At 73.1% G+C, this 57671-nt stretch carries 48 protein-coding genes, 1 pseudogene and 1 riboswitch (2 of these 50 running past the window's edge); of the genes and pseudogenes, 25 read left to right on the top strand and 24 right to left on the bottom strand.

Annotated features, from left to right (window positions below):
- From ACFW6B_RS20010 to ACFW6B_RS19960, 11 genes are all read left to right on the top strand, one after another.
- Nucleotides 1-608 carry the 3' portion of a carbohydrate ABC transporter permease gene (locus ACFW6B_RS20010; RefSeq protein WP_386597784.1) on the top strand. 295 nt of this gene lie to the left of the window's left edge, so 608 of the gene's 903 nt are visible here — the last part of the coding sequence; its start codon lies beyond the left edge, outside the window; it ends in the stop codon at nucleotides 606-608.
- Complete coding sequence (locus ACFW6B_RS20005) at nucleotides 605-1816, top strand: Gfo/Idh/MocA family protein (RefSeq protein ID WP_386597783.1); 1212 nt, start codon at nucleotides 605-607, stop codon at nucleotides 1814-1816. The genes ACFW6B_RS20010 and ACFW6B_RS20005 overlap by 4 nt, the downstream gene beginning before the upstream one ends.
- Nucleotides 1813-2655, top strand: coding sequence for a PmoA family protein (locus ACFW6B_RS20000; protein WP_386597782.1), 843 nt, complete (start codon nucleotides 1813-1815; stop codon nucleotides 2653-2655). The genes ACFW6B_RS20005 and ACFW6B_RS20000 overlap by 4 nt, the downstream gene beginning before the upstream one ends.
- Nucleotides 2655-4256, top strand: a complete 1602-nt coding sequence (locus tag ACFW6B_RS19995) for a family 43 glycosylhydrolase (RefSeq protein WP_386597781.1) — start codon at nucleotides 2655-2657, stop codon at nucleotides 4254-4256. Before ACFW6B_RS20000 ends, ACFW6B_RS19995 begins: the two co-directional genes overlap by 1 nt.
- 209 nt (nucleotides 4257-4465) lie before the next feature.
- Entirely contained in the window at nucleotides 4466-5848 is a 1383-nt protein-coding gene (locus ACFW6B_RS19990) for an ABC transporter substrate-binding protein (RefSeq protein ID WP_386597780.1), read from the top strand.
- 200 nt (nucleotides 5849-6048) lie between these two features.
- Entirely contained in the window at nucleotides 6049-6843 is a 795-nt protein-coding gene (locus ACFW6B_RS19985; protein ID WP_386597779.1) for a rhamnogalacturonan acetylesterase, read from the top strand.
- A 39-nt stretch (nucleotides 6844-6882) separates the two neighbouring features.
- Nucleotides 6883-8211: a polysaccharide lyase family 1 protein gene (locus ACFW6B_RS19980; protein ID WP_386597777.1), complete on the top strand. Its 1329-nt coding sequence runs from the start codon at nucleotides 6883-6885 to the stop codon at nucleotides 8209-8211.
- 2 nt (nucleotides 8212-8213) lie between these two features.
- Entirely contained in the window at nucleotides 8214-9344 is a 1131-nt protein-coding gene (locus ACFW6B_RS19975) for a pectinesterase family protein (protein ID WP_386597776.1), read from the top strand.
- A gap of 44 nt (nucleotides 9345-9388) precedes the next feature.
- Entirely contained in the window at nucleotides 9389-10498 is a 1110-nt protein-coding gene (locus ACFW6B_RS19970; RefSeq protein WP_386597775.1) for a pectate lyase, read from the top strand.
- A gap of 123 nt (nucleotides 10499-10621) precedes the next feature.
- Nucleotides 10622-11416, top strand: coding sequence for an HAD family acid phosphatase (locus ACFW6B_RS19965; protein WP_386597774.1), 795 nt, complete (start codon nucleotides 10622-10624; stop codon nucleotides 11414-11416).
- Between the two features lie 183 nt (nucleotides 11417-11599).
- Nucleotides 11600-13051: an NCS2 family permease gene (locus ACFW6B_RS19960; protein ID WP_386597772.1), complete on the top strand. Its 1452-nt coding sequence runs from the start codon at nucleotides 11600-11602 to the stop codon at nucleotides 13049-13051.
- 98 nt (nucleotides 13052-13149) lie between these two features.
- On the opposite strand, the gene ACFW6B_RS19955 is transcribed toward ACFW6B_RS19960, so the two are convergent.
- From ACFW6B_RS19955 to ACFW6B_RS19935, 5 genes and pseudogenes are all read right to left on the bottom strand, one after another.
- Nucleotides 13150-14601 (bottom strand): peptidoglycan D,D-transpeptidase FtsI family protein, encoded by a 1452-nt coding sequence (locus ACFW6B_RS19955; RefSeq protein WP_386597771.1) that lies wholly within the window; start codon nucleotides 14599-14601, stop codon nucleotides 13150-13152.
- Nucleotides 14602-14658: 57 nt separating this feature from the next.
- Entirely contained in the window at nucleotides 14659-15315 is a 657-nt protein-coding gene (locus ACFW6B_RS19950; protein ID WP_386597770.1) for a response regulator, read from the bottom strand.
- A 97-nt stretch (nucleotides 15316-15412) separates the two neighbouring features.
- Nucleotides 15413-16657, bottom strand: coding sequence for a sensor histidine kinase (locus tag ACFW6B_RS19945; protein WP_386597769.1), 1245 nt, complete (start codon nucleotides 16655-16657; stop codon nucleotides 15413-15415).
- Nucleotides 16654-17612: pseudogene (locus ACFW6B_RS19940) on the bottom strand (hypothetical protein). Before ACFW6B_RS19940 ends, ACFW6B_RS19945 begins: the two are co-directional and overlap by 4 nt.
- An 87-nt stretch (nucleotides 17613-17699) precedes the next feature.
- On the bottom strand, nucleotides 17700-18473 hold the full coding sequence (locus tag ACFW6B_RS19935; RefSeq protein WP_386597768.1) for an IclR family transcriptional regulator: 774 nt from the start codon (nucleotides 18471-18473) through the stop codon (nucleotides 17700-17702).
- 144 nt (nucleotides 18474-18617) lie between these two features.
- Between ACFW6B_RS19935 and ACFW6B_RS19930 the strand changes: the two genes are divergently transcribed.
- From ACFW6B_RS19930 to ACFW6B_RS19910, 5 genes are all read left to right on the top strand, one after another.
- Complete coding sequence (locus ACFW6B_RS19930; RefSeq protein WP_386597767.1) at nucleotides 18618-20147, top strand: aldehyde dehydrogenase (NADP(+)); 1530 nt, start codon at nucleotides 18618-18620, stop codon at nucleotides 20145-20147.
- Nucleotides 20148-20468: 321 nt separating this feature from the next.
- A complete protein-coding gene (locus tag ACFW6B_RS19925) occupies nucleotides 20469-21077 on the top strand; it encodes a DUF1349 domain-containing protein (RefSeq protein ID WP_386597766.1) in 609 nt (202 codons plus the stop codon).
- A 108-nt stretch (nucleotides 21078-21185) separates the two neighbouring features.
- Nucleotides 21186-21740: a GNAT family N-acetyltransferase gene (locus ACFW6B_RS19920; protein ID WP_386597765.1), complete on the top strand. Its 555-nt coding sequence runs from the start codon at nucleotides 21186-21188 to the stop codon at nucleotides 21738-21740.
- Between the two features lie 78 nt (nucleotides 21741-21818).
- Nucleotides 21819-22532 carry a DsbA family oxidoreductase gene (locus tag ACFW6B_RS19915; RefSeq protein WP_386597764.1) on the top strand — a complete coding sequence of 238 codons (714 nt, stop codon included), beginning with the start codon at nucleotides 21819-21821 and terminating at the stop codon, nucleotides 22530-22532.
- Nucleotides 22533-22656: 124 nt separating this feature from the next.
- Nucleotides 22657-23709, top strand: coding sequence for an aminotransferase class V-fold PLP-dependent enzyme (locus ACFW6B_RS19910; RefSeq protein ID WP_386597818.1), 1053 nt, complete (start codon nucleotides 22657-22659; stop codon nucleotides 23707-23709).
- A gap of 70 nt (nucleotides 23710-23779) precedes the next feature.
- On the opposite strand, the gene thpD is transcribed toward ACFW6B_RS19910, so the two are convergent.
- From thpD to ACFW6B_RS19885, 5 genes are all read right to left on the bottom strand, one after another.
- Nucleotides 23780-24667 (bottom strand): ectoine hydroxylase, encoded by an 888-nt coding sequence (thpD, locus tag ACFW6B_RS19905; RefSeq protein WP_386597763.1) that lies wholly within the window; start codon nucleotides 24665-24667, stop codon nucleotides 23780-23782.
- A gap of 7 nt (nucleotides 24668-24674) precedes the next feature.
- On the bottom strand, nucleotides 24675-25079 hold the full coding sequence (locus tag ACFW6B_RS19900; protein ID WP_386597762.1) for an ectoine synthase: 405 nt from the start codon (nucleotides 25077-25079) through the stop codon (nucleotides 24675-24677).
- 65 nt (nucleotides 25080-25144) lie between these two features.
- On the bottom strand, nucleotides 25145-26416 hold the full coding sequence (gene ectB, locus ACFW6B_RS19895; RefSeq protein ID WP_386597761.1) for a diaminobutyrate--2-oxoglutarate transaminase: 1272 nt from the start codon (nucleotides 26414-26416) through the stop codon (nucleotides 25145-25147).
- A gap of 48 nt (nucleotides 26417-26464) precedes the next feature.
- A complete protein-coding gene (gene ectA, locus ACFW6B_RS19890) occupies nucleotides 26465-27004 on the bottom strand; it encodes a diaminobutyrate acetyltransferase (protein WP_386597760.1) in 540 nt (179 codons plus the stop codon).
- A 475-nt stretch (nucleotides 27005-27479) separates the two neighbouring features.
- Nucleotides 27480-28580: a pyridoxal-phosphate-dependent aminotransferase family protein gene (locus tag ACFW6B_RS19885; protein WP_386597759.1), complete on the bottom strand. Its 1101-nt coding sequence runs from the start codon at nucleotides 28578-28580 to the stop codon at nucleotides 27480-27482.
- A 175-nt stretch (nucleotides 28581-28755) separates the two neighbouring features.
- Between ACFW6B_RS19885 and ACFW6B_RS19880 the strand changes: the two genes are divergently transcribed.
- The 5 genes from ACFW6B_RS19880 to ACFW6B_RS19860 all read left to right on the top strand — a co-directional run bounded on the left by ACFW6B_RS19880 (nucleotide 28756) and on the right by ACFW6B_RS19860 (nucleotide 33626).
- Nucleotides 28756-29601, top strand: a complete 846-nt coding sequence (locus ACFW6B_RS19880; RefSeq protein ID WP_386597758.1) for a transporter substrate-binding domain-containing protein — start codon at nucleotides 28756-28758, stop codon at nucleotides 29599-29601.
- Nucleotides 29598-30431, top strand: coding sequence for an amino acid ABC transporter permease (locus ACFW6B_RS19875; RefSeq protein ID WP_386597757.1), 834 nt, complete (start codon nucleotides 29598-29600; stop codon nucleotides 30429-30431). The genes ACFW6B_RS19880 and ACFW6B_RS19875 overlap by 4 nt, the downstream gene beginning before the upstream one ends.
- A complete protein-coding gene (locus ACFW6B_RS19870) occupies nucleotides 30428-31219 on the top strand; it encodes an amino acid ABC transporter ATP-binding protein (protein ID WP_386597756.1) in 792 nt (263 codons plus the stop codon). Before ACFW6B_RS19875 ends, ACFW6B_RS19870 begins: the two co-directional genes overlap by 4 nt.
- 85 nt (nucleotides 31220-31304) lie before the next feature.
- Complete coding sequence (locus tag ACFW6B_RS19865; RefSeq protein ID WP_386597755.1) at nucleotides 31305-32396, top strand: amidohydrolase family protein; 1092 nt, start codon at nucleotides 31305-31307, stop codon at nucleotides 32394-32396.
- Nucleotides 32397-32726: 330 nt separating this feature from the next.
- Nucleotides 32727-33626, top strand: a complete 900-nt coding sequence (locus ACFW6B_RS19860; RefSeq protein WP_386597754.1) for an SCO1860 family LAETG-anchored protein — start codon at nucleotides 32727-32729, stop codon at nucleotides 33624-33626.
- Between the two features lie 386 nt (nucleotides 33627-34012).
- Here the strand turns inward: ACFW6B_RS19860 and cobC are convergent, their stop codons facing one another.
- From cobC to cobM, 5 genes are all read right to left on the bottom strand, one after another.
- The gene (cobC, locus tag ACFW6B_RS19855) at nucleotides 34013-35188 is read right to left on the bottom strand and encodes an Rv2231c family pyridoxal phosphate-dependent protein CobC (protein ID WP_386597753.1); all 1176 of its coding nucleotides are present in this window, start codon (nucleotides 35186-35188) and stop codon (nucleotides 34013-34015) included.
- A complete protein-coding gene (locus tag ACFW6B_RS19850; RefSeq protein ID WP_386597752.1) occupies nucleotides 35178-36131 on the bottom strand; it encodes a sirohydrochlorin chelatase in 954 nt (317 codons plus the stop codon). Before ACFW6B_RS19850 ends, cobC begins: the two co-directional genes overlap by 11 nt.
- Before the next feature lie 235 nt (nucleotides 36132-36366).
- Nucleotides 36367-38073 carry a precorrin-3B C(17)-methyltransferase gene (gene cobJ / locus ACFW6B_RS19845; RefSeq protein ID WP_386597751.1) on the bottom strand — a complete coding sequence of 569 codons (1707 nt, stop codon included), beginning with the start codon at nucleotides 38071-38073 and terminating at the stop codon, nucleotides 36367-36369.
- Complete coding sequence (gene cbiE, locus ACFW6B_RS19840; RefSeq protein ID WP_386597817.1) at nucleotides 38070-39338, bottom strand: precorrin-6y C5,15-methyltransferase (decarboxylating) subunit CbiE; 1269 nt, start codon at nucleotides 39336-39338, stop codon at nucleotides 38070-38072. Before cbiE ends, cobJ begins: the two co-directional genes overlap by 4 nt.
- Before the next feature lie 77 nt (nucleotides 39339-39415).
- Entirely contained in the window at nucleotides 39416-40252 is an 837-nt protein-coding gene (gene cobM, locus ACFW6B_RS19835) for a precorrin-4 C(11)-methyltransferase (protein WP_386597750.1), read from the bottom strand.
- 166 nt (nucleotides 40253-40418) lie between these two features.
- On the opposite strand from cobM, the gene ACFW6B_RS19830 reads away from it, so the two are divergent.
- Nucleotides 40419-41147, top strand: a complete 729-nt coding sequence (locus tag ACFW6B_RS19830) for a ZIP family metal transporter (RefSeq protein ID WP_386597749.1) — start codon at nucleotides 40419-40421, stop codon at nucleotides 41145-41147.
- Nucleotides 41148-41221: 74 nt separating this feature from the next.
- Here the strand turns inward: ACFW6B_RS19830 and cobI are convergent, their stop codons facing one another.
- The 9 genes from cobI to ACFW6B_RS19785 all read right to left on the bottom strand — a co-directional run bounded on the left by cobI (nucleotide 41222) and on the right by ACFW6B_RS19785 (nucleotide 54050).
- The gene (cobI, locus tag ACFW6B_RS19825) at nucleotides 41222-41971 is read right to left on the bottom strand and encodes a precorrin-2 C(20)-methyltransferase (RefSeq protein ID WP_386597748.1); all 750 of its coding nucleotides are present in this window, start codon (nucleotides 41969-41971) and stop codon (nucleotides 41222-41224) included.
- Complete coding sequence (locus ACFW6B_RS19820) at nucleotides 41968-43362, bottom strand: cobyrinate a,c-diamide synthase (RefSeq protein WP_386597747.1); 1395 nt, start codon at nucleotides 43360-43362, stop codon at nucleotides 41968-41970. The genes cobI and ACFW6B_RS19820 overlap by 4 nt, the downstream gene beginning before the upstream one ends.
- Nucleotides 43362-43961 (bottom strand): cob(I)yrinic acid a,c-diamide adenosyltransferase, encoded by a 600-nt coding sequence (gene cobO, locus ACFW6B_RS19815; RefSeq protein ID WP_103549357.1) that lies wholly within the window; start codon nucleotides 43959-43961, stop codon nucleotides 43362-43364. Before cobO ends, ACFW6B_RS19820 begins: the two co-directional genes overlap by 1 nt.
- Complete coding sequence (locus ACFW6B_RS19810; protein ID WP_386597746.1) at nucleotides 43961-45958, bottom strand: putative cobaltochelatase; 1998 nt, start codon at nucleotides 45956-45958, stop codon at nucleotides 43961-43963. The genes cobO and ACFW6B_RS19810 overlap by 1 nt, the downstream gene beginning before the upstream one ends.
- Complete coding sequence (gene cobN / locus ACFW6B_RS19805; RefSeq protein WP_386597745.1) at nucleotides 45955-49608, bottom strand: cobaltochelatase subunit CobN; 3654 nt, start codon at nucleotides 49606-49608, stop codon at nucleotides 45955-45957. Before cobN ends, ACFW6B_RS19810 begins: the two co-directional genes overlap by 4 nt.
- Nucleotides 49605-51191 (bottom strand): cobyric acid synthase, encoded by a 1587-nt coding sequence (locus ACFW6B_RS19800; RefSeq protein ID WP_386597744.1) that lies wholly within the window; start codon nucleotides 51189-51191, stop codon nucleotides 49605-49607. Before ACFW6B_RS19800 ends, cobN begins: the two co-directional genes overlap by 4 nt.
- Nucleotides 51188-52183 carry a cobalamin biosynthesis protein gene (locus ACFW6B_RS19795; protein WP_386597743.1) on the bottom strand — a complete coding sequence of 332 codons (996 nt, stop codon included), beginning with the start codon at nucleotides 52181-52183 and terminating at the stop codon, nucleotides 51188-51190. The genes ACFW6B_RS19800 and ACFW6B_RS19795 overlap by 4 nt, the downstream gene beginning before the upstream one ends.
- Before the next feature lie 105 nt (nucleotides 52184-52288).
- Nucleotides 52289-52432, bottom strand: a riboswitch (cobalamin riboswitch).
- A 136-nt stretch (nucleotides 52433-52568) separates the two neighbouring features.
- Nucleotides 52569-52787 (bottom strand): hypothetical protein, encoded by a 219-nt coding sequence (locus ACFW6B_RS19790; RefSeq protein ID WP_386597741.1) that lies wholly within the window; start codon nucleotides 52785-52787, stop codon nucleotides 52569-52571.
- 21 nt (nucleotides 52788-52808) lie between these two features.
- The gene (locus ACFW6B_RS19785; RefSeq protein WP_386597740.1) at nucleotides 52809-54050 is read right to left on the bottom strand and encodes an anion permease; all 1242 of its coding nucleotides are present in this window, start codon (nucleotides 54048-54050) and stop codon (nucleotides 52809-52811) included.
- A 495-nt stretch (nucleotides 54051-54545) separates the two neighbouring features.
- Here ACFW6B_RS19785 and ACFW6B_RS19780 point away from each other — a divergent pair, with 495 nt between their 5' ends.
- From ACFW6B_RS19780 to ACFW6B_RS19770, 3 genes are all read left to right on the top strand, one after another.
- Nucleotides 54546-55349, top strand: a complete 804-nt coding sequence (locus ACFW6B_RS19780; RefSeq protein ID WP_386597739.1) for a class II aldolase/adducin family protein — start codon at nucleotides 54546-54548, stop codon at nucleotides 55347-55349.
- A 127-nt stretch (nucleotides 55350-55476) separates the two neighbouring features.
- Nucleotides 55477-56604: an alpha/beta hydrolase family protein gene (locus tag ACFW6B_RS19775; RefSeq protein WP_386597738.1), complete on the top strand. Its 1128-nt coding sequence runs from the start codon at nucleotides 55477-55479 to the stop codon at nucleotides 56602-56604.
- Nucleotides 56605-56792: 188 nt separating this feature from the next.
- On the top strand, nucleotides 56793-57671 hold the 5' portion of the coding sequence (locus ACFW6B_RS19770; protein WP_386597737.1) for a hypothetical protein. Its footprint extends 531 nt past the window's final position; 879 of the gene's 1410 nt are visible here — the first part of the coding sequence; the start codon lies at nucleotides 56793-56795; its stop codon lies off the right edge, out of view.

Raw genomic sequence — 57671 nt, 5'->3', positions numbered from 1 at the left:
CCATCGCCGTCGCCACCCTCGTGACGACCACGCTCGTCGCGCTCGCCGGCGGCTACGCGCTCGCCCGCTTCGACTTCAGGCTCAAGCGGGGCTTCATGCTCGCGCTGCTCTGCTCGCAGTTCGTGCCGGGCGCGCTGCTCCTGGTACCGCTCTTCCAGATCTTCGCCGAGCTCCGGATGATCAACTCGCTGGCCAGCGTGGTCATCGCCGAGACGGTCTTCCAGCTGCCGCTGTCGATGATCCTCATCAGCGGTTTCATCCGGAACGTGCCCTACAGCCTGGAGGAGGCCGCCTGGGTGGACGGCTGCAACCGCTTCGACGCCTTCCGGATCGTCGTCCTGCCGCTGCTGCGGCCCGGGCTGATCGCCGTCGGCTCCTTCGCCTTCGTGCACGCCTGGAACCACTTCCTGTTCGCCCTGATGTTCCTCAGCGACCAGAGCAAGCAGACCATCCCGGTCGGCCTCAACACCCTGATGAGCTCCGACAGCGTCGACCTGGGCGCGCTCGCCGCGGGCGGCATCGTCGCCGCCGTCCCCGTGGTCGTCGTGTTCGCCTTCATCCAGAAGTGGCTGATCACCGGATTCAGCGCCGGGGCGGTGAAGGGATGACCGCCGCCCCGCGCCAGGACCGCGACCGTCACCCGGACGGCCCCCGCCCCACGCCCGCCGGCACGCTCCGCCTCCCGCTGCCCGTCGTCCTCGCGGGCGCCCGGGGACACGGCCGCTGGCACCTGGACAACATCCGCGGGCTCCAGCGCAAGGGCCTGGTGCGCCTCGCCGGAATCTGCGAGCTGACACCGCTCACCGAGGAGGAGCTGGACGGCCGGCGGGTCGCGCAGTCCGCGGACCTCGGAGCCCTCCTCGACTCCACCGGCGCCGCCGTCGCGGTGATCTGCACCCCCATCCCCACCCACACCGACCTCGCGCTGACCGCCGCACGCCGGGGCGTCCACGTGCTCCTGGAGAAGCCGCCCGCGCCCTCCTACGCGGAGTTCCGGCGGATGGCCGACGGGATGGCGGCGGCCGGGACGGTCTGCCAGATCGGCTTCCAGTCGCTCGGCTCGCACGCCCTGCCGGCGATCAGGAGACTGATCACCGAGGGCGCGCTCGGCCGGATCACCGGGATCGGCGGGGCCGGGGCCTGGGTCCGCGACGAGGCGTACTTCCGGCGCGCGCCCTGGGCGGGCAGGCGCCGGCTCGACGGCGTGGACGTCGTCGACGGGGTCCTGACGAACCCGCTGGCCCACGCCGTCGCCACGGCCCTCGCGCTGGACGGTTCGACCCGCGCCGAGGACGTCACCGGCATCCGCACCGAGCTGCTGCGCGCCAACGACATCGAGTCCGACGACACCTCGTGCGTGCGGGTGACCACCACCGGGGGCCGGATCACCGTCGCCGCCACGCTCTGCGCCGAACGCCCCGGAGAGCCGTACGTCCTGGTGCACGGCACGGAGGGCCGGATCACCTTCTGGTACAAGCAGGACCGGGTGCTCGTGCAGCGGTCGGGGCGCGGCCCCGAGGAGACCGAGTACGGCCGCACCGACCTGCTGGAGAACCTGGCCGAGCATCTGACGGGCGGCGCCGGACTGCTGGTCCCGCCCGAGTCGACGGGCGCCTTCATGAAGGTCGTCGAGGCGATCCGCCGGGCGCCCGACCCGGTCGCGCTGCCCCCGGACGCCTGGAGGACGGTCCCCGGCGAACGGCGCCGTGTCGTGCCCGGCGTCGACGGGTTCGTCGCGGCCGCCGCCGACACCCTCGCCCTCTACTCCGAGCTGGGCGCCCCCTGGGCGCTCCCGAAAGAGGTGAGCACCGCGTGAATGACGACTCGCCGGTCCTGCGGATCGGCGGCCGCCCCGTCGCCCGCTACGTCACCCGGCCCGCCCTGCCGGACCGGCTCTCGCCGCGCCCGTACCTGCACCCCGTCACCACCCTGGCCGGCACGGCCGTCACCGAGCTCGCTCCGGCCGACCACACACACCACCTCGGCGTCGGTGTGGCCGTACCCGACGTCGAGGGGCACAACTTCTGGGGCGGACGCACCTACGTCCGCGACCGGGGACCGACCGAGCTCGACAACCACGGCACCCAGCGGCACTCCGGCTTCCGGCTGCGGGAACCGGAGGGCTTCGTGGAGGAACTGCGCTGGACGGCCGCGGGCACCGAACTGCTGCGGGAGCGCCGTACGGTCACGGCCGTCGCGCTCACCGGCACCGCCTGGGCGCTGGACTTCGCCTTCTCGCTCACGAACGTCACCGCGCGCGCCCTCACGATCGGCAGCCCCGCCACCAACGGACGGCCGGGCGCGGCCTACGGCGGCTTCTTCTGGCGGGCCCGCAGGGAACGGGACGCCCCCCGCGTGTTCACCGCCGACGCCGAGGGCGAGGAGGCGGCGCACGCGCGCCCCGCCGACTGGCTCGCCCTCGCGGGAGCCGGCTGGACGCTCGTCCTCGCCGGGGCGACCGCCGAGACCCGCCGGGACCCGTGGTTCGTCCGCGCCGCCGAGTACCCGGGCGTCGGCTCCTCCCTGGCCCACGACCGGCGGCTCACCGTCGAGGCGGGGGACACGTTCACGCGCCGGGTCGTCACCGTCGTCGCCGACGGCACCCTCGACCGGACCGGGGCCGCCGGACTGGTCCGCGAGGCGGTGAGCCCCTGATGGCCCTGCCCTCCGCCGACCTCGGTGACGGCACCTACCGCAACCCGGTCCTCGACGCCGACTGGTCCGACCCCGATCTGCTGTGCGTCGGCGACGACTTCTACCTCACGGCCTCCAGCTTCGGCCGCGTTCCCGGCCTGCCGCTGCTGCACTCGCGGGACCTGGTGAACTGGACCCTCGTCGGCCACGCCCTCCAACGCCTCGAACCCGCGAACGAGTTCAGGACCCCGAGGCCCGACCGCGGGGTGTGGGCACCCGCGTTGCGCCACCACGACGACCGCTTCTGGATCTTCTGGGGCGATCCCGACCACGGCGTCTTCCAGGTCAACGCCCCGCGGATCAGGGGCCCTTGGACCCGGCCGCACCTGGTGAAGGAGGGCCGGGGACTCATCGACCCCTGCCCGCTGTGGGACGAGGAGACCGGCGAGGCGTATCTCGTGCACGCCTGGGCCAGGTCCCGTTCGGGAGTGAAGAACCGCCTCACCGGACACCGGATGCGTCCCGACGGCACCGCTCTGCTCGACGAGGGGAAGGTGATCGTCGACGCCGACCTGATCCCCGGCTGGTTCACCCTCGAAGGCCCCAAGGCCTACCGCCACGACGGCTGGTTCTGGATCTTCGCTCCCGCCGGGGGAGTCGGGACCGGCTGGCAGGGCGCCTTCCGCTCGCGCGGCTTCTTCGGACCGTACGAGGAACGGGTGGTGCTGGAACAGGGGAACACCCGCGTCAACGGCCCGCACCAGGGCGGCTGGGTGCGCACGGCGGCGGGCGAGGACTGGTTCGCGCACTTCCAGCAGCGCGGGGCCTACGGGCGCGTGGTCCACCTCCAGCCGATGCGCTGGGACGACGGGGCCGCCTCCCGCCCGGGAACGGCCGGGAGCGGGGGAGGCTGGCCGGTGCTCGGCGACCGGGGCGTCCCCGTGGCCGTACACCGCAAGCCGGACCTGCCGGCCCAGCCGCCGTCCGCGCCCGCCACCGACGACGACTTCCCGGGCGGCCGCTTCGGGCGCCAGTGGCAGTGGACCGCCAACCCCCAGGACGGCTGGGCCACCCAGCACTCCGGCGACGGACTGCGGCTGAGCTGTGTCCGTACGGCGGACGCCCACGACCTGCGCCGGCTGCCCCACGTCCTCACCCAGCGGATGCCGGGCACGCCGGTCACGGTCCGGGTCGACCTGCGCCTCGACAGCGAGGAGCCCGGCGCGCGGGCCGGGCTCGTGGTGCTCGGGGACGCGTTCGGCTGGATCGGCCTCCAGCGCGAGGCGGGGGGTTCGGTACGGCTCGTGCACCGGTTCGCCGAGACCGCCTTCGCCGGGGCGCCCGTCGTGCGCCCGGGACGGCGCGAGGGGGAACGCGACGCCGCTTCGCCGCGGCCGGCGCCCCGGGGGCGGGCCCGGCTGTGGATCGAGATCGGCGCGGGCGCCCGCTGCCGCTTCTCGTACGACACCGGCGGCGGCCGGCAGCCCTCGGGGCAGGTCTTCGCCGCGACCGGGTGGCGCTGGACCGGCGCCCTGCTGGGCCTGTTCGCGCTCGCGCCGTCCGGCGCGGGGCACGCGGGGGCCGCCACCTTCACGCGCTTCCGAGTCGCCCCGGCCCCCTGAGGGCCACCGCCGGCCGCCCGTCAGCCGCCCGTCCCGTTCGTCAGCCGTTCGTCCGCCTGTTGGGAGCCGCAATGCCGCACCTTCGTAGCAAGCGCTTACCGGATGTGGGGGGAAGGGCGCGTCCCTTCCCCGAGCAGCCGGGTGCCGATCTCCGAGGGCACCTCACCGACCCCGCCACCCCGTTGGACCCAGACGAAGAGAGCAGACCGATGAAGACCAGCCCGCTCAGGAACAGCCCACCGGCGACCGGCCCGAGAGGGCCCCGCGTCCCAGGTGCCCGGCGTGCCGCCGTGGCCGTCGCCCTCGGATCCGTGCTCGCGCTGACCGTCACCGCCTGCGGTGACGACGGCAGCGGCAGCGCGGGGGACAAGGGCACCGAGGGCTCCGGCAAGGGCGAGATCACCTTCTGGGACAACAACGGCGGTGTCCGCACCGACGTCTGGAAGCAGATCATCGCCGACTTCGAGAAGAAGTACCCGGACATCAAGGTCAAGTACGTCGGCATCCCGGCGGCCGACGCCCAGTCCAAGTACGACACCGCCATCCAGGGCGGCGGCCTGCCCGACGTCGGGGGCGTGGGCACCGCGATGCTCGCCGAGGTCGCCGTCCAGGGGGCGCTCGAACCGCTGGACGGCCGGATCGAGAAGGGCGCGCTGAGCGGGAAACTGAGCCGGAACCTGCTCGACGTCAGCCGGGCCGCGGGCGGCGGCGACACGCTGTACCAGGTGCCGACCTCCGCCAACAACGGCACGCTCTGGTACCGCACCGACCTGTTCGAGGCGGCCGGACTGGAGGCGCCGACCTCCTGGTCGAAGTTCTACGAAGCCGCGGCGAAGCTCACGGACAAGGGCGAGAACGAGTTCGGCTTCACCATCCGCGGCGGAGCCGGCTCCATCGCCCCGGCGCTGGACGCGGCGTACGGCCAGACCGGCATCACCTCGTTCTGGGACGGGGACAGGACCACGGTCAACGACCCGAAGAACGTGGCGGCCCTGGAGAAGTACGTCGCCCTCTACAAGAAGGCCACCCCGTCCGCCGACGTCAACAACGACTTCACCAAGATGGTCGCGCAGTGGGACAGCGGCACCATCGGCATGCTGAGCCACAACCTCGGCTCCTACCAGGACCACGTGAAGGCGCTGGGCGACGGCAAGTTCCGCGGCATCCCGAACCCCACGCTGGACGACGGCAGGCGGGTGCAGATCTCCAACCCGGTCGACGGGCTCAGTCTGTTCAAGTCGGGGAAGAACAAGGCGGCCGCCTGGAAGTTCATCGAGTTCGCCGTCTCCGCGCAGGAGAACTCCAAGTTCAACGAGTCGGCGGGCCAGGTCCCGGCGAACATCGACGCCGCGAAGGACGCCTGGATCCAGCAGGCCGAGCCGACCAGGCTGGCCGCAGACGCGCTGAACGGCGGCGGCACCGAGATCGTGCAGCTTCCGTACTACCTGCCCGACTGGAACACCATCTCCAAGGCCGACAACGAGCCGAACTTCCAGAAGGTGCTGCTCGGCAAGATGAGCGTGAAGGACTTCCTGGACACGCTGGCCGACCAGCTCAACAAGGCGCAGGCCGACTGGAAGGCCCATCACTGATCCGACGCGTCCGCCGGGCCCGGCCGTGGCGCACGTCGCGCCCCGGCCGTCCCGCCGGACCCCCGGCCCGCGCCTCCGCCGGACCCCCGGTCGGCGTCTTCGCCGGCACCGCTGCCGCCACCCCCGCGATTCCTCCGCCGACCCTTCCGCCGGCACCGCGCGACTCCACCGCCGGCACCTCCGTCGAAAGGCACACGCCCGTGTCCCTCACGCGCAGACAGGTCGCCTCGGCGGCCGTCGCCGCACTGCCGCTCGCCGTCGCCGCCTCCGGCCCCGCGTCCGCGGCCCCGCGCCGCCGGCCGCGCACTCTCCACATCGCCGGTGATTCCACGGCCGCCCAGAAGTACGCCGACGCCGCGCCGGAGACCGGGTGGGGCATGGCCCTCCCGTTCTTCCTCCACGAGGACGTCACGGTCGCCAACCACGCGGTGAACGGCCGCAGTTCGAAGAGCTTCATCGACGAGGGGCGACTCGCCGCGATCCTCGGCGTGATCCGGCCGGGCGACCTGCTGCTCGTCCAGTTCGGGCACAACGACGAGAAGACCGCCGACCCGACGCGCCACACCGAGCCGTGGACGACGTTCCAGGACTGTCTGCGGCAGTACCTCGACGGAGCGCGGGCCCGGGGCGCCCGGCCGGTGCTCGCCACCCCGGTGGAGCGCAGGAGGTTCGACGCGAACGGCGACGCGGTGCCGACGCACGGCGACTACCCGGCGTCGATGCGCGCGCTCGCCACGGCCGAGCACGTGGCGCTCCTCGACATCCAGGCCCTGTCCATCGCCCTGTGGCAGCGGCTCGGCGCCGAGGAGACGAAGAAGTACTTCAACTGGACCGTGACCGAGCAGGACAACACGCACTTCAACCCGCCCGGGGCCATCGCCGTGGCCCGTCTCGTCGCGGGCGGGCTGCTGCACCACCGGGTGCTCGCGCCCCGGGACGTACGCCGCCTCGGCGCGGAGGTCCCCGAGTCCTGGATCACCTGGCCCACCGCCTGAACGCCCGAGTTCCCGAGCCGAAGAAGAGAGAGCCGCATCATGAACACACAGATATGGCATGAGCATGCCACAGATTGGCGCGCGGTCACCGTACGGAGAGCCGCCGCGCTGATCGGCTGCACCGCCCTCGTGCTCGCCGTCACCGGCGCCACCGCCGAGGCCCGCCCCCGTGAGCTCGGCCGGCAGACGCTCGCCGCGGGCGACGGCTGGGCCTCCGCCGGGACCGGTACCACCGGCGGCTCGGCCGCCGGCGCGGCGCAGGTCAGCACGGTCACGACCTGGGCGGAGTTCAAGGCCGCGCTCGCCGCCGGAGGCAGCGCCCCGAAGATCATCAAGGTCAGGGGGACGATCGACGCCAACGCCGCCGGCTGCGACTCCCTCGCCGCCCCCGGCTACGACTTCGACCGGTACCTCGCCGACTACGACCCCGCGGTGTGGGGCTACGACCAGGTGGTCAGCGGCGAGCAGGAGGACCTGCGGGCCGTCTCCGCCGCGAACCAGGACGCCGCGATCAAGGCGTACGTCCCCGCCGACACGACCATCGTCGGCCTCGGACGGAACGCGGGCTTCAAGGGCGCGAGCCTCCAGATCAAGGACGTCGACAACGTCATCGTCCGCAACCTCACCTTCGAGAGCCCCCTCGACTGCTTCCCGCAGTGGGACCCCACCGACGGCGACACCGGCAACTGGAACTCCGAGTACGACAGCGCGGTCGTGTACGGCGCCACGCACGTCTGGCTCGACCACGACACGTTCACCGACGGCGACCACCCGGACGGTTCGCTGCCCACCTACTACGGCCGGATCTACCAACAGCACGACGGCGAGCTGGACATCGTCAAGGGCGCCGACCACGTGACCGTCTCCTGGAACGTCTTCGCCGACCACGACAAGACCATCCTGATCGGCAACAGCGACAGCGCGGCGACCGCCGCCGTGGACCGGGGCCACCTGAGGGTCACCCTCCACCACAACCTGTTCACCGGCCTGGTCGAGCGTGCCCCGCGCGTGCGCTTCGGGCAGGTGGACTCCTACAACAACCACTTCGTGGCCGACTCCTCCTACGGCTACAGCTACGGCATCGGCATGGAGTCCCAACTCGTCGCCGAGCACAACGCGTTCACCCTGCCCGCCTCGGTCGGCGCCGGGAAGATCCTCAAGAAGTGGAAGGACGCGCCGCTGACCGCGGCCGACAACTACGTCAACGGCGTCCTCACCGATCTGATCGCCGTGCACAACGCGGAGATCCCCGCCGAGACGCTGAGGTCCGGCGCCGGCTGGACCCCGGTCCTGCGGACGAAGGTCGACCCGCCCAGGGCCGTGCCCGGCATCGTCGCCCACCGCGCGGGCGCCGGAAGGATCTGCTGACCATGGCCGGACACCCCGTCAGCAGAAGGGCGTTCGTCGCCGCGGGCACCGGAGCCCTGCTCGCTCCCGTGCTCGCGGCCCCGGCCCGCGCCACCGGGCACCCGCCGTTCGGGCGGTACGGTTCGCCGTCCGCGCGGCCCGACGCGAGGACGCTGTACGTCCACCCCGGCGGACTCGGCGACCACACCACCGTCCAGGCCGCCGTGACCGCCGCGACCGGCGCCGGATTCACCCTGGTCATCGCCCCCGGCGTGTACCGCGAGACGGTCTCGGTCGGAGCGGTCGACCCGGCGACCGGCCTGCCCGGCGCCGCCGGGTCCGAGATGACCTGGATCGGCGCCACCGGCGACCCGCGCGATGTCGTCGTGGTGTACGACAACGCCAACGGCACGCCCAGGCCCGACGGTTCGGGCACCCACGGCACCACCGGGTCGGCGACGACCACCGTGCGCGCGGACGGCTTCACCGCCCGCTCGGTCACCTTCGCCAACGACTGGCTGCGCGCCGACCACCCGGACATCACCGGCACCCAGGCCGTGGCGATCAAGGTGCAGGGCGACCGCTCCGCGTTCCACCGGTGCCGCTTCCTCGGCCACCAGGACACCCTGTACGCCGACACGCTCGCGCTCGCCGTCTTCGCCCGGCAGTACTACCGGGACTGCTACGTCGAGGGGGACGTGGACTTCGTCTTCGGGCGGGCGACGGCGGTCTTCGAGCACTGCCACTTCCGCACCCTGGACCGCACGGACCTGGCCGGTGCCCCGTACGGCTTCGTCTTCGCGCCGTCCACGGCCGTCGCCGGCCCGCGCGGGTACCTGGTCACCCGCAGCAGGATCAGCAGCGCCGCGCCGGACGCGTACTACAAGCTGGCGCGCCCCTGGGTGCCCGGCTCGGACCCCACCGCACGTCCGATGCTGACCGTCCGCGACACCCGTCTGGACTCCGGTGTCGACGCGGTCGCGCCCTACGCGAACATGTCCGCCGCCCACCCGTGGCAGGACCAGCGCTTCGCCGAGTACCGCAACACGGGACCCGGCGCGGTGATCACCGTCCCGGAGAACCGTCCCCAGCTCACGGACACGGAGGCCGAGCGGCACACCCGTGCCGCGTACCTCGGCGACTGGTGTCCGTGATTCCCCCCGTTCCGTCCGACAGCACGACGAAAGGACCCCACTCCATGTCTCGTCGTACCGCTCTCTCCCTCGGTGCCGCCCTGGCGCTGGGAGCCGGCCTCGCCGTCGTCCCCGGCCAGGCGCAGGCCGCCACCGTCGTCGTGGACACGACCGCCGAGCTGACCAGTGCGATCTCCGGTGCCGCCGCCGGAACCGTCATCCAGGTGCGCGGCGGCACCTACTACCCGACGGCCACCCTCCAGTCCACGGCCAACGGCACGTCCTCCGCGCCGGTCACCCTCACCGCGTACGGCTCGGAGACCGTGAAGATCGACGGCTCCTCGCTGCCCTCGGGCTCCTGGATCTTCAAGCTGACCGCCGACTACTGGAACGTCTCGGGGATCACGTTCCAGAACTCCCCGGACAGCGCGGTCGTCTGCCAGTCCTGCACCGGCACCGTCTGGAACAACGTCAAGACCATCAACGGCGGCGACTCCGGCTTCACCCTGACCGGCGACGGCACCGTCAACAACACGGTGAGGAACATCGACGCGTACGGCAACTACGACGCCGCCACGCACGGCGAGAACGCGGACGGCATCGCCGTGAAGTTCGGCTCGGGCACCGGCAACCTCATCACCGGAGCCCGCCTGTACAACAATTCCGACGACGGGATCGACTTCTGGTCCTTCTCCTCGCCCGTCACCGTCGAGCACACCTGGTCCTTCGGCAACGGCAAGAACCGGTGGGGCGACTCGGCCTTCGCCGGCGACGGCAACGGCTACAAGCTCGGCGGCGACGGCGAGGTCGTCGCCCACGTCGTCAACAACTCGGCGGCCTGGGACGACACCGGCAGCGGCTTCACCGAGAACTCCAACACCGGGGCCATCGTCATCAACCGCACCACCGCCTACGCCAACGGGAAGTACGGCTACTACTTCGCCACCGGCGCCGCCCGGCTCGGCAAGAACCTCGCCGTGGGCAACGGCACCGCGGTCTCCAAGGGCTCCTCGGTGACGTCCGCGGGCAACAACTGGGACTCCGGCGTCTCCACCCCCTCGTTCGTCTCCACGGACGCCACCACCACGTACAACTCCCGTTCCTCCAGCGGGACACTGCCCGCGACCACCTTCCTCACGACGGGCAGCACGACCATCGGCGCGACCATGAACTGACCCGCGCCGAAAGGGAAACGAGGCCTGAAAAGTCCGGCGCGAGGCCCAAGTCGGCCGAAAAGTAGGTATCGATCAGGCAAAAGGTCTCGCGCCGACGGACGTTACGCGCGTAGAAAACCTGTCATGCATAAGCCACTGCGCATCGCGGCCGTCGCCGCGACCTGTGTCGTCGCCGGTGCCGCCCTGTACGGCACCGGCGTGGCGACCGCCGGTCAGTCGACGGCGAACTCGACGCACGAGCCCTACAACATAGGCGTCCTGGTCAAGGACATCGACACCTACTACGGCACCACCGCCGACAGCGACGGGGTCTACCAGGCGTCTCCCGACAGCCCGTACGCCGAGGACCTCGCGCGCCTCGACGCCGCCGCCGAGCGGTACATCGACCGGGCGGCCCGCAAGGCCCACCACCGGCACGAGAAGCCCGCCGTCGTCTTCGACATCGACGACACGCTGCTGCTCTCCCTCGACTACGAGAAGAGGACCAACTACACCTACAACTCGGCCTCCTGGGCCGCGTACGTCGCCCAGGCGAACCGTCCGGCCGTCTTCGGCAGCCCCGAGCTCGTCGCGTACGCCGCCTCCAAGGGCGTCGAGGTGTTCTACAACTCCGGCCTGAAGGAGTCGCAGCGCGCCTCCGCGGTCGAGAACCTGAAGAAGGTCGGCGTCGACGTCAACCTCGACGCCGCCCACATGTTCCTCAAGGACGCGGCCAACCCGCCCGCCTACCTGAGCGACTGCGCCACCGCCGCCGCCTGGAACTGCACGACCGTGCAGTACAAGGCCGGCACCCGCAAGCACATCGAGTCCCTCGGGTACGACATCGTCGCCAACTTCGGCGACCAGTACTCGGACCTCGAGGGCGGCTACGCCGACAAGACCTACAAGCTCCCGAACCCCACGTACTTCGTGAGCTGACACCCTCTCCCCCCACGGGCGAACGCCCCCGCCGGTCCTCACCGGCGGGGGCGTCTCGTCTGTCCGGGGGAGCCGGGGCCGAACCCGATTCCGTAACACGGGGAAAACCTGAAACCGGTTGAACGGGGGAACAATCCAGCCAGCATCCGCACACCAGGCACGCAGGCAACGAGGAGCATCGCCATGTCCGAAGCGCAGAAGGTCGACGACCGGCCAAGTGCCGTACCACCGGCGGCAGGCGGGGTCGACGGGTTCTTCAAGATAACCGCCAGAGGCTCCACGATCGGCCGGGAGATACGCGGCGGGTTCGCCACGTTCTTCACCATGGCCTACATCCTCGTCCTGAACCCCATCATCCTCGGCAGCGCCAAGGACAAGTTCGGGCACACGCTCGACACCGGCCAACTGGTCACCGCCACCGCGCTGGTGGCGTGCGTGATGACCGTCGTCATGGGGATCGGCGGAAACCTCCCGCTCGCCATCGCCGCGGGCCTCGGCCTCAACGCCGTCGTGGCCTTCCAGATCGCGCCGCTCATGAGCTGGGACGACGCCATGGGCCTGGTCGTCCTCGAAGGCGTCCTGATCTGCGTCCTGGTGCTCACCGGCCTCCGGGAAGCGGTCATGAACGCGATCCCGCAGCAGCTCAAGCAGGCCATCGGCGTCGGCATCGGTCTGTTCATCGCCTTCATCGGCTTCGTGGACGCCGGGTTCGTCAGCCGCATTTCGGACGTCGCGCACACCACCGTCCCCGTGCAGCTCGGTGCCGTGGGCCGCCTGACCGGCTGGCCCGTCCTCGTCTTCTGCCTCGGCGTCCTGCTGACCATCGTGCTGCTCGCCCGCAAGGTGAAGGGCGCGATCCTCATCAGCATCGTCACCATGACGGCCGTGGCGATCGTCATCGAGGCCGTCGCCGACGTCAAGAACTGGGGCCTGACCACGCCCGCGGTCCCGGACGAGATCGTCGCCGCCCCGGACTTCGCACTCGTCGGCCACTTCAGCCTGTTCGGCGGATTCGCCGAGGCCGGTGTGCTCACCGCCGTCCTGCTGGTCTTCACCCTGGTGCTGTCGGACTTCTTCGACACCATGGGAACCGTCGTCGGGGTCAGCGCCGAGGCCGGGCTGCTCGACGAGCGGGGGCAGGTGCCGGGCATCGGCCGGGTCCTGCTCATCGACGGCGCCGCCGCCGTCGCGGGCGGCGCGGGCTCCGCCTCCTCCAACACCGCCTACATCGAGTCCGCGGCCGGCGTCGGCGAGGGTGCCCGCACCGGCTTCGCCAACCTGGTCACCGGCGGCCTCTTCGGCCTCGCGCTCTTCCTCACCCCGCTGCTGACCATCGTCCCGCTCCAGGCCGCGGCGCCCGCGCTGATCGCGGTCGGGTTCCTGATGATGACCCACGTCAAGCACATCGACTGGGACCGGTACGAGATCGCGATCCCGGCGTTCCTGACCATCGCCGTGATGCCGTTCACGTACTCCATCACCAACGGCATCGGCGCCGGTTTCCTGGCCTACGTCGTCATCAAGGCGGTGCTGGGCAAGGCGAAGGAGGTCAACTGGCTGCTGTGGGCCGTCTCGGCGCTGTTCCTGGTGTACTTCGCGATCGACCCGGTGGAGCAACTGCTCGGCGTGAAGTGACGTGAGGCGAGCGGACCGCGCGACGGGTCCCGCACGTGACGAGGCGGCCCCGTACCCGACCGGGTGCGGGGCCGCCTTGCGCACGGGCCGGGTGCGCCTCAGCCCTTCAGCGCCGCCCGCATCATCGCCTTGGCGACCGGCGCCGCGAGTCCGCCTCCGCTGACCTCCGAGCGCGCCGCGTCCGACTGCTCGACCATGACCGCGACGGCGACCTCCTTGTCGTTCGCGTCGGACTTCGCGTACGACGTGAACCAGGCGTACGGCGTCTTGCTGTTCTTCTCGCCGTGCTGGGCCGTGCCGGTCTTGCCGCCCACGGTCGCTCCGGGGATCAGCGCGTTGGTGCCCGTGCCGTCCTCGACGACCGTCCGCATCGCCGACTGGAGCTGCCGGGCGGTGTCCGAGCTGACGATCTCCTGGGTCTCCGCGTTGTCGTCGTAGTCCTCCAGCACAGTGCCGTCGGAGTCGCTGGTCTGCGAAACCATATGCGGCGAGACCAGCTTGCCGTCGTTGGCAATGGCGGCGGACACCATGGCCATCTGGAGCGGGGTGGCGGTGACGTCGAACTGCCCGATGCCGGTCAGCGCCGTGGACGACTTGTTCATGCCCGTGGGGTACACGCTGGCGTACGCCCGCACCGGCACGTCCTGCTCCGTGTCGTTGAAGCCGAACTTCTCCGCCATCGCCCTGACCTCGTCCTGGCCCAGGTCGACCGCCATCTTCCCGAAGACGTTGTTGCAGGAGTACTGGAGCGCGACCCGGATCGAGGCGTTCTCGCAGGGCGCGGACGCGTTCTCGTTCTTCAGCCGGGTCGTCGTGCCCGGCAGGACGTACGGGTCCGGGCTGTCCGTCTTCGCGTCCACGTCCTCGTACAGCCCGTTCTCCAGCGCGGCGGCGGCCACGACCAGCTTGAACGTCGAGCCCGGCGGCAGCGGCTGTCGCAGGGCGCGGTTGACCAGCGGCTTGTCGGGATCGCTCTTCAGCTTCTTCCAGACGCTGCTGTCGCCCGCGCTGATCTTCGTCGGGTCGTACGACGGCGTCGAGACGACCGCGAGGATCTTGCCGGTCCTCGGGTCGATCGCGACGGCGGCGCCCTTCTTGTCCCCGAGCGCGGTGTAGGCGGCCTTCTGGACGGCCGGGTCGATCGTCGTGACCACGTCACCGGGGTCGGCGCGCTTGTTCGTGAGCGTGTCCAGCGGGTTCTTGAGCTTGATGTCCGAGCCGTCCAGCAGCTTCTGGTAGATGCCCTCCAGCTGGGTGGCCCCGTAGACCTGCGAGCTGTAGCCGGTGACCGCCGCGTACAGGCTGCCGTCCTTGTACGTCCGCTTGTACTCGAGGTCGCTCCCTGTCGTCCGCGCGGAGCCGGTGATCGCGTCGCCGGCCACGATGATGTTCCCGAGCGGGTTCGCGTACAGCGCGATCGCGTTCCGCCGGTTTTCCTTGTCGTCCGCGAGCGCCCGGCCTTCGTAGAACTGCACCCAGGTCGCCCTGATCAGCAGGGAGAGCACGAGCAGCAGAGTGAAGGCGGCGGCACGCCTGATCGTCTTGTTCATCCCGGACAGAAGACGCTCGAAGCGGTGGCAATCGTTCCCGTACGACCTGTTTTCTCATCATGCCTTCAGAAAACCGGTCTCGTACGCGGTGATCACCGCCTGTGTCCGGTCCCGGGTGCCGGTCTTGGCCAGTACCGCCGCGACGTGCGACTTCACGGTGGCGGGGCCGATGTCCATGCGCCGCGCGATCTCCGCGTTGGTCAGCCCGAGAGCCATGTGCCGCAGCACCTCGCCCTCCCGCTCCGTGAGCCGGTCCGCCCACGACGGGGGCGCGGACGTCCGGCGGGCGTGCTCGGCCACGAGGGCCCGCAGGGCCGACGGGAACAGCAGGGCGTCGGTCCGCGCGACCAGCCGCACCGTCTGGACGAGCACGTCGGCCTCGGCCCGTTTCAGCAGGAAGCCGACGGCTCCGGCGCGCAGCGCGTCGTACACGTAGGAGTCGTTCTCGAAGGTGGTCACGACCACGACCCGGGGCGGCTCGTCGAGGGTGGCGAGGATCTGCTCGGTGGCCCGGATGCCGTCGATCCCGGGCATGCGGACGTCCATGAGGACCACGTCGGGGCGCAGCTCCCGGACGACCGAGACCGCCTCGGCACCGTCCGCCGCCTCGCCGACCACCTCCAGGCCGGGCTCGGCGGAGAGGATGGCCCGCAGGGCGGTGCGGACCATGCGCTCGTCGTCGGCGAGAACGACCCGGATCGCGGGCTGGGACATGCCGGTCCTTTCCGTCTGTCGCACGTTCGTCTGTCGCACGTTCGTCCGTCGCGCGGGCGGGTTCGTCCGCCGGGCGCGCGGCGGGTCCGTCCGCGGGTCACCCGGGTCCTCGTACGGGCAGCCGGACGTGCAGGCGCCAGGTGCCGCCGGACGCGCCGGCCTGTGAGGTCCCGCCCAGCAGCCGCACCCGGTCGGCGATGCCGCGCAGGCCGTGGCCGCCGCCGGGACGGCCGGAGGGGGAGGGGCCGAGCGGGTTCTCGACGGTGATCTCCAGGTGGCCGTCGGCGGCGGCGATGCGCAGGCCGACCGGTTCGCCCGCGTGCCTGAGGGCGTTGCTCAGGCCCTCCTGCACGATCCGGTACGCCTCCCGGGAGACCAGGGGCGGCAGGTCGGTGGCGCCGGTGCCGACGGCGGCGGTCACCTGCCGTCCGCCCGCCCTGGTCCGGCGCAGCAGTCCGTCCAGGTCGGCGGCGAGGGTGGGCGCGGGGGCGGTGCCGGGGGCGTCGCCGTCCCGCAGCAGGCCCAGGACGGCGTCCAGTTCACCGACCGTGCGCCGGGTGGTGTCCTCGATGGCGGCGAGCGCCTCACGGGCGAACCCGGGGTCGGTGTCCAGGACGCGGCGGGCGGCGCTCGCCTGGAGCGTGACGGCGCTCAGCGCGTGGCCGACGGAGTCGTGCAGCTCGCGGGCGAGCCGGCCCCGCACGGCGAGCTCGGCGGCGCGGGCCTCGGCTTCCGCCAGCCGGTCCGCCGGGGTGGGGCCGAGGAGGGCGGGCGCCCACCGGGCGAGCAGGGCCCCGCAGCCGGCGGCGCAGGCGGCGAGGGCGGCCAGTACGGCCGCTCCCGCGAGCGGGCAGAGCACCGACGCCCAGGCGCGGCCGAGGTGTCCGGTCAGGGGGACGGGGGTGTCGCCCGGGTCGGTGAAGAGGGGGAGCACGCTCAGCACGACCGCGAACGGCGGTACGGCCAGCGACATTCCGGAGACGATCCCGCCGAGCCCCAGGTGCAGGGTGAACCAGGCGGCCGTGCGCCCCCGTTCGCCGGGTGTCCGGGCCGGCTCGCGGGAGAGGGAGTCCGTGCCGAGGCCGCACAGGGCGAGGGCGGCGCCCGACTCCAGGGGACGGGTCAGCGGAAAGAGCGAGGTGACGGCCGCGACCGGTAATCCGACCGCGAACGAGCAGAGTTGCAGGGGCAAGGAGGTGAGCACGTCGTCCGCCCCGGTGAACGGGCCGAGGACCACCGAGCCGACGAGGACGTACGGCATGGCGAGCGCCCCGCCCAGGACCAGATGGATCCAGCGCCGGCGTGCCCGCCCGCCGAACAGGAGCCGCCACGTCTTCGTCACCGCGGGGCCCTGGCGGAACGGTCCGCGAAGTGGTGGGCGGTGACGGTCGCCACGAGCAGGCCGACGGTCATCTGCCCAGCGTAGGCGAGGCACATCGCCGGTGTCGGGCGGTCCGCGAGGTCGTGGGAGGCCGCCAGGGCGGCGAGCGCGGTCCAGGCGCCCCAGCAGGCCGCGGCCGCGGAGCCCGTCCAGGCCAGGGCGAGGGGCACGGTGACCGGCAGCGGGCGGCCTCGGCGGAAGGCCAGCTGACAGGCACCGGTGACGGCGGCGGCCAGGAAGGCGACGAAGACCGCCTCCACGATCCGGCCGCCGCTCGTGTTCCGCCCGGCCGTGGCCCCGCAGGCCCACAGCAGCCGGAGCACGGCCGGGAGCAGCGCGAGCACGGCGGCCGTCACGGCGGTCAGCCGCTGCGCGGCCGCCGTGACCGGCGCGGGCAGCTCTCCCACCCGCCCCCGCCACAGGTGTCCCCACCGGTCGCGGGCGTACCCGGCGAACAGCGCGCCCAGGGCGAGTCCCTGCACGATGAACCCGCCGTACACGACCTCGAACACCCACCCCGCGAGGAACGGGCGGCCGTCACCGCCCCGGCCGTCCCCGCCGAAGGCCAGCTGCAGTGGAACCCGACCATGATCGGCGCGAGCAGCCCGGTGGCGGCCCACATGGGCACCGCGAGCAGCCAGGCGGGCACCCGCAGCCCCCAGGGCCGGGTCAGCAGCAGCGCCAGCACGATGACGGCCGCGTCCATCACCACGGTCAGTCCGTTGGCGAGGACCATGGTGATCCGGTGCTCCAGCAGCGGACTTCCGTCCGGCACGCCGATGCGACTCCCGCCGATCCAGGCGAGTTTGAGGCAGAGGTAGGGCACACAGGCGGCGACGGCGACGAGGCACAGTACAGGGCGGTGCCACGGGCCGGTGGCGGTGGTGCCCCCGGCGGCGGTGTTCGGGGAGGTCATGTCCCCACGCTCCCGCGCACCCGGGACCGCGCACTTCCTGCGCGGCGACGATCCGCCTCCGCCGGGTGGGGGAGCCCGGTGTCCTCCTCACAGCCTCCGCGTCGCCAGGGTGAGCCGGTCGCGGGCGTCGAACAGGGCGTCCTTCACCATCTGTTCGTGGGCGGGGGTGAGCCGGGCCACCGGCACCGAGCAGCTGATCGCGTCACGGGCGGGCGTGCGGTACGGGATCGCCACGCCGAAGCAGCGCAGCCCCAGCGTGTTCTCCTCGCGGTCCACCGCGAAGCCCTGCTCCCGCACCTGGTGCAGCTCCTCGACGAGCTTCTCCCGGTCGGTGATCGTGTGCTCGGTCAGCGCGGGGAGCGTCTCCGGCAGCATCTTGCGGACCTGCTCGTCGCTGTACGTGGCCAGCAGGGCCTTGCCGAGAGAGGTGGAGTGGGCGGGGAGCCGGCGGCCGACCCGGGTGAAGGGGCGCAGATAGTGCTGCGACTGCCGGGTGGCGAGATAGACGACGTTCGTGCCGTCCAGGCGCGCGAGGTGGATCGTCTCGGTGGTGTCGTCCGAGAGGCGGTCGAGGGTGGGGCGGGCGGCGGCGACCACCTCGTCGCCGTCGATGTACGAGGTGCCGACCAGCAGGGCCCGTACGCCGATGCCGTACCGCGTGCCCGTCGCGTCCGTCTCGACCCAGCCGAGTTCCACGAGCGTGCGAAGCAGCATGTACAGGCTGGACTTGGGATATCCGACGGCCTCCTGGACCGCGGCGAGGGAATGCATTCCGGGCCGGCCGGCGAAGTATTCCAGCAATTCAACGGTCCGCACCGCGGACTTGACCTGCGCCCCGCCGCCTGCCTCGCCTGCCGACATCGCCCTTGACCCCTTCGTTGGACGGGAAATAGTCTCCGACAGGAAATTCACCATCAGAGACAGCGTTCAGCATATCGAACGCCGCTGGTGAGTGACACAAGAAATGTGGCAAGAACTGTGGCAGTACATCTGAAGGGACCCGCGGTGGCAGCAGCACCAGTCTGGAGTGTCGACCCCCGTACCGGGAAGCAGCGGGAACAGGTCGCGGTGGAGGCCACGGGCCAGGAGGTGGACGAGGCCGTCCGCGCGGCGCACGACGCACGTGCCGCGCTGGCCGACCGTGCCGTGCGCGCCGCGTTCCTGCGCTCCGCCGCGGACCGGCTCGACGAGGCCGGGGACCTGCTCGTCGAGGCCGCCGACGCGGAGACCGCGCTCGGACCGGTCCGGCTCACCGGCGAACTCGCCCGCACCTGCTACCAGCTGCGCGCGTTCGCCGGGATCGTCGACGAGGGCGCCTTCCTCGACGTCGTGATCAACCACCCGGACGCCACCGCGACCCCGCCGGTCCCGGACCTGCGCCGCTACAAGGTGCCGCTGGGCGTCGTCGCCGTGTACTCGGCCTCGAACTTCCCCTTCGCCTTCTCGGTGGCCGGCGGTGACACGGCGAGCGCGCTGGCCGCGGGCTGCCCGGTCGTCGTCAAGGCCCACCCCGACCACCCGGCGCTCTCCGAGCTGGTCGCGGCCGTCCTGCGCCGCGCGGCCGCCGCGCACGGCATCCCCGCCGGCGTCGTCGGCCTCGTGCACGGCTTCGAGGCCGGTGTCGAGCTGGTCCGGCACCCGCTGGTCACGGCGGCCGGGTTCACCGGCTCCGTCCGCGGCGGGCGCGCGCTGTTCGACGCGGCCGCCGCGCGTCCGGTGCCGATCCCGTTCCACGGCGAGCTGGGCTCCCTCAACCCCGTCGTCGTCACCGAGGCCGCGGCCGCCGAGCGCGCCGAGGAGATCGGCACGGGACTCGCCGGCTCGATGACCCTGGGCGTCGGCCAGTTCTGCGTGAAGCCGGGCCTGGTGCTGGCGCCGGCCGGAGCGGCGGGCGACCGGATGCTGAAGTCCCTGACCGACGCCGTGAGCGCCACCGACGCCGGGGTCCTGCTCGACCACCGCATGCGCGACAACTTCATCGCCGGGGTCGCCGAGCGCGCCGGACTCCCGGACGTCCAGACCCCGGTGACACCGGGCGCGGGCGGTGAGCACACCGTGAGCCCCGGCTTCCTGACCGTGCCCGCGAGCAGGCTCGCCACCGAGGGCGAGCACGACCTGCTCCTGGAGGAGTGCTTCGGGCCGCTCACGGTCGTGGCGCGCTACGAGGACGAGTCCGAGGCGGGCGCGGTGCTCTCCCGGCTCCCCGGCAACCTCACGGCCACGGTGCAGCTCTCCGCGGAGGAGGCCGCGGGCGAGGGGCGCGGTGCGGAGATCCTCGCCGACCTCACCTCCCTCGCGGGCCGGGTCCTGGTGAACGGCTGGCCGACCGGCGTCGCCGTCGCTGCGGCCCAGCACCACGGAGGGCCGTACCCCGCCACGACCTCGACGTCCACCTCGGTCGGCGGCACCGCCATCGAGCGCTGGATGCGGCCGGTGGCCTACCAGGGCGTGCCCGAGGCGCTGCTGCCGCCCGAGCTGCGCGACGACAACCCGCTGGGGCTGCCGCGCCGGTACGACGGGCGCCTGGAGCGTTAGGTCCTGTCGTCAAATTCCCGCCTGCCTTGCGACGACAGGCCCTAGCGCCTCCGCGGAGGGCCGGACCGGTTCGGCGACGGGCCGCGTCCCGTGCCGTGCCGGTTCGACCCGCCGGGCCTCGTGCCGTGCCGGCCGGTTTCGGCGGTGTACGGGGCTGGTTCCGTGACGGATCGGTTCGGTGGCGGGCCCGGCCGGTTCCGTACCGGGGCGGTTCCGTCCCGGACCCGGCCGGTCCTGTCCGCTGGCGGGCATCGTGCGGGCCGTCGTGCGACACCTCCGTACCACCGGGGGGTCGGGCCCGGACCTGAGAGACTTCGGGCCATGGACGTCACACTCCCCGAACTCCCCTTCTCCCTCCGCACCTACGGCCCCGACGGGCACTGGTCGTACGAGGACGGTGTGCTCACCGGCTGGGCAGGGCCCCGGCAGGACCGCTTCGTGCCGCCCACCGGGGAAGGGCTCGACCCGGCCTCCGACGCGCCGAGGCTGCTCGGCTCGCCGGAGGGGGACTTCCAGCTCATCGCCCGCGTGACGGTGGGCTTCGGGGCCGCCTTCGACGCGGGCGTGCTCTACGTCCACGTCGGGGAACGGGCCTGGGCGAAGCTGTGCCTGGAGTACTCCCCGGACGTGCCCACCGTCTGCACGGTGGTCACCCAGGGGCACTCCGACGACGCCAACTCCTTCACCGTGGACGGCAGTTCCGTGTGGCTGCGGGTGAGCCGCACGGGCCGCGCCTTCGCCTTCCACGCCTCCCGCGACGGCGAGCGCTGGACCTTCGTCCGTCTGTTCACCCTGGCCGGTGAGAAGGAGACCGGGGCGGCGCTGGTCGGCTTCATGACCCAGGCGCCGATGGGGGAGGGCTGCGTGGTGACCTACGACGGCATCGAGTTCCGTCCGTCCTGGCCGGACGACCTGCGCGACGGCAGCTGAAGCCTCCCGGATCCGGTTCCGCGTCCGTCCGGTTCCGCGTCCGTCCGGTTCCGCCTCCGGTCCGGCCGGAGGCGGAACCGGACCGTCCGCGGTCACGTCCTCAGCAGCATGATCGAGAACCGTGTGAAGCACGTGCGCCGGGTGATCAGGACGGTGCTGTCCGTCGAGGCGGCCGCCGTCGCCGACCTGCACGCCCGGGCCCGGGCGACGTACTACCCGGACGGAGTGCCGCAGGACGGCACCGACTGGCTCGCCGCTTGGCGGGGCGCAATCGAGCGCCCCGACGGTCACGTGCTGTGCCTCGTGCAGGACGGGGGGATCGCGGGCATCGCCTCCTTCCGCACGGACGGAGCCGCGCCCGCCGACACGGTCAAGCTCTTCCAGTTCCACGTCGACCCCGACCGCTGGCGGGCCGGGATCGGGGCGGAACTGCACGCGGCCTGCGTGGAGGAGTGGCAGGCGGACGGGAAGCGCACGGCGACCCTCGACGTGCACGTCGACAACCTGCGCGCCCGGGCCTTCTACGCCCGTCTGGGCTGGGTGCCCGACCCGGAGAACCCGCCGGAGGAGGGCGACCACCACCTGTGTCTGCGGTACCCGGTGCCCGGGCGCGCGGACGGGACCGGCGGCGCGGCCCGGGGCGCGGGGAGCACCGGGGAATGACCCGAGCCGCTTGAACGTTCACCCATCGACGTCCCTGGAGGGTGTCCCCCGTTCGCACGACCTGGAGAGAACCGAAGAATGCGCGTCGAGATCTGGTCCGACATCGCCTGCCCGTGGTGCTATGTCGGAAAGGCCCGCTTCGACAAGGCGCTCGACGCCTTCCCGCACCGTGACGAGGTCGAGGTCGTGCACCGCTCGTTCGAGCTGGACCCCGGCCGTGCCAAGGGCGACGTCCAGCCCGTGATCACGATGCTCACCAGGAAGTACGGCATGAGCGAGGCGCAGGCGCAGGCGGGCGAGGAGAACCTCGGCACGCAGGCCGCCGCCGAGGGCCTCGCGTACCGCACCCGGGACCGCGACCACGGCAACACCTTCGACATGCACCGCCTGCTGCACCTCGCCAAGGCGCGGGGCCTCCAGGACGAACTGATAGCCCTGTTCTACAAGGCCAACTTCGCCGAGGAGCGGACCGTCTTCGGCGACGACGAACGGCTCGTGGAGCTGGCCGCCGCCGCCGGGCTCGACGCCGACGAGGCCCGCGGGGTGCTCGCCGACCCGGCCGCCTACGCCGACGACGTCCGCGCCGACGAGCGCGAGGCCGCCGAGCTGGGCGCGAACGGCGTCCCCTTCTTCGTCCTGGACCGCACCTACGGGGTGTCCGGCGCACAGCCCGCCGAGGTCTTTGCCCAGGCCCTGGCCCAGGCGTGGGGCGAGCGTCCCCGGCTCACGCCGGTCCAGGACGGGGCCGCCGAGGTCTGCGGCCCGGACGGCTGCGCCGTTCCGCAGGACTGAGGAGCGCTGGGGCGGGCCCCGGCGCCGGAAGACGCAGGTCGGGGCCCACGCATAAGCGCCGCTTGGGGAAACCACGTAGAAATCCGCAATGGACTTGGACATCGTCCGGGTCCACAGTGGTCCCATGGAGACCTTCGAGACCCTCGTCCGTGCCGAGTTCGCCCCGGAGAACACCTATCTGAACACGGCCAGCAACGGCCTGCTGCCGGCCCGTACCGTGGCCGCCCTGCACGAGGCGGTGGCGCTGCGCGCCGCGGGCAGGCCGCTCGACCCCCTCTACGAGGACGTCGAGCTGGCCCGCGCCTCCTTCGCCCGGCTGGCCGGCGTCCCGGCCGCCCGGGTCGCCGCCGGCCCGTCCGTCGCGGCCCAGACCGCGCTGATCGCGGCCGGGCTCGCCCCCGGCTCCGAAGTCCTCACCGCGGAGGACGACTTCACCTCCGTACTGAACCCGTTCCACGTCCGCGGCGACCTGAAGGTGCGCGCCGTACCGCTGGAGCGGATCGCCGAGTCCGTGCGGCCCGGCACGGCGCTCGTCGCGGTCAGCGCCGCGCAGTCCGCCGACGGGCGCGTCGCTGACCTGCCCGCGCTGCGCGAGGCGGCCCGCGCCCACGGGGCGCGCACCTACGTCGACTTCTCGCAGGCGGCGGGCTGGCTGCCGGTCGACGCCGACGGCTACGACTTCACCGTGTGCATCACCTTCAAGTGGCTGCTGGGCCCGCACGGCGCGGCCTTCCTCGTGGTGCCCGAGGACTTCGGCGGGCTCACCCCGGTGCTCGCGGGCTGGGTCGCGGCGGAGGAACCCTGGAACAGCTGCTACGGCCCGGTCCAGGAACTCGCCCGCTCCGCCCGCCGTTTCGACGTGAGCCCCGCTCTGTTCACCTACACCGGGGTGCGCCACTCCCTCGCGCTGATCGAGGAACTGGGCGTGGACACCGTCCGCGCGCACGACCTCGCCCTCGCGGACCGGTTCCGCGCGGGGCTGGCCGCGCTGGACCACGAGCCGCTGCCCGCGCCCGGCTCCGCCATCGTCTCGGTCCCCGGACTGGGGCACCGCCAGGGCGAACTGAGCCGGGCCGGCATCGAGGTGTCGAACCGCGCGGGCAATCTGAGGGCGTCGTTCCACCTCTACAACACGCCGGCCGACGTCGACCGGCTGCTGGACGTGCTCGGCGGCTGACCCGGCGGACGGCCCCGGGGAGCACGTGCTCCCCGGGGCCGCCGGGCTCCCGCCCACCCCGCCGGAGGTGTCACCGCACCGGGGTGAAGTCCCGCGCCCCGATGAACTCCGGCCTGCGCACGGGCGCCGCGAACGGCTCCACCGCGGCGTTCTCCACGCTGTTGAACACGATGAAGACGTTGCTGCGCGGGAACGGGGTGATGTTGTCCCCCGAGCCGTGCATGCAGTTGCAGTCGAACCAGGTCGCCGAACCCGCCCTGCCCGTGAAGAGCTTGATGCCGTGCCGGCTCGCGAGGCGGGTGAGCGCCTCGTCGGAGGGAGTCCCGGCGTCCTGCATCCGGAGCGACTTCTTGTAGTTGTCCTTCGGCGTGGCCCCCGCGCACCCGAGGAACGTCCTGTGCGACCCCGGCATGATCATGAGGCCGCCGTTGGTGTCGTGGTTCTCGGTCAGCGCGATCGAGACGGACACGGTCCGCATGTTCGGCAGACCGTCCTCGGCGTGCCAGGTCTCGAAGTCCGAGTGCCAGTAGAAGCCACTGGCCCCGAAGCCCGGCTTGACGTTGATCCTCGACTGGTGGACGTACACGTCGGATCCGAGGATCTGCCGGGCCCGGCCCACGACGCGCTCGTCGCGTACGAGACGGGCGAAGACCTCGCTGATCCGGTGCACCTCGAAGACGGACCGGATCTCCTGCGTCCCCGGCTCGACGACCGAGCGCTCGTCGGCGCGGACCGCCGGGTCGGTGACGAGCCGTTCCAGCTCCCGCCGGTAGACGGCGACCTCGCTCTCGGTGATGAGCTGTTCGACGGAGAGGAAGCCGTCGCGCTCGTAGGAGTGCAGATCGGGGACCGGGATCGGGCCGGGTTCGTCCGGCGCGCCCCAGACGACCGGGTCGTGACGGGGCACGGCCACCTCGGTGGCGGCGCGGCTGGGGTACGGATCGGTGAGTGCGGTCATCGGTGTGTCACACCTCCTCGGGTTCGGTGAGCAGGGGATAGACGCCGTTCTCGTCGTGGTCCTCCCGTCCGGTGACGGGCGGGTTGAAGACGCAGACGCACCGGAAGTCGGTCCTCGGGCGCAGGGTGTGGCGCTCGTGGCCGTTCAGCAGGTACATCGTCCCCGGCGAGATCCAGTGCCTCTCGCCGGTCTCCTCGTCGGTGAGCTCGGCCTCGCCCTCCACGCACAGCACGGCCTCGACGTGGTTCGCGTACCACATCGACGTCTCCGTGCCCGCGTACAGGATCGTCTCGTGCAGGGAGAAGCCGACCCTCTCCCCGGCGAGGACGATGCGCTTGCTCTCCCAGGTGCCGGACGCCGCCCTCACGTGCCGGTCGGTGCCCTCGAGTTCCTTGAACGAACGGACTATCACGGTGGTGCGGTACCTCTCTCTCGCGTGGTTCTCGTGCTTCCCGCCGGTCTCCCGGAGCCGCCGGCTCAGACGGTCTCCCGTACGGCGCGTTCGAGGACGCGCAGGCCCTCGTCGAGTTCGTCGGGGGTGATGGTGAGGGCGGGCAGCAGTTTCACGACCTCGCTCTCCGGCCCCGACGTCTCGACGAGCAGCCCGAGTTCGAAGGCACGGCGGGCGACCCGCGTGGCACGGGACCTGTCCTTGAACTCGATGCCCCAGACGAGTCCGCGGCCCCGGTACTCCTCGACGTCGGCGAGGTTCTCCTCGGTGACGCGGATCAGCGCCCGTTCGATCTGCTCGCCGCGGGCGCGGGTCTGCTTCTCCATGGCGGAGCCGTCGGTCCAGTAGGCGTCCAGGGCGGCGGCGGCCGTGACGAACGCCGGGTTGTTGCCGCGGAAGGTGCCGTTGTGCTCGCCCGGCTCCCAGATGTCCAGCCCGGGCTTGAACAGGCACAGCGACATCGGCAGTCCGTACCCGCTGATGGACTTGGACACGGTCACGATGTCGGGCACGATCCCCGCCTCCTCGAAGGAGAAGAACGCGCCGGTCCGCCCGCAGCCCATCTGGATGTCGTCGACGATCAGCAGCATGTCGCGGCGTTCGCACAGATCGGCCAGCGCGCGCAGCCACTCGGGCCGCGCGACGTTGATGCCGCCCTCGCCCTGCACGGTCTCGACGATCACCGCGGCGGGCCGGTTGAGCCCCGACCCCTGATCCTCCAGGAGCCGTTCGAACCACAGGAAGTCCGGCACCCGCCCGTCGAAGTAGTTGTCGAACGGCATCGGGGTGCCGTGCACCAGCGGGATGCCGGCGCCCGCCCGCTTGAAGGCGTTGCCGGTCACGGCGAGCGAGCCGAGCGACATCCCGTGGAAGGCGTTGGTGAACGACACGATCGCCTCGCGCCCCTTCACCTTCCGCGCGAGCTTCAGCGCCGACTCGACGGCGTTGGTGCCGGTGGGGCCGGGGAACATCACCTTGTACGGCAGGTCGCGCGGCCGCAGCACCAGGTTCTGGAAGGACTCCAGGAAGGCGCGCTTGGCGGTCGTCGACATGTCGAGACCGTGGGTGACGCCGTCGCGCTCCAGGTAGTCGATCAGGGCCCGTTTGAGCACGGGGTTGTTGTGTCCGTAGTTCAGCGACCCGGCGCCCGCGAAGAAGTCCAGGTACTCGTGCCCGTCCTCGTCGTACATGCGGCTGCCCCGGGCCCGGTCGAAGACGGTGGGCCAGTTGCGGCAGTAGCTGCGCACCTCCGACTCCAGGGTCTCGAAGACGCCGAGGTCCGGCTGGGTGATGGTCAAGGGGATTCGCTCCTCGAAGCTCGTGGGGAGGGGAGGGGAGGCGGGGGATCAGCGGGGGAACGGGCCGATGCGGTACAGCACTTCGGGCTCGTGCGGCCCGTCGGGGAACTGCCCCGCCTCGAACAGCACCTCGCGCTCGACGGGGGCGCCGTGACGTCGCGCGTACGACGTGAACAGGCGCTCGGAGGCGGTGTTGCCCGGGGTGACGGTGGTCTCGACGGCGGACAGCCCGCGCTCGGCCGCGACCCGCGCGGTCAGTCCGTCGAGCAGGCGCGCCGCCAGCCCGCGGCCGCGGTGCGCCGCGTCGACGGCCACCTGCCACACGAGGAGGGTTTTCGGACGCTCGGGACGCACGTACGCGGTGACGAAACCGACGGGCCGCCCGTCGGCGTCGCGCGCCACCGCCGAGGTGCCGGCGAAGTCACGGCACCACAGCAGGTAGCTGTAGGAGGAGTTCAGGTCGAGGGTCCGGGAGTCCTTGGCGATACGCCAGAGGGCGGCCCCGTCGGCCACCTCCGGACGGTCGATCCGAAGGCCCTCCGGTATTTCCGGGAATTCCGCTGACAGGTCTGCTTGAGCGACGGTCATGCGGATTTAATTTACCGACGGAAAGTTCAGATTGCATCGTCGGACGGGGTTACGTGTGGTGCGCCCGTGTGTTATCACGCGCCCGTGAAAGGCCCCCGAAGGGGACGCTTTTATCGACGGTTTTGCCCGGAAAATACCGCAGAAAACGGGTGGGGTGTGGAGTGGATCACAGGAGTGGAACGTGTGCGGGGTCTCCCCGTGCCGCGCCTGGTCGTGTTCGCGAAATCTTTGCGTTTAGGTACGGGGAGAGCGGGCAGGAGAATGTCGGAAACCGTATCGACGGAATTCGGATTCGAATGGGCGGCAAGGGGAGGGTGGGGGAGATTTGGAATTCCCGCGGTATCGCCGTGGGGGATCCCGGGGGCTCCCCGGCCCGGCGGGAGCGCGGCCGTTCCCGCCCGCGCTCCGGCGAAGGTGCGGCGCCCCCGCCGACCGCCCCGCCGGCTGCCACGCGCCGCCCGTCCTCCGTCCCGGCTCAGCCCCAGGCCAGCTCCACGGCCCGGTGCGCCCCCTCCAGGTCCACGGGGAAGCCGGACCCGGCCAGTGCCGCGCCGATCCCCGCGAGGCTGGAGCGGACGGCGTCCGGGGTGGCGTCGGGGCCGTAGTGGTTCACGCGGATCATCGAGTGCGCGAGAGCGCCGCCGCCCGCGGCGAGCGGCAGCGCGGGATCCGCGGCCAGCGCCTTGGCGACCACGGCGGAGGCGTCCGCGCCCTCGGGCACCCGCAGCGTGGTGGCGACGGGCGCGGCGTCGGCGGCGGCGTGCACGAACGGCGCGAGGCCCCCGCCGAGGGCCATCGCTCCCGCCCGGGCGGCCGCGGCGGCCGTGGCGTGACGGGCCGTCACCGCGTCCAGGCCCTCGCCCTCGATCCGCTCGACACACGCCTCCAGCGCCAGCATCTCCAGCTGTGCCGGGGCGTGCAGCAGCGTCGTGCGGCCGCCGTCGACCCAGCGCTCCTTCCAGTCGAGCAGGGAGAGGTAGGAGCGGCGCGGCGCGGCGGGGTTCGCGGCCATCCGCGCCCACGCCCGCTCGCTCACCGACACCGCCGACACGCCGGCGGGGCCGCCCATCGCCTTCTGGGCCCCGATCACGCACAGGTCGACGCCCCAGGCGTCCGGCAGCACCGGCTCGGCGCCGATCGACGCGACGGCGTCCAGGTAGAAGAGGGCGCCGTGCTCGCGCACGACCTCGCCGATCTCCGCCACCGGGTTGGTGTTCCCGGTGGCGGCCTCGGCGTGCACGAGCGACACGAAGTCGATCGACGGGTGCTCGGCGAACGCCTCGCGGATCTGCGCGGCGGTGACCGCGGTGTGGAAGGGCACCGGCAGGTCGATCACGGTCGCCCCGCAGTCCCGCAGCCAGTTCCCGAACGTCTGGCCGTAGGGGCCGGTGACGACGTTCAGGGCGGTCGTGCCGGGACCGGCCGTGCCGCGGATGGCCCCTTCCAGGGGGAGCAGCGCCTCGCCCTGCATGATCACGACGTCCTGCCGGGTGCCGAGCAGCCGGGCGACACGGTCCTCGATCGACGCGAAGCGGGCGGCGCTCAGCGGCGCCAGGTCAAGGAAGGGGTGGGTCACGGCGGTGCTCTCCTCGCTCGTGGTGGGGGGTGACGATCAGAGAGTAACCGCGGCCCCTCCGTACCCGGAGCGGCGAATTCTGAGGCCGGACGGCTCAGGGGCCATCGGATTGATTTGAGCAACTCAAACCTTTCCTTATAATCGGAACCCTCTGTTCCCTCTGTTGGAGGTCCCCGTGTACTCGGTCCCCGGACGCCGGACCCGCCTTCTGGCCGCCACCACCGCCACGGCCGGGCTGCTGCTCGTGGCCGGCTGTTCCTCGGACGGCGACGGCGGCAAGACCACCACCGCCAGCGGGGTCCCGCTGGTCAAGAGCGGTCAGCTCACGACCTGCACCCACCTGCCGTACCCGCCCTTCCAGTCGGAGATCGACGGCAAGGTGCAGGGCTTCGACGTGGCGCTCGTCGACCTCGTCGCGGACGACCTCGGCGTGAAGCAGGCCATCGTCGACACGCCCTTCGAGAACTTCAAGACGGGCGCGTTCCTCAACTCCGAGCAGTGCGATCTCGCCGCCGCCGGCATGACGATCACCGAGGAGCGCAAGAAGAACGTCGACTTCTCCGACCCGTACTTCGACGCCACCCAGGCCGTCCTCGTCGACAAGAAGAGCGGCATCACCTCGCTCGCCGACCTCAAGGCCAAGGGCAAGAAGCTCGGCGCCCAGGCGCAGACCACCGGCGAGGACTACGCGAAGAAGCAGGGTCTCGACCCGATCTCCTTCGAGTCCTCCGACGCGGTCCTCAGCGGGCTGCGCACCGGCCAGGTGCAGGCCGTCATCATCGACTACCCGGTCGTCCAGGGCTGGCTGAAGGACAAGGCCAACGCCGACGCCTTCGAGGTGGCCGACAACCTCAACACCGGTGAGCAGTACGGCTTCACCGTGAAGAAGGGCAACACCAAGCTCCTCGCCGCCGTCAACAAGGCCATCGCGGACGCCAAGGCCGACGGCACGTACGAGAAGCTCTACGAGAAGTGGATCGGCCCGTACGACGCGGCCGCCGCCTCCCCGTCCGCCTCATGAGTGGTGCCGACACCTCCCTCCAGCCCCGCAGGTCGGGCCTGAGCAGGCGCCAGAAGCGCCGGATCTCACGCGGTGCGCAGTACGTCGTCTTCGTGGCCGCCGTGACCGCCTTCGCGGTCACGGCGGACTGGGGCCGTCTGAAGAACCAGTTCTTCCAGTGGGACCTGGTCAAGCAGATGTTCCCCGAGGTCATCACGCTGGCGCTGAAGAACACCGTCCTCTACACGGTGTCCGGCTTTCTCGTCGGCCTCGTGCTGGGCATCGTCATCGCCCTGATGCGCCTGTCGTCGGTGGGCCCCTACCGCTGGTTCGCCGGGATCTACATCGAGGTCTTCCGCGGTCTGCCCGCCCTGCTGATCTTCATCTTCGTGGGCGTCGCGGTGCCGCTGGCGTTCCCGGGAACGGAGATCCCGGGCGGCACGTACGGCAAGGTCGCCATCGCGCTCGGCCTGGTGGGGGCCGCGTACATGGCCGAGACGTTCCGCGCGGGCATCCAGGCCGTGCCCAAGGGGCAGATGGAGGCGGCCCGTTCGCTGGGCATGTCGCACGCCCGGGCCATGGTCTCGATCATCGTCCCGCAGGCGTTCCGGATCATCCTGCCGCCGCTCACCAACGAGCTCGTGACCCTCTTCAAGGACTCCTCGCTGGTGCTGTTCCTCGGTGTCACCCTGGAGGAGCGGGAACTGTCCAAGTACGGCCGCGACCTGGCCAGCACGACCGCCAACTCCACGCCGATCCTGGTCGCGGGCCTGTGCTACCTGCTGGTCACGATCCCGCTCGGCTTCGTCGTGCGCCGTCTCGAAGCGAAGTCGGGGGAGGTCGCGAAGTGAGCACGCCCGAGATCCAGGTGAAGGACCTGCACAAGTCCTTCGGCGACAACGAGGTCCTGCGCGGCATCGACCTGGAGATCGCCCGGGGCGAGGTCGTCTGTGTCATCGGCCCGTCCGGCTCCGGCAAGTCGACCCTGCTGCGCTGTGTGAACCTCCTGGAGGAGCCCACCGAGGGCCAGGTGTTCGTCGGCGGTACGGAGGTCACGCACCCCGACGTGGACATCGACGCCGTACGCCGCCGCATCGGCATGGTGTTCCAGCAGTTCAACCTCTTCCCCCACCTGTCGGTGACCGGGAACCTCACGCTGCCGCAGCGCCGGGTGCTCGGCCGGGGCAAGGAGGAGGCGGCCCGCGTCGCCGCCGAGAACCTCGCCCGGGTGGGGCTCGCGGAGAAGGCCGACGCCTATCCGGCCTCCCTCTCCGGCGGCCAGCAGCAGCGCGTCGCGATCGCCCGCGCGCTCGCCATGGGACCCGACGTGATGCTCTTCGACGAGCCGACCTCCGCGCTCGACCCCGAGCTCGTCGGGGACGTGCTCGCCGTCATGCGGATGCTCGCCGACGAGGGCATGACGATGATGGTCGTCACCCACGAGATGACCTTCGCGCGCGAGGTCGCCGACCGGGTCGTCTTCATGGACGGCGGTGTGATCGTCGAGGACGGCACCCCGGCGCAGGTCATCGGGGCTCCGGCGCACGAGCGGACGCGGCACTTCCTGTCCCGGCTGCTCGACCCGGCGATGGCGGACGTCGAGGAGGAGGCACCGCGCGCCGCGGGGGACACCGAGTAGGCCCGGACGGGCGGGACCGGCGGGGACCGGCCGGGAACGTGCCGGGGGAGCGGGGAGGCAGAGCCGCCTCACTAAGGTGCTGGGCATGAGCGATCACCCGGTACTGCACGTGAAGGGACGGGTCCTCGTCGGGCCCGACGACGTCCGCGACGAGCTGTGGGTCGTCGGCGGCAGGATCTCGTACGAGCGCCCCGCCGGCGCCCGTGACGTCCGCACCGTCGAGGGCTGGGCGCTGCCCGGCCTGGTCGACGCGCACTGCCACGTCGGGCTCGACGCCCACGGCCCGGTCCCGGCGGACGTCTCCGAGAAGCAGGCACTGACCGACCGCGACGCCGGCACCCTGCTCATCCGGGACGCCGGCTCGCCCTCCGACACCCGCTGGATCGACGACCGCGACGACCTCCCGAAGATCATCCGCGCGGGGCGGCACATCGCCCGCACCCGCCGCTACATCCGCAACTACGCCCACGAGATCGAGCCCGAGGACCTCGTCGCGTACGTCGCCCGGGAGGCCCGGCGCGGCGACGGCTGGGTCAAGCTCGTCGGGGACTGGCTCGACCGCGGCACCGGCGACCTGGGCGCCTGCTGGCCGCGCGAGGCCGTCGAGGCGGCGATCGCCGAGGCGCACCGGCTCGGCGCCCGGGTCACCGCGCACTGCTTCGCCGAGGACTCGCTCCGGGACCTGGTCGAGGCGGGCATCGACTGTATCGAGCACGCCACCGGCCTCACCGAGGACACCGTCCCGCTCTTCGCCGAGCGCGGTGTCGCCATCGTCCCGACCCTCGTGAACATCGCCACCTTCCCGCGGCTCGCGGACGGCGGCGAGGCCAAGTTCCCCCGGTGGTCGGCGCACATGAGACGGCTGCACGAGCGCCGCCACGACACCGTGCGGGCCGCGTACGACGCCGGGATCCCCGTCTACGTCGGCACCGACGCGGGCGGCTCCCTCGCGCACGGTCTCGTCGCGGCCGAGGTCGCCGAGCTCGTCACCGCCGGCATCCCGCCCGTCGAGGCGCTCTCCGCCACCGCCTGGGGAGCCAGGCGCTGGCTCGGGCGGCCCGGACTCGACGAGGGGGCCCCGGCGGACCTCGTGGTCTACGACGGGGACCCGCGCGCCGACGTACGGGTCCTGGCGGATCCGCGGCGGGTGGTCCTCGACGGGCGGATCGTCGGCTGACGCGGGCGGGGCGGACGTCGCGGACGGCCGGGGCGGGCGTGGTTGACGGAGCGTGACGGCCGGGGTGGCGTGCTCGTTGGGCACCGAAGGGTCCGCTCCGGCGCGTCCCCCGCCGCCGGCCGGCGCGTCAACCGGCGCTTTCACCCGGGGGCGTCGAGTGGGTGACGGTGGAGAACGGCTGTGCCCCGGGATTCGAAGGCGTGCGCGGAAACCCCACGATGGAGTGAACTCACTCCAGGTGCCTGACTGTTCACTCTCGGTGCGTAATTCTTTCCGGGTCCCAGGCTTTCTCCCATGGGGGTCCCACCCTTGAACAGCATCAGCCACCGCATGCCCGCACGCCGTCTCGCCGTCGCCGCGGCCGCCACCGTCCTCGCCGCGGGCCCCGCCGCGCTGGCCGGAGCGGGCTCCGCCCACGCGACCGGCGACCAGGGCCGCGCGAGCGCCGTCGTGCTCCGCACCGGGCTCGACGTGTCCCTCCTCAGGAAGACCGTGGACGTCCCGCTCGCGGTCTCCCTGAACGAGGTGCGGGCACCGCAGAGCGCGGACAGGACCACGCTCACCGCCCAGCTGGACGGCGTCGACGGCGGGCGTCCGTTCAACGTGCTGCGCGCCGAGGCCGCCACGGCCGAGGCCACCGTCTCCGCCGGGAAGGCCGAGAGCTCGACCCGTCTCGCGCACGCCGCCGTCCACGTCCCCGGGCTGCCGCTGCTGTCGCTCGTCGAGATCGAGGAAGTGACCTCGAAGGCGACCTGCGAGGCGGGCGAGGAACCCTCCGCCACCGCGAACCTGCTGGGGTCCGTCACCGTTCTCGGCAAGAAGGTCACCCTGACGACGGGCGGCCCGACGCACGTGAAGGTCCCCGGGGTCGGCGAGGTGCGGCTCGACCTCTCCAGGACCGGGACCACGTCCCGTACGGCCGCCGCGTCGGCGCTCGAACTGAACGTGTCCGTCGACCCGTTGAAGCTGGGCGTGGCCCAGGTCGAGGGCACGGTCACCCTGGCGAAGTCCACCTGCGAGGCGCCGGCCGCGCCCGCCCGGGAGTCCGCGCCGGACACCCCCTCGGCCGCTGCCGAGCCCGCCGCCGAACCGAGCGCGCAGGGCGGTCGAGAGGAGGGAGGGCTCGCCGAGACCGGCGGCAGTTCGACGACGCCGTACCTGGTCGCGGGCGCGGCGGCACTGCTCGCCGCGGGCGCCGGAGCGGTCGCCCTCTCCCGCCGCAGGGGCTGACGCCCGCTGTTCTCCGGTGCGTCGGGCTGAGGCCCGCTGTTTCCCGGCACGGCAGGGGTTGAAGCCCGCTGTTCTCCGGTGCGGCGGTTCTGAGGCCTGCTGTTTCCTGGTGCGGCGGTGCTGAGGCCCGCTGTTGCCCGGCGCGCCGGGGCCCGCCCCCGCCGTACGCCGGAGTCGTTGCCGCCCCGCTCCGGCGCTGCCGTGGCCACCTCGTACCGCCGCCGCCGGGGCCGTGGTCACCTCGTCCCGGCGCCGCCGGGGTGAAGGCCGTCGTGCCGTCGGGGCCGGTGTCCGCCGTGCCCCGTCGTCCCGGGCGTCCGCCCGGACCCTCGTTCCCCGGGCGCCGGAGGCGCTGGACGGGCGCGGGGTGCGGGGGCCGGGCCGTTTCAGGCCGAGGAGGGTGCCCGCGGCGGCTCCGGGCGCGGGCCGGACGAGGGCGGGGCGGGCCGGCGGGGCGGGACGACCCCCGGGCCGCCGACGCCGCCGTCCCCGGCGACGGTCATCGCCCGGTCCAGCGCCTGCAGGAACCGGTTGACCGTCGTCCGGTCCCGTACCGCGATGCGCAGCCACTCCTCCCCGAGCCCGGGAAACGTGTCCCCGCGCCGCACCGCGAACCCGAGATCGCGCAGCGCGCGGCGCACCCCGGCGGCCCGCGGCAGCCGGACCAGCACGAAGGAGCCCTCGGCCGGCTCCACCACCCGCAGGCCGTCCGTGCAGGCGAACTCCCGCAGTCCCGCGACCAGATGGTCCCGGTCCTTGGCGATCCGCCGCGCCGCGTGCCCGGCCTCCGCGAGCGCCTGCGAGGACACGCACGCCTCCGCCGCCGTGAGCGCGGGCGTGGACACCGGCCAGAGCGGCTGGGCGCGCTCCAGCCGGGCGATCGTCCCCGGGCCGGCGAGCACGTACCCGATCCGCAGCCCCGCGAGGCCCCAGGTCTTCGTGAGGCTGCGCAGCACGACGAGACCGGGGACGTCCGTCCGGTCGGCCAGGGACTCGCGTTCGCCCGGCACCGCGTCCATGAACGCCTCGTCGACGACCAGCGTCCGCCCGGGCCGGGCCAGCCCGGCGATGGTCCCGGCCGGGTGCAGCACCGACGTCGGATTGGTCGGGTTGCCGATCACGACGAGGTCGGCGTCCTCGGGGACGGCGGCCGCATCGAGCCGGAAGCCGTCCTCCTCCCGCAGCAGGACACGGCCCACCGTGTGGCCGGCGTCCCGCAGCGCGGCCTCGGGCTCCGTGAACTGCGGGTGCACGACGACCGGCCGGCGCACCTCCAGGCCGCGCGCCAGCAGCACGAACGCCTCGGCCGCGCCCGCCGTGAGCAGCACCCGCTCCACCGGCAGCCCGTGCCGGGCCGCCACCGCAGCCCGCGCCGCCCGCCCGTCCGGGTAGGCGGCGAGGGACGGCAGCGACGCGGCGATCCTGTCAAGGAGCCACCCGGGCGGGGTGTCCGCCCGGACGTTCACGGCCAGATCGGTCAGCTTGGAACCGTCGTCGCGCACCTCGGCGTCCCCGTGGTGCCGCAGATCGTGTCCGCCCCCGGCGGCCTCTTCAGTGGGCATGGGAATGCGTGTGCCCCCCGTGATGGTGGTGCCCGTGTCCGCCGTGGTGCCCGTGCCCGTCGTGGTGGCCGTCGTCGTCCGGGTGGAAGTGCGGCTGCTGGGGCAGCCCCACCTTGTCCTCGAAGCCGGGCAGCGCGATCCGGTACACGCAGGAGTCGCAGTTCATCCGCAGATCGCCCGCGACGGCCTCACGGTAGCGCTCCATGACCAGGTCGAGCAGCTCCGGTTCGGGACCGATGACCTCGGCGGAGCCCACCTCGACCCCCGGGTGGGCGGCGGCCCACTCCTCCGTCTGCCGTCGCACCCGGTCCGGGAGGATGCCGGTGAACAGGAAGTAGGGCAGGACCACGATCCTGCGCGCGCCGAGCTTCACGCAGCGGTCGAGGCCGGCGGGCACGTCCGGCGCCGCCAGGGACACGAACGCGGTCTCCACGCCCGCGTACCCCCGGCCCTCCCACAGCAGCCGCGCCGCCTTGTGCACCTCGGCGTTGGCGTCCGGGTCCGTGGACCCGCGGCCCACGAGCAGCACGGTCACCCCGGCCCGCTCCTCGGGGGTCGTGACGCCGTCGCCGAGGGCCTCGTCCAGCCGCCGCTCCAGCACGGCGAGCAGCGACGGATGCGGGCCCAGCGGACGCCCGTACGTGTAGGAGATCCCGGGGTGCCGCTCCTTCTCGCGGGCCAGCGCCGCCGGGATGTCGCCCTTGGCGTGCCCGGCCGACACCAGCATCAGCGGCACGGCGGCGAAACGCCGTACGCCCCGGCCGACGAGTTCGCCGACGGCTTCGCCCAGCGGTGGCGGCGACAGCTCGATGAACCCGCCGGCGACGGGCAGTTCGGGATGGCGGCGGCCCAACTCCCGTACGAAGGAACGGAAGGCCTCGGCTCCGGCCTCGTCCCGGGTGCCGTGTCCGGCGATGAGCAGGGCGGGGGGAGGGGTGGTCACGATGTCTCCTCGGCGGCAGAGTCGGCCGCTGCGGTTCTCGGGGCCTGGTGGGCCTCGGCGGTCTTCGAGGCCCGGTCGGCCTCGGGAACACGGGGATGGGGAACGGCGTCGGGCGCGACGGCCGGGGCGGGCGGACCGCCCCCGGCGAACACGCCCCCGTCGGCCGGTCGCCGGGAAAGCACCTGCCCGGCGGGACGTGCGGCCCGGAGTCCGGGCGACGCCCGGCTCACTCGGCTCACTCGGCCTCCTTCTGCCAGCGGTAGCCGCGCGGTGTCACCATGCGCCCGGCGATCTCGCGGGTCGCCGTGTTGCCCACGGTCACCACGGTCATCATGTCGACGATTCCCGGATCCAGGGACCCCAGCGTCGTGACCCGGCTCGATTCGTCGGGGCGGGAGGCGTTGCGCACCACCCCCACCGGAGTGGCCGCCTCCCGGTGCTCCGCGAGGATCGCGAGAGCCTGGGGGAGCTGCCAGTCGCGGCCCCGGCTGCGCGGGTTGTAGAAGGTCACGACGATGTCGGCCTCGGCCGCCGCGCGCACCCGGCGCTCGATGACCTCCCACGGCGTGTGCAGGTCGGACAGGCTGATCGACACGTGGTCGTGGCCGAGCGGGGCGCCGAGGATCGCCCCGGCCGCGAGCGCCGCGGTCACCCCCGGCACCCCGACCACGTCGATGTCGTCGGACGCCTCGGCCAGCGCGGGCGACGCCATCGCGTACACGCCCGCGTCGCCGCTGCCGATCAGCGCGACCGCCTGACCGCGGCGCGCCTCGGCCACCGCCGTGCGCGCCCGCTCCTCCTCGGCGCCGAGCCCCGACTCCAGGACCAGCGTGCCGGGCCGCAGCAGGTCGCGGATCTGGTCGACGTACTGGTCGAGCCCGACGAGCACCGCGGCCCGCCGCAGTTCCGCCGCCGCCCGCGGGGTGAGCAGGTCGCGGGCGCCCGGGCCGAGGCCGACGACCGCGAGCCGCCCGCGCGCCGGACGGCGCACGACCGCGCAGGTCGCCATGGCGGGCTGCCCGTCCGCCCGCACCGACTTCCGCTTGGGCACGAGGAGTTCGCCGCCGCCCTTCAGCGCGGCGGCCTCCGCCACGGACGGGGTCCCCACGGCGGCGAGCGGCGCGCCGGAGGGGTTCGGGACCTCCACCGCCGCCAGCTCCCCGGCGGTGTACGTGACGACCGGCACCCCGAGGCGCCCGGCGGCCCCGATGATGCCGGGCTCCTCGGACTTGGCGTCCACGGTGGCGAGTCCGGCCACCGACGACGCGGAGAGCCCGGCCCCGCGCAGGGCGTCCTCGACGAGGCCGAGGACCTCCTCCACGGGCGCGCCCCGGGAGGCGCCGACCCCGACGACGAGGGACGGCGGACGCAGGACGACCTCGCGCGCGGCGGTCTCCCGGACCCGGTCGCTCACCCGGACGACGGCCGCTCCCGGCGCCGCGGGACTGCCCACGTTCGGCGGCAGCGCGGGCAGCGGCCAGACCGACTCCCGCTCCAGCACCACCGGTTCGCCGTCCAGCATGGCCCGCGAGACCCCGGCGAGATCCCCTTCCACGGGGAGACCGAGGGTGTCGAGACCGGGTACCCCGACCGCGTCGGTCGCCGTCGTCACCACCGGCTCGGCGCCGAGCAGCTCACCGACCTCGCGGGCGAGTTCGTTCGCCCCGCCCGTGTGGCCGCCGACCAGCGACACGGCGAACCGCCCCGCCTCGTCGACGCACACCACGCCGGGGTCCGCCTTCTTGTCCGAGAGCAGCGGCGCGACGAGCCGCACGACCGCGCCCGTGGCGAGGAAGCACACCACCTGGTCGCACTCCGCGAAGGCCCGCCGCACGGCGTCCGCCACGGGCCCCTCGTACACCCGGGTACGCGTGGACCACGCCGCGGCGAGCCGGTCACGGGCCGCCGCCCCCGCCGCCGTGGCGGAAATCAGGCCGATCACTGGGAGACTCCTTCGGTACGGGCCGGAGGCCGGACGCCCCACAGCACGAAGACGGGATTGGCCGCCGCGAGCCGGGACACCCCGCCCGGCAGCGGGGCGAGCCGCGAGGACTGCAACAGGACGCCGTCACAGGCGAACCCGGCGGCGGTGAGGGCGTCACGGGCGGCGGGCACCCGGTCGAGCGAGGCCATCGCGATCACGACGGCACGCCGGGCCCGGCGCGCGCACTCCCCGACGATGGCGGGCAGTTCACGTCCGCCGCCGCCGATGAAGACCGCGTCCGGGTCGTGCGGGGCGTCCAGGCCGGACAGCACGGCGGGCGCGGCCCCGTGCACGACCCGCACGTCCACGCCGTGCGCCGCCGCGTTCGCGCGGACGCGGTCGCAGCCGTCCGGGGTCTTCTCGACCGCGGTCACCGTGGCGCCGAGACGCGCGCACTCCACGGCGACCGACCCCGAGCCCGCGCCGATGTCCCAGACCAGGTCGCCGAGCCGCGGCCCGATCCGGGCCAGCGCCAGCGCCCGCACCTCGAACTTGCTGATCATCGAGTCGCGGTGGGCGAACTCGCTCTCGTCCAGGGCCCATCGGCCGGGACCGGCCGACGGCCCCGCGACGGTCCGCGCGGGCGCCGGGGACCGCGACCCGTCCAGGCACAGCACGACACTGACCGCCGGGCCCCAGTCGCGGGCGGCGGCCTCGGCGGGCGTGGCCCGCTCGACGCTCTCGTGCTCCGGGTCGCCGAGGGCGCTCGCCACCACCAGGACACGCTCGGCGCCCGCGGCGGCGAGGGCGGCGCCCAGCTCGGCGGGCCCGGACCCGGGAGCGGTCAGCACGGCCACCTTGGGCCGCGACCGGCAGACCAGGACGGCCGTGCGCAGATCGCGCCCGTGCGCGCTGACCACCACGGCGTCGTCCCAGGGCAGGCCGAGCCGGGCGAACGCGGTCGCCACGGAGGAGACTCCGGGCCGGACGTCCAGCCGCCCGGCCCCGAACCGCTCCGCGAGCGCCCGTACGATCCCGAAGAACCCGGGGTCGCCCGAGGCGAGCACCACGACCGGCCCCCCGGGCGCCCCCTCGTCCGCGTACCGCTCGATACGGTCCAGGGCGGGCGCCAGCGGCCCGAGCACCACCCGCTCCGCACGCTCCGGCAGCCGGGCCGCCGCCAGGTGCCGCCGGGCGCCCACGACCAGCCCGGCCCCGGCGAGCACCTCCTTCACGTCCGCAGGCAGCGGCGCCCCCGTCCCCGTACCGACCACGGTGATCACGCCGGAGCTGTCCGCGGGACCGGCGGACGCCCCCTCCGCGCCGGCCGTCCGCCCCTCCACGCCGGTGGCGCCCGCGCTCACGACGCCGGGCCCTGCGCACCGCCCCGGCGCGCGGCCCGCAGCTCGGCGCGCGCCTCGGGGTCGGCCTTGCGGAAGCCGTGGAAATGACCCGGGTGGTACAGGTGCGAGCGGGTGCCGCTCGCGTCGAGCGCCGGGCCGACCAGGAAGAGCGTGTGCTTCCAGAGCTTGTGCTCCTTGACGGTCTCCTCCAGCGTGCCGACCGTGCACTTCACGATCAGCTCCTCCGGCCAGGTCGCCTGGTAGGCGACCACGACCGGCGTGGTCGTCGGATAGCCGCCCTCCAGCAGCTCCCGCACCAGCTGTCCGCTGCGCGCCGCCGACAGGAACAGCGCCATCGTCGTGCCGTGCTTCGCGAACTCCCGCACGTCCTCACCGGGCGGCATCGGCGTCTTGCCGCCGCCGAGCCGGGTGAGGATCACGGACTGGGCGACCTCGGGGATCGTCAGCTCGCGCCGCGCGATCGCGGCCACCGCGGAGAAGGACGAGACGCCCGGCACGATCTCGGTCTCGATGCCGAGCTCCGCGCACCGGTCGACCTGCTCCTGCGTACCGCCCCACAGGGCCGGGTCGCCGGAGTGGATCCGCGCCACCCGCAGGCCCTCGGCGCGGGCCCGTTCGTAGACGGCGACGACGTCCTCCAGCGACATCGTCGCCGAGTCGAGGATCTCGGCGCCCTCGCGCGCGTGGCCGAGGACCTCGGCCTGCACCAGGCTGGCCGCCCAGATCACGACATCGGCCTCGGCGATGGCGCGCGCGGCGCGGAACGTCAGCAGGTCGGCGGCGCCGGGGCCGGCACCGACGAAGGTCACCTTGCCGGTGGGGGCATCGGCCATGGGAATCGGTCCTCTCCTACGAGTACTACGAGAAATCAGGGGTGCCGCACATCAGGGGTGCCGCATAGCGGCTGTGCCGCACATCAGGTGTGCCGCGAACGCTTCGGCGGGCCCGCGGCCGCCGCCCGATGTGCGCGAACGGGGGTGGATCGGATAGCAAGGGTCCATGGCGGTCCTCGTCGCGCTCGGCGCGTTCCTGATGACGCTGGCCGGCGGCTGGACGGCGCAGCGGGTGACCGACCGCCGCCATCTGGTGCTCGGCCTGGCGGGCGGCCTGATGCTCGGTGTGGTCGGCCTCGACCTGCTGCCGGAGGCGCTGGACGCGGCGGGCACCGAGGTGTTCGGCGTACCGGCCGCGCTGCTCCTCTTCGTGGGCGGCTTCCTGCTGGCCCATCTGGTCGAACGGCTCCTCGCCCACCGCCGGGCCGCGCACGGGGGCGCGGAGAACGGGGAACGCGCCCCCGAGGTGGGCCTCACGGCGGCCGCCGCCATGGTCGGCCACAGCGCCATGGACGGCGTCGCGATCGGCGCCGCCTTCCAGGTCGGCGAGAGCATGGCGCTCGCCGTCGCCCTCGCGGTCATCGCCCACGACTTCGCGGACGGCTTCAACACGTACACGCTCACGAGCCTGTACGGGAACGCCCGCCGCAAGGCCCTGCTCATGCTGTACGCGGACGCGGCGGCCCCCATGATCGGCGCCGCCTCGACGCTCTTCTTCACCATCCCCGAGCGGCTGCTCGGCGGCTACCTCGGCCTCTTCGGCGGTGTGCTGCTCTACCTCGCCGCCGCCGAGATCCTCCCGGAGGCGCACCACGAGCACCCCGCCCGCTCGACCCTGCTGTGCACGGTCGCGGGCGTGGCCTTCATCTGGCTGGTGGTGGGCCTCGCGGGCTGAGCCCGGGCGGTGCGCCGGGTACGGCGGACGCCCCGCGGGCGCGGGGGCCGACGGGCGTGCCGGGCGGGGGCGGGTCACAGCTTTCCGCCGCGCGTCCCGTCGCGGCGCGCGGGCGCGATGAGCGTCGAGAGGTACGGGAGCGGCTCGCCGTCGAGCTCGGCGGCGGACCGGATCGACTCGTCCTCCAGGCCGAGCGCCGACCCCCAGACGGCGTCGTCGATCCGCCCGCTGTCCCGCAGCGCCTCGGCCACCTCGGCGGCCTGCCGCCCGAACTTGTACGCGACCACCGTGCCGGGCCCGTTCAGCGCGTCCTTGAGCACGGCCGCCCCCGCGGTCACCGGGACGAGCGTGAGCGGCTCGGTCCCCTCGGTGAGAACGGCACCCGAGCGCGCGGCGAGGTCCTGCATGGCGGTGATGCCCGGCACGGTCTCCACGACCGTGCCGGGAACCAGCTCCCCGATCGTGTGGGCGAGATACGTGAACGTCGAGTACACGTTGGGGTCGCCGATGGTGGCGAAGGCGACCGTGCCGTGCCCGGCGAGCAGGCCCGCGACCCGCTCGCCGGCGGCGTCCCAGGCGGCCTCGCGCCGTTCCCGGTCGCTGCGCTCGTTGAGCGCGAACACCACCCGGACGACCTTCTGCTCGGGCACGTAGTGCAGGACGGTCGCCTCGGCCCGCCCCCGCTCGCCCCCGTCCTTCCCATCAGGCGCAGCCATGACGGGCACGACGACGACGTCCGCGGCGCGCAGGGCGTTGACGCCCTTGACGGTCACCAGCTCCGGGTCGCCGGGGCCGACCCCGACCCCGATCAGTTTGCTGCTCATGACGTCAGGCACCTCTCGACGAACCGACGGGCCACGCCGGGCTCGGACGCCCAGTGCGTGTGCAGATAACTCGCGTGCACGCCCTGCTGCACGAAACCTTCGACACGTCGTTCGGGGGAGCGCATCCCCCAGGCGGGAACGGGACCGGCACCGGGCTCCACGACCGTCCGGTGGAACTCGTGCCCGCGCATCCGGGTGCCGGCCGCGGCGAGCACGCTGTCGCCGAGGGCCACGGCGTCCCGGTAACCGAGGGTCAGCCGCTCGTCCATCCTGGCCACGGCGTCGATCACCCCGCACATGGGCCGGCCGTCGAGCTCCCGCGCCAGATACAGCAGTCCGGCGCACTCGGCCGCGACCGGCGCCCCGGCCGACGCCAGCTCCGCCACCGCCTTGCGCAGCGGCTCGTTGGCGGACAGCTCGGGCGCGTACACCTCGGGGAAGCCGCCGCCCACGACGAGCCCGGCGGTCCCCTCCGGGAGGGAGTCGTCCCGCAGCGGATCGAAGGTGACGACGTCGGCCCCGGCGGCGGTGAGCAGTTCGACGTGCTCGGCATAGGAAAACGTGAAAGCGGCCCCACCGGCGACAGCGACGACGGGCTTTCCGCCGGCCGGCCTCTCGACCGAGCGAGTCGGGTGGTCGTGGGTGGGCGACTCGACGGCCTCGGCCGCGTCCCATGCCGCACCCGGCAACGAACCGGCACCGCGCGCCAGCGCGAACAACGCGTCCAGATCGCACCCGGCGCGCACCTGCGCGGCCATCGCGGCGACCGCCTCCACCGCCTCCGCCCGCCGCTCCGCGACCGGCACCAGACCGAGGTGCCGCGACGGCGTGTCCACCTGCGGCGCCCGCCGCAGCACACCGAGCACCGGCACCCCGGACGCGTCCAGCGCCTCCCGGAGCATGGCCTCGTGCCGGTCGGACCCGACCTTGTTGAGGATCACCCCGGCGACCCGCACCTCGGGGTCCCAGGAGGCGAACCCGTGCACCAGCGCGGCCACGGACCGCGACTGCGAGGACGCGTCGACGACCAGCACCACCGGCGCCCGCAGCAGCTTCGCCACCTGCGCCGTGGACGCGAGCTCCCCCTCGCCCGCGGCCCCGTCGTACAGCCCCATCACGCCCTCGACGACCGCGAGATCGCAGCCGCGCGCCCCGTGCGCGAACAGCGGCCCGATCAGCTCCGCGCCGCACAGATACGCGTCGAGATTGCGTCCCGTGCGCCCGGTGGCGAGTGCGTGGTACCCGGGGTCGATGTAGTCGGGCCCCACTTTGTGCGGGGACACGGCGAGCCCCCGCGCGGCGAAGGCCGCCATCAGCCCCGTGGCGACGGTGGTCTTGCCGCTGCCCGAGGAGGGCGCGGCGACGACCAGCCGGGGCACGGACGAGGACATCACCACTCGATGCCCCTCTGGCCCTTCTGGCCGGCGTCCATCGGATGCTTGACCTTGGACATGTCGGTGACGAGATCGGCGAGGTCGACCAGCTTCTCCGGGGCGTTGCGCCCGGTGATCACGACGTGCTGGGTGCCCGGCCGGTCCCGCAGCACCGCGACGACCTCGTCCGTGTCGATCCAGCCCCAGTGCATCGGGTACGCGAACTCGTCGAGCACGTACAGCCTGTACGTCTCGGCGGCGAGGTCGCGCTTGACCTGCTCCCAGCCCTCGCGGGCCTTCTCCTCGTTGTCCATCTGCGCGTCGCGCTGGACCCAGGACCAGCCCTCGCCCATCTTGTGCCAGTCGACGGACCCGCCCTCGCCCGAGGCGCCGAGCACCCGCAGCGCGTTCTCCTCGCCGACCTTCCACTTCGCCGACTTGACGAACTGGAACACCCCGATGGGCCACCCCTGGTTCCAGGCGCGCAGCGCGAGCCCGAACGCGGCGGTGGACTTCCCCTTGCCGATCCCCGTGTGCACGACGACCAGCGGCCGGTTACGACGCTGACGGGTCGTCAGGCCGTCGTCCGGTACGACACTCGGCTGTCCCTGCGGCACTACGCGGCCCTCCTCTGTACGTCCTTCACCAGTCCGGCGATGCTGTCCGCCCGCAGCTCGTCCAGCGTCACGGCCGTGCCGCCCAGCTCACCCGCGAGCTGTCCCGCGAGTCCGAGCCTGACCGGTCCGCTCTCGCAGTCGACGACCACCGAGGCCACCCCCTCGGCCGCGAACAGCCGCGCCGCACGCCCGGCGAGGGCGACCGGCTCCGGACCACCGGTGGCCCGGCCGTCCGTCACCACGACGACCAGCGGACGCCGTGCCGCGTCCCGCAGCCGCTCCACCCGCAGCACGTCGTGCGCCTTGAGCAGCCCGGCCGCGAGTGGGGTGCGCCCGCCCGTCGGCAACGACTCCAGCCGGGCCGCCGCCGCGTCCACCGACGAGGTGGGCGGCAGCGCGACCTCGGCCGCCGAGCCGCGGAAGGTCACCAGACCCACCTTGTCCCGCCGCTGGTAGGCGTCGAGCAGCAGCGACAGCACGGCGCCCTTCACGGCACTCATGCGCTGGCGGGCCGCCATGGACCCGGACGCGTCGACCACGAAGAGAACGAGGTTGCCCTCACGGCCCTCACGGTTCGCCTGCCGCAGATCGTCCCGGCGTACGACCAGGCCGGGCCCGGAGCGGCCCCGCGCCCGCTGATGGGGTGCCGCCGCCTGGACGGTGGCCGCCAGATGCAGCTTGGACAGCTTCCCCTGCGGCCGCCGGGCCCCCGTCGTCCGTCCGTGCTCGGTCCGTGCCCGCGAGCGCCGTCCGGCGGCACCCTGGCCGATCCCGGGCACGCTGAGCACCTTGGCGCGGAACGGCTCCGCGGCCCGCACCGGCGCCTGCTCGCCCGCTCCGGCGCCGGAGGTCTGCGGCTCCCCGCCCTCACCGGCCTCGGGCCGGGCCCCGGAGTCCCCGCCCTGCGGGTCCCCGTCGCCGTCGCCCTGCGGAGGCTGTCCGCCGCCACCTGGACCGTCCGGGTCCGGGTCCTCGTCACCGGCCGAGCCGCCGAACTGCTCCAGGGTCTCGTCGAGCTTGTCCTCGTCGAGGCCCGGGGCGTCGAAGGGGTTGCGGCGCCGCCGGTGCGGCAGCGCCAGCAGCGCCGCCTGCCGTACGTCCTCGGCGAGCACGTCGGTGCGCCCCGCCCACGCGGCGAGCGCGGTTGCGGTCCTGGCCATCACGATGTCGGCACGCATGCCGTCCACCTCGAAGGCGGCACAGGTCGCGGCGATCTGCCGCAGCGCCCCGTCGCCGAGCCGCACGGAGGGCAGCAGCGCGCGGGCCGCCACGGTCCGCGCCCGCACGGCGGCCTCCTCGTCCGCCCAGCGCGCGGCGAAGCCGGCCGGGTCGTCGTCGTAGGCGAGCCTGCGCCGCACGACTTCGACCCGCTGGTCGGGCTCCCGCGAGGCGGCCACCTCGACGGTCAGCCCGAAACGGTCGAGGAGTTGGGGCCTGAGTTCGCCCTCCTCCGGGTTCATGGTCCCGACGAGCAGGAACCGCGCGGCATGCCGTACGGAGACGCCCTCGCGCTCGACGTACGAGGCGCCCATCGCGGCCGCGTCCAACAGCAGGTCGACCAGGTGGTCGTGGAGCAGATTGACCTCGTCGACGTACAGGATCCCGCGGTGCGCGTCGGCCAGCAGTCCCGGCTCGAACGCCTTGACGCCCTCGGCGAGCGCCCGCTCGATGTCCAGGGCGCCCACCAGCCGGTCCTCGGAGGCGCCGACGGGCAACTCGACCATGCGGGCGGGGCGTTGTGCGCCGACCCCCGCCTCGTGCGGCCCGTCCGGGCAGGCGGGGTCGGGGGAGCCGGGGGCGCAGGAGAAACGGCACCCGGAGACGACGTCGACCTCGGGAAGCAACGCCGAGAGGGCACGCACGGCCGTGCTCTTCGCGGTGCCCTTCTCGCCGCGGACCAGCACACCGCCCACAGCGGGCGAGACGGCGTTCAGCAGCAGCGCGAGCCGCAGGTCGTCCTGGCCGACGACGGCGGTGAACGGAAACGGGGTACTCACTGGTCGTCGCCCTCCAGGTCGCCTTCGAGCTCCAGATAGGTGGCGCGCAGCCGCTCCAGCGTGTCCGCGTCCGGCTCGGCCCACAGCCCCCGGTCCGCCGCCTCCAGCAGCCGCTCGGTGATCCCGCGCAGGGCCCACGGGTTGGACTTCCGCATGAACTCCTGGTTCTCGGGCGCGAACACGTACTCGGCCGACAACTTCTCGTACATCCAGTCGTCCACCACCCCGGCTGTCGCGTCGTACCCGAAGAGGTAGTCCACGGTCGCAGCCATCTCGAAAGCACCCTTGTAGCCGTGCCTGCGCATCGCTGACATCCACCTGGGATTCACCACCCGCGCCCGGAACACCCGGTGTGTTTCCTCCCCCAACGTCCGGGTCTTCACCTGGTCAGGGGTGGCGGAGTCCCCGACGTACGCCTCGGGACTGGCTCCCGTCAGATGCCGCACCATCGCGACCATGCCGCCGTGGTACTGGAAGTAATCGTCCGCGTCGACGAGGTCGTGCTCGCGCGTGTCGACATTTTTGGCGGCGACCGCGATCCGCCGGAACGCCGTCTCCATGTCCCCCCTCGCCGCCCGTCCGTCGAGCCCGCGCCCGTAGGCGTAGCCGCCCCAGACGGCGTACACCTCGGCCAGGTCCGCATCGCTGCGCCAGTTGCGGGCGTCGATCAGCGGCAGCAGACCGGCGCCGTACGCGCCCGGCTTGGAGCCGAAGATGCGGGCGGTCGCGCGCCGCCGGTCGCCGTGCTCGGCGGTGTCCTCGTCGGCGTGCCTGCGCACGAAGTTCCGGTCGGCGGGCTCGTCCAGCTCGGCGACCGCCCGTACGGCGTCGTCCAGGAGTCCGACCACGTGCGGGAACGCGTCCCGGAAGAAGCCGGAGATGCGGACCGTGACGTCGATGCGCGGGCGGCCCAGCTCCTTCAGGGAAACGATCTCGAAGCCGGTGACCCGGCGCGAGGCGTCGTCCCACACCGGACGGCAGCCGAGCAGCGCGAGGATCTCCGCGATGTCGTCGCCCTGCGTGCGCATGGCCGACGTGCCCCACACCGTCAGCCCGACCGACGTCGGATAGTCCCCGGTGTCCTGGAGGTAGCGCTGCACGAGCGAGTCCGCGAGGGACTGCCCGACCTCCCAACTCAGCCGGGAGGGAATGGCCTTGGGGTCGACGGAGTAGAAGTTGCGGCCGGTCGGCAGGACGTTGACCAGCCCGCGCGTCGGCGAGCCCGAGGGCCCCGCCGGGACGTAACCGCCGTCCAGGGCCTTGAGGATGTGCCCGATCTCGTCCGTCGTCCGGGCCAGCCGCGGCACCACCTCGCGGCAGGCGAACTCCAGCACCGCGACGGCGTCGGGGAGTTCGGTGCCGAGGAGGTCGCGCACGAGGGCCGGCACGGCGGCCGGGTCCCAGCTCCGTTCCTCCATGCCGAGCGCCGCCCGGCGGCACAGCTGCTCCAGGAGGTCGATCGCGTCGGCCGCCGTACGGGCCGGACCCTCCACGAGGTCCGTCAGCTCGACGGGCGCCTTCACCGGAGCGCCCGGCTCGGCCAGCAACTCCTTCTCCACCAGGCCGAAGTGCTCGGCGAGCGCGGCGCGCAGACCGGGCAGGGCGTTCGCCGTGCCGCCCCACACCTGCGAGGCGCGCAGCACGGCGAGCACGAGGTTCACCCGCGGTTCGGCCTCGGGGCCGCCGCCCAGGACGTGCAGCCCGTCGCGGATCTGCACGTCCTTGATCTCGCAGAGGTAGCCGTCGATGTGCATCACGAACTCGTCGAAGTCGCCGTCGTCCGGCTGTTCGTCGACGTGCAGGTCGTGGTGCAGCTCGGCCGCCTTGACCAGCGTCCAGATCTGCGCGCGCACCGCCGGGGCCTTCGCCGGGTCCAGGTCGGAGACGAGCGCGTACTCGTCGAGGAGCTGCTCCAGCTTCGCGAGGTCGCCGTAGGTGTCGGCGCGGGCCATCGGCGGTACGAGGTGGTCGACGACGGTGGCGTGCCCGCGGCGCTTGGCCTGCGTGCCCTCACCGGGGTCGTTGACGATGAACGGGTAGACCAGGGGGAGTTCGCCGAGGACGGCGTCGGGCGCGCAGCCGCCGCTGAGCCCGAGCCCCTTGCCCGGCAGCCACTCCATGGTGCCGTGCTTGCCCATGTGGACGACGGCGTCCGCGCCAAAACTGTTCTCGAGCCAGCGGTAGGCGGCCATGTAGTGGTGCGACGGCGGCATGTCGGGGTCGTGGTAGATCGCGATGGGGTTCTCGCCGAAGCCGCGGGGCGGCTGGATCATCACGACGACGTTCCCGAACTCCAGGCAGGCGAGCACGATGTCGTCGCCGTCGACGTAGAGGGAGCCCGGCGGCTCGCCCCAGGCCTCCAGCATGGCCTCGCGCAGCGCGGGGTCGAGGGTGTCGAACCAGGCCCGGTAGTCGGCGAGCGGCACGCGCGCGGGGGCGGCGGCGAGCTGTTCCTCGGTCAGCCACTCCACGTCGTGGCCGCCGGCGGCGATCAGCCGGTGGATCAACTCGTCGCCGTCGTCCGGGTATTCGGTGAGGGCGTAGCCCGCGTCCCGGAGGGCGTCGAGGACCCGTACGGCGGAGGCGGGGGTGTCGAGACCGACCGCGTTGCCGACCCGCGAGTGCTTGGTCGGGTAGGCGGTGAAGACGATCCCGAGCTTCTTCTCCGCGTTGGGCTTGTGCTTCAGCCGGGCGTGCCGCAGGGCGATCCCGGCGACCCGGGCGGCCCGCTCGGGGTCGGCGACGTACACCGGGACGTCGTCGGGACCCTGTTCCTTGAACGAGAACGGCACGGTGATCAGCCGGCCGTCGAACTCCGGGATCGCGACCTGCATGGCCGCGTCCATGGGGGACAGGGCCGCGTCCGAGGCGTCCCAGGCGCTCTTCGACGAGGTCAGGCACAGGCCCTGGAGGACGGGGACGTCGAGGTCGGCGAGCGCCCCGATGTCCCAGGCCTCCTCGTCGCCGCCCGCGGACGCCTCCGAGGCGTGGGTGCCGCCCGCGGCGAGGACCGTGGCCACGAGCGCGTCGGCCCGGCCGAGGATCTCGTACAGGCCCGGGTCGGCCCCGCGCAGCGAACCGCAGTACACGGGAAGGGCGTTGGCGCCGCGTGCCTCGATCGCGTCGCACAGGGTGTCCACGAACGCGGTGTTCCCGGACAGCTCGTGCGCCCGGTAGAACAGCACGCCGACCGTCGGCCGGCCCTCGACGAGGGCACGCTCGCCGTGCACGCCGAACTCGGCGGTCCGGTGCGGTTCCTCGAAGCCCTCGCCCGTCAGCAGCACGGTGTCGGAGAGGAACCGGGCCAGCTCCCCGAGGTTGGCCGGACCGCCCTCGACGAGATAGCGCAGCGCCTCCGCGACCACGCCGGCGGGCACCGACGACTCGGCCATCAGCTCGGCGTCCGGGACGGACTCGCCGCCCAGCAGCACGGTCGGGATCCCGGACGCCTTCAGGAAGGCCAGCCCGTCCTCCCAGGCCCGCTTGCCGCCGAGCAGCCGTACGACGGCGAGGTCCGCGCCCTCCACGAGCGCGGGGAGCTCGCCGGTGACGTCCACCCGGGTCGGGTTGCCGATCCGGTAGGCGGCGCCGCTGGCGCGGGCCGCCAGCAGGTCCGTGTCGGCGGTCGACAACAACAACACAGTGCTCATGCGGGTGCTCCCGGTGGGATGAAGGGCAGTCCTTGCGGCGCGCCGGACTCGATGAGCCGCCACAGCGCGTCCGTGTCCGCGTGTTCCTCGATCAGGTCGCCGAGCCGGTCGAGCTGCTCCTCGCGCAGCGCCGCGAACGACGTGTCGGGGGCCGGCACGAAGCGGCGGCCCGCGGCGGCGGCCACCTCGCGCAGGAAGGCCCGCCGGAAACCGTCCGACTCCAGCGATCCGTGCCAGTGCGTGCCCCAGACGGAGCCGACCCGGCAGCCGTCCAGGCCCCGGCCCGCGGCGTCGGACATGAACGGGTCGCCGCCGGTCACCTCGGCGACGCCGTGGTGGATCTCGTACCCCTCGACGTGCTCGCCGAGGGCCGTGCCGACCGGCCGTGCCAGGGTCTTCTCCCGCGCGAACCGCACGCGCACGGGCAGCAGTCCGAGCCCGTCGACATGGCCGGCGCGGGACTCGACCTCGTCCTCGATGTGCTCGCCGAGGAGCTGGTAACCGCCGCAGACGCCGAGGACGGGCCGCCCCTCGGCGGCCCGGCGCGCGATGGCGTCCGCGAGGCCGCGCTCGCGCAGCCACCGCAGCGCGCCGACCGTGCCCCGGGTCCCGGGCACGACGACCAGGTCCGCGTCGGCCAGTTCCTCGGCGCGGTCCACGAACCGCACGACGACGCCCGGTTCGGCGGCCAGCGCGTCCACGTCGGTGAAGTTGGACATCAGCGGGACCGCGCAGACCGCGACCCGCAGGACGTCCTCGCCGACGGGGGAGGAGACCGCCGACTCGCGGACGGCCCCGCGCAGCGAGACGCGCAGGCCGTCCTCCTCGTCGATGCCGAGCCCGTGCTGAAAGGGCAGGACACCGTACGTGTGCCGCCCGGTGAGGCCGTGCAGCATGTCGAGGCCGGGCTCCAGCAGACTCACGTCACCGCGGAACTTGTTCACGAGGAACCCGGCGACGAGGGCCTGGTCCTCGGGCGACAGCAGCGCGACCGTCCCGAAGAACGAGGCGAACACCCCGCCCCGGTCGATGTCGCCGACGACGAGCACCGGAAGTCCCGCGTTCCGCGCCACCCCCATGTTCACGATGTCGGTGCGCCGCAGGTTGATCTCGGCCGGGCTGCCGGCCCCTTCACAGATCACCGCGTCATACGTGCCCCGCAACTGCGCCAGGCAGTCGAGGACGGTCGCCAGGAGCGCTTCCCGGTGCCCCCCGTGCGGTCCTTCCCCGGCGGCCGACGGCGACTGCTCCGCGGGCCCGGCCGTTCCGAAGAACCCGCGCGCGCTCATCTCGCCCACCGGCCTGCCCATCAGGACGACCTGGCTGGTGCGGTCCCCGCCCGGCTTCAGCAGCACGGGATTCATCAGCGCGGTCGGCTCCACCCGGGCGGCCTGCGCCTGCATCGCCTGCGCCCGCCCGATCTCCGCGCCCTCACGCGTCACGAACGAGTTCAGGGACATGTTCTGCGCCTTGAAGGGCGCCACCTTGACGCCCTGGCGCACCAGCCACCGGCAGATCCCGGCGGTCACGACGCTCTTGCCCGCGTCGGAGGTGGTCCCGGCGATCAGCAGCCCGCCGCTCATGCGGTGTGCCCCTTCCTGGTGGACGAAATCCGTCCGGTCGTGGAGAGCAGAGCCCGTCCGGCCCCGGAGAGCAGAGCCCCTCCGGCGGCGCTCACGCCGAGCGCGAGCCAGCCGACGCGCCGCGAGAGCCGTACGGCCCGTTCGATGTCCCGGACGTGGACGGCGCGCCCCGCGCCGTTGAGCACGGGCCGGTGCTCGACCCGTCCGCCGTACGAGAGGGTGCCGCCGAGCCGCACACCGAGCGCGCCCGCGAACGAGGCCTCCACGGGCCCGGCGTTGGGGCTCGGGTGCTCGCGGGCGTCCGCGCGCCAGGCGCGCACGGCACCGCGCGGGTCGGGTCCGGCCACGGCGGCGAGGACGGCGGTCAGCCGGGCTCCCGGCCAGCCGGCGAGGTCGTCGAGCCGGGCGGAGGCCCAGCCGTAGCGCCGGTGGCGGGGGGACTTGTGCCCGACCATGGCGTCGAGCGTGTTGACCGCGCGGAAGGCGACGAGCCCGGGCACACCGCCGACGGCGCCCCAGACCAGGGCGCCGACGACGGCGTCGGAGGTGTTCTCGGCGACGGACTCGACGACGGCGCGCGCGACGCCGTCGGCGTCCAGAGCCTGCGGGTCGCGTCCGCACAGGTGCGGCAGCCGCTCCCGGGCCACGCCGAGGTCACCGGCCGCGAGCGCGCCGCCGATCGCCCGTGCCTCGCGGCCGAGGGAGGTTCCCCCGACGACGGCCCAGGTGGCGGCGGCGGTCAGCGCGACGGACGCGGCGGGCGAGGTGCGGACGCGACGGCTCGCGAGCGCGGCGAGTCCGGTGGCGCCGCCGACGCAGACGGCCGTGTGCAGCGCGCCCCACCCGCGGTGGTCCCGCCACAGTGTCCGCTCCACGGCCGCGGCGGCCCGCCCGAAAGCGGCGACCGGATGCCCCCGGCGGGGATCGCCGAGCAGCAGGTCGCCGAGGAGGCCGGCGGCGGCGCCGTACGCGAAGACGCGATCGGCACGCACGGGGTCAGCCGGCCGTGGGGTGGAGCGGAACCCTCGTACTTGGCGGAACGGGCAACGGGCAGCCGCGCATGGCTATATGTCCTCACTCAGGGTGTCCACGCCCTGGTTCGACGAGACCGGCGGTGAGAGTTCCTGGCTCCCGGGGAGTTCCTTCCCCGATGACAGTGGCGGGACCGCGCCGGATTCTCACCGGCTTCCTCTCATGCCGCCGTACTTGGCTCCGGCAGTCCACCACGGGGTGTGAACGGCCGTCAACTGGCTCTTGACCTGCGGAGGGACAGTGTGCGCAGGCCCACATACGCGTGGGGCGCGGGACGGTGTTCCGTCCCGCGCCCCACGCGCGGTACCGCTCCGGGCGGCCCGGTTCCGGGCCGCCGGTGCCGGGCTACTTCATGACGATCAGGGAGATGCCGTACGCCACCGCCGCGGCGCAGGCCGCGAAGCAGACGTACGCGCCGGTGGCCGCCGCGACCGCGGAACCGCCCTGGGCGGACTCCTTCTTGGAGAGGCCGGCGACGCCGAGGGTGAAGAGGGCGACGAGGGCGACGCTCACTCCGAGGGTGACCCCGAAGACGGACCCGAGGGCTGACCAGTCGATGTGCATGCTGTTTCTTCCTTCGGTTTCTCAGGCCACTCGGGACTGCGCCGGCTGGTTCACCGCGGCCTCGACCGGAGCCGGGATGGTGGCCGTGAGGCCTTCGGTCACCGTGCCGACCGGGGGCGGGGCGACGGCGGCGATGGCCTGCGTCACCACACCGGCGGGCTCCTCGTCGTCGTTCACGTTGGTGTGGTCGACGACCTCGTGGCGCGAGCGCCGCCAGATCGCGAAGCTGGAACCGACCAGGAAGACGGCGACCAGAGTGGTGCCCCAGGCGCCGAAACCGGTCACCCATTCGGCGAGCGCGCCGACCAGGGCGGCGGCGGGCAGGGTGAGGACCCAGGCGACGGCCATGCGGGTCGCGGTGGACCAGCGGACCACACCGCCCTTGCGGCCGAGACCCGCGCCCATCACGGCACCGGAGACCGAGTGCGTGGTGGAGAGGGAGAAACCGAGGTTCGAGGAGGCCAGGATGACGGTGGCCGCGCTGGTCTGGGCGGCGAAGCCCTGCTGCGGCTGGAGGTCGGTCAGGCCCTTGCCCATCGTGCGGATGATGCGCCAGCCGCCCAGGTAGGTGCCGAGCGCGATGGCGATACCGGCGGAGAGGATGACCCAGACCGGCGGGTCGGAGTCGGGAGCGACGGCGCCACCGGCGACCAGGGCCAGGGTGATGATGCCCATCGTCTTCTGCGCGTCGTTGGTGCCGTGGGCCAGCGAGACCAGGCCGGCGGAGGCGATCTGGCCCGCGCGGTAGCCCTTCTTGGTGGCGTTGGTCTCGGCGCCGCTGTTGAGCTTGTACGACAGCCGGGTGGCGACCATGGCGGCCAGGCCGGCGACGACCGGTGCCACGACGGCGGGCAGGAGCACCTTGCCGACCAGGACGTCCCCGTGCACCGCGCCGACGCCGGCGGAGGCGATGGTGGCGCCGACCAGGCCGCCCATGAGGGCGTGCGAGGAACTGGACGGGAGTCCGACGAGCCATGTCACCAGGTTCCAGAGGATCGCGCCGACGAGCGCGGCGAAGATCACCTCTGGTCGGATGCCGGTCTCGTCGACGAGGCCTTTGGAGATCGTGTTGGCGACCTCGACGGAGAGGAAGGCGCCGACAAGGTTGAGGGCGGCGGACATGGCCACCGCGACCTTGGGCTTGAGTGCGCCGGTCGAGATGGTGGTGGCCATCGCGTTGGCGGTGTCGTGGAAACCGTTCGTGAAATCGAACACGAGAGCGGTGACGATCACGATTCCGAGGAGGAGCGTGATGTGTTCCATTTACCCAGGCTTCTGTTGGACGTCAGTGGCAGGTGGAACGTAGGCAGCCTGGGTGAACGGAAGGTGAACTGGGTCGGACTTCGTGGTGTCCCGAACAGCGGATCGCCATTCCGCTTGTGTCGGCGGGAGGTCCGGCGGGCTCGAACGGATGCGGAATTCCATACTCCGCTTGGGGATGATGCCCCGGGTGGACCGCTCGGGTCGAGGGGGGTTTGAAAGGTGAGATCCCCGTCACCCGCAGGCCGTAGCGGTCGTCACGCCGTCGGAGGGCGCGGAACGGGCGCCTCCAGGGTGGTGGTCGAGTGCCGGTTCGGCCGTAATGGGCTGATCACGGGGTGTGATCCGCGGTAAATGTCCGGACGGGGCGACGCCGGCGCCTCGGAAGTGCGATGTGATGCAAATCACATACAACCATGGGCTCTTGGAGGCCCGGAGCCGCCCCCGGAGCGCGCTCGCGCAGGGTGCGTGCGACGCGGTGGCTGGCAGGATCGCGTCATGACTGAGCGGTACCGGGAGGCACGGGACGGGCACGAGCGCGCACGGACGCCGGGGGACCCCGACGGGACCGGGGTCCCCGACGGGCGCGTCGGGACCGGGGAGCGCGACGGACGTGACCGGTGCGACGGGGCCGAGGGGTGCGACGGCCCGGACGCGTCGGACGCCCTCCGGCGGGCCTGGGACGAACTGGTCTCCACGGCCCGGCGCACGGTCGCCGACGGACTGGTCGTCGGCACGTCCGGCAACGTCTCGGTCCGGGTCGGCGACACCGTCCTCGTCACGCCCACGGGCGTGCCCTACGACCGGCTGACGCCCGATGACATCACCGGCGTCGGCCTCGACGGCCGGCAGCTGCTCGGTCCGCTGCGCCCGACCAGCGAACTGCCGATGCACCTCGCGGTGTACCGCGCGACCGAGGCGCGGGCCGTCGTCCACACCCACGCGCCGCACGCGACGGCCGTCTCGCTCCTCGTCCCCGAACTCCCGCTCGTCCACTACATGGCGGCGGCCCTCGGCGGCCCCGTCCGCGTCGCCCCCTACGCGGCCTACGGCACCCCGGAACTGGCCGAGCACACCCTGCGCGCACTGGCCGGCCGCACCGCCTGCCTCCTCCGCAACCACGGCACCATCGCCCACGGGGCATCGCTGGACCAGGCGTACGACCGCACGGCCCAGCTCGAATGGATGTGCCGCGTCTGGCTCCTGTCCTCCTCGGTCCCGGGCCTCACGCCCGTCCTGCTCTCACCGGACCAGCTGGAGGAGGCGGGGGAGCGGCTGCGGGGGTACGGCCAGCAGGGGTGACCCCGTCCGCGCCGGGGCGGCACCCCCGCCCCTCACCGCCCCGGCGCCGGAGCCCTGCGGGCGCCCTCCGTCACTCCTGCAAGCGCCCCCGCTGGCCGATGGCCGACTCCGCCGGGAGACTGGTCGGGTGCGCACTCTGAGAGCCACGGCAACGGCCGTCACCGTAGCCATAGCCGCGGGCGCGGCCTCCGTGGCGGCGGGCCGGTTCGCCAGCGACGCCGCGCTGAAGACGAGGCCCGGCAAGCCGCTGCCCACCGAGCCCCGGCTCACCGTGCACGCCACGACGGCGGGCGGCATCACCCTCACCCGGGCCCTCGCGTCCCGGCGCCCGGGAACCTACGGACTCGCGGGCGACGGCTCCCACGCGGTCGTCGGCCCCCTCCTGGAGTCCGTGCCCCACACCGCCGACACCGTCGTGCGCAGCCTGGAACGCGTCACGCACGGGTCCCTGGAACCCGGCGACAAGGTGTGGCTCACCCCGAACCTGTACGTCGGCGACCCCGGGGCCGCCCTCGGACTCGAACACGCCGACGTCGACGTGCCCGGAGAACTCGGCGCCCTGCCCGCCTGGTTCGTCCCCGCCGTCCGCGACACCTGGATCATCACCGTGCACGGCCTGGGCACCACCCGGGAACACCCCATGAACCTGATGGAGTTCCTGAACGGCCGGCACTTCCCCGTCCTCGACCTCGCCTACCGGGGCGACCTCGGCGCACCCCGCCCGCCGGACGGCCTGAACCACCTCGGCGAGACCGAGTGGCGCGACCTCGACGCGGCCATCCGGTACGCCGTGCGGTTCGGCGCCGAGCGGGTCGTCCTGTACGGCTGGTCGACCGGCGCCACGATGGCCCTGCGCGCCGCCGCCCACTCCGCGCTGCGCGAGCGGATCTCCGGACTCGTCCTGGACTCGCCGGTCCTCGACTGGGAGACCACGCTGCGCGCCCTCGCCGGCGCCCGTCACACCCCGGGCTTCATGCTGCCGCTCGCGGTGCGCGCCGCCCAGGGCCGCACCGGCGTGCGCGGGGACCGCATCGCGCACGCCTCCCACCCCGACCAGGTCAAGGTGCCGACCCTGCTGGTGCACGGCCCCGACGACACCATCGCCCCCTGGGGCGCCTCCCGGCGCCTCGCCGGGAGCCGGCCCGACCTGGTCACCCTGCACACCGTCCCGGACGCCCCCCACGGCGCCATGTGGAACGCCGACCCGGCGGCCTACGAAGAAGCCCTGCGACGCTTCCTCACCCCCTTGATGTGAGCGCCGCGGCCGACGCGACGGTGTGCTTCCGGTCACGAAGGCGTGCTTCCGGTTCGGCCCCGGACAACTCCGCGCGGCACTCGTTCCCGCGCGCCGGGCCCCCGGGGAGGGTCCCGCTCCCACCGCCCCCGTGGCCTGCGACGGCATTCCGTTTGGGTTTTCGGACTGTCAACCGCAAGACTGCACCCGTGACGTCCCGTAACCCGCGCGACTCCAGGCTCCGACTCGTCAGCCCCCGGTCCCTCGCGACCGCTCCCCGAGCGGTCGCCCAGCGCCGCACCCGCCGCCCCGCGCCGCGGCCCCCGGAAGGCACACCGCCACCCGCGGAACTCGCCCGCATGGCGCGTACCGGCCTGTCCGACGCGGCCCGCGTGGCGCGCTGGGCCGACGCGGCCCTGCGCCCGGGACGCGACGACGCGAACCCCGACGGCAAGGGCACCCTCTCCGACGCCACCGCCGAACGGGCCGCCTCGGACCTCGGGCTGACCACGGTCCAGGTCCGCGCCGACTGGGACACCGCACGTCTGGCCGGCCTCATCGAGGTGCACGGCGACGACGCCCGCCCGGGATGGCGGCTGCGGGCCTGGAACCGCGACGACACCGCCGTCCTGCGCGGCTGGGTCGCCCTCTTCGACGCCTGGTCCCTCGCCTACCCCGAGCCGGTGGACCACGCGCCCGCGTCCGTCGCCGAGGTCGTCTCCGCGATGCCCCAGGTGCTCTCCTTCCTCCAGCTCTCCGCCGGGCCCGTCCCCGTGGACCAGCTCCTCGACCTCCTCGGGCAGCGCGTCACGGAACTGCGCACCGAGCGCTGCGAGATCTCCTACGGCCCCGAGCCCGCGGCCGAGCCCGCCCCGGAACCCGCCGAGGTCCCGGACGCCCCCCTCGCCCCCCTCCTCGACTGGGCCCTCCAGGCCCTCGCCTCCGTCGGCGCACTGACCTACGGAGAGGGACAGGCCACCCTCACCGCGCTCGGCAGCTGGGCGGTCTGGGTCAAGCTGGAGCAGATCTGCGTCGCCGCGCAGAGCCCGGCCGGCAACATCGAGCAGTCCGCCGAGGACATGCTCCGC

It is taken from the genome of Streptomyces sp. NPDC058751 (assembly GCF_042746485.1).
In the GTDB taxonomy this organism is placed as follows: Bacteria; Actinomycetota; Actinomycetes; order Streptomycetales; family Streptomycetaceae; genus Streptomyces.
This window is presented reverse-complemented; position numbering and strand designations above follow the sequence as displayed.

What these genes read in the sequence shown, in the direction of transcription:
- ACFW6B_RS19955 (WP_386597771.1), bottom strand. Translation starts at nt 14,601, where the DNA reads ATGAACAAGACGATCAGGCGTGCCGCCGCCTTCACTCTGCTGCTCGTG.
- ACFW6B_RS19785 (WP_386597740.1), bottom strand. Translation starts at nt 54,050, where the DNA reads ATGGAACACATCACGCTCCTCCTCGGAATCGTGATCGTCACCGCTCTC.
- ACFW6B_RS20005 (WP_386597783.1), top strand. Translation starts at nt 605, where the DNA reads ATGACCGCCGCCCCGCGCCAGGACCGCGACCGTCACCCGGACGGCCCC.
- ACFW6B_RS19800 (WP_386597744.1), bottom strand. Translation starts at nt 51,191, where the DNA reads ATGAGCGGCGGGCTGCTGATCGCCGGGACCACCTCCGACGCGGGCAAG.
- ACFW6B_RS19970 (WP_386597775.1), top strand. Translation starts at nt 9,389, where the DNA reads ATGTCTCGTCGTACCGCTCTCTCCCTCGGTGCCGCCCTGGCGCTGGGA.
- cobC (WP_386597753.1), bottom strand. Translation starts at nt 35,188, where the DNA reads ATGCCCACTGAAGAGGCCGCCGGGGGCGGACACGATCTGCGGCACCAC.
- ACFW6B_RS19925 (WP_386597766.1), top strand. Translation starts at nt 20,469, where the DNA reads ATGGACGTCACACTCCCCGAACTCCCCTTCTCCCTCCGCACCTACGGC.
- thpD (WP_386597763.1), bottom strand. Translation starts at nt 24,667, where the DNA reads ATGACCGCACTCACCGATCCGTACCCCAGCCGCGCCGCCACCGAGGTG.
- ACFW6B_RS19910 (WP_386597818.1), top strand. Translation starts at nt 22,657, where the DNA reads ATGGAGACCTTCGAGACCCTCGTCCGTGCCGAGTTCGCCCCGGAGAAC.
- ACFW6B_RS19965 (WP_386597774.1), top strand. Translation starts at nt 10,622, where the DNA reads ATGCATAAGCCACTGCGCATCGCGGCCGTCGCCGCGACCTGTGTCGTC.
- ACFW6B_RS19920 (WP_386597765.1), top strand. Translation starts at nt 21,186, where the DNA reads ATGATCGAGAACCGTGTGAAGCACGTGCGCCGGGTGATCAGGACGGTG.
- ACFW6B_RS19980 (WP_386597777.1), top strand. Translation starts at nt 6,883, where the DNA reads ATGAACACACAGATATGGCATGAGCATGCCACAGATTGGCGCGCGGTC.
- ACFW6B_RS19820 (WP_386597747.1), bottom strand. Translation starts at nt 43,362, where the DNA reads ATGTCCTCGTCCGTGCCCCGGCTGGTCGTCGCCGCGCCCTCCTCGGGC.
- ACFW6B_RS19960 (WP_386597772.1), top strand. Translation starts at nt 11,600, where the DNA reads ATGTCCGAAGCGCAGAAGGTCGACGACCGGCCAAGTGCCGTACCACCG.
- ACFW6B_RS19915 (WP_386597764.1), top strand. Translation starts at nt 21,819, where the DNA reads ATGCGCGTCGAGATCTGGTCCGACATCGCCTGCCCGTGGTGCTATGTC.
- ACFW6B_RS19865 (WP_386597755.1), top strand. Translation starts at nt 31,305, where the DNA reads ATGAGCGATCACCCGGTACTGCACGTGAAGGGACGGGTCCTCGTCGGG.
- ACFW6B_RS19975 (WP_386597776.1), top strand. Translation starts at nt 8,214, where the DNA reads ATGGCCGGACACCCCGTCAGCAGAAGGGCGTTCGTCGCCGCGGGCACC.
- ACFW6B_RS19860 (WP_386597754.1), top strand. Translation starts at nt 32,727, where the DNA reads ATGCCCGCACGCCGTCTCGCCGTCGCCGCGGCCGCCACCGTCCTCGCC.
- cobM (WP_386597750.1), bottom strand. Translation starts at nt 40,252, where the DNA reads ATGGCCGATGCCCCCACCGGCAAGGTGACCTTCGTCGGTGCCGGCCCC.
- cobI (WP_386597748.1), bottom strand. Translation starts at nt 41,971, where the DNA reads ATGAGCAGCAAACTGATCGGGGTCGGGGTCGGCCCCGGCGACCCGGAG.
- ACFW6B_RS19875 (WP_386597757.1), top strand. Translation starts at nt 29,598, where the DNA reads ATGAGTGGTGCCGACACCTCCCTCCAGCCCCGCAGGTCGGGCCTGAGC.
- ACFW6B_RS19935 (WP_386597768.1), bottom strand. Translation starts at nt 18,473, where the DNA reads ATGTCGGCAGGCGAGGCAGGCGGCGGGGCGCAGGTCAAGTCCGCGGTG.
- ACFW6B_RS19790 (WP_386597741.1), bottom strand. Translation starts at nt 52,787, where the DNA reads ATGCACATCGACTGGTCAGCCCTCGGGTCCGTCTTCGGGGTCACCCTC.
- ACFW6B_RS19995 (WP_386597781.1), top strand. Translation starts at nt 2,655, where the DNA reads ATGGCCCTGCCCTCCGCCGACCTCGGTGACGGCACCTACCGCAACCCG.
- cobN (WP_386597745.1), bottom strand. Translation starts at nt 49,608, where the DNA reads ATGAGCACTGTGTTGTTGTTGTCGACCGCCGACACGGACCTGCTGGCG.
- ACFW6B_RS19830 (WP_386597749.1), top strand. Translation starts at nt 40,419, where the DNA reads ATGGCGGTCCTCGTCGCGCTCGGCGCGTTCCTGATGACGCTGGCCGGC.
- ACFW6B_RS19990 (WP_386597780.1), top strand. Translation starts at nt 4,466, where the DNA reads ATGAAGACCAGCCCGCTCAGGAACAGCCCACCGGCGACCGGCCCGAGA.
- ACFW6B_RS19950 (WP_386597770.1), bottom strand. Translation starts at nt 15,315, where the DNA reads ATGTCCCAGCCCGCGATCCGGGTCGTTCTCGCCGACGACGAGCGCATG.
- ectA (WP_386597760.1), bottom strand. Translation starts at nt 27,004, where the DNA reads ATGACCGTCGCTCAAGCAGACCTGTCAGCGGAATTCCCGGAAATACCG.
- ACFW6B_RS19780 (WP_386597739.1), top strand. Translation starts at nt 54,546, where the DNA reads ATGACTGAGCGGTACCGGGAGGCACGGGACGGGCACGAGCGCGCACGG.